This is a genomic window from Enterobacter sp. PL1, assembly GCF_945957325.1.
In the GTDB taxonomy this organism is placed as follows: domain Bacteria; phylum Pseudomonadota; class Gammaproteobacteria; order Enterobacterales; family Enterobacteriaceae; genus Enterobacter; species Enterobacter roggenkampii.
The window spans coordinates 1-55,124 of record NZ_CAMFKT010000025.1; the positions used below are offsets into that span (position 1 = coordinate 1).

The 55,124-nt window shown below is 53.9% G+C and carries 63 protein-coding genes, 4 tRNA genes and 2 pseudogenes (1 of these 69 running past the window's edge); 7 read left to right on the forward strand and 62 right to left on the reverse strand.

Annotation, left to right across the window (positions count from 1 at the left end):
• The 34 genes and pseudogenes from N6P30_RS19450 to N6P30_RS19615 form a co-directional block, all read right to left on the reverse strand.
• Positions 1-307: pseudogene (locus tag N6P30_RS19450) on the reverse strand (integrase); the annotation flags it as partial.
• Positions 307-897 (reverse strand): putative phage tail protein, encoded by a 591-nt coding sequence (locus tag N6P30_RS19455; protein WP_109862660.1) that lies wholly within the window; start codon positions 895-897, stop codon positions 307-309. The pseudogene N6P30_RS19450 and the gene N6P30_RS19455, both read right to left, overlap by 1 nt.
• Positions 882-1,958 (reverse strand): baseplate J/gp47 family protein, encoded by a 1,077-nt coding sequence (locus N6P30_RS19460; protein ID WP_086538982.1) that lies wholly within the window; start codon positions 1,956-1,958, stop codon positions 882-884. The genes N6P30_RS19455 and N6P30_RS19460 overlap by 16 nt, the downstream gene beginning before the upstream one ends.
• Positions 1,948-2,400, reverse strand: a complete 453-nt coding sequence (locus N6P30_RS19465; RefSeq protein WP_109862661.1) for a phage GP46 family protein — start codon at positions 2,398-2,400, stop codon at positions 1,948-1,950. The genes N6P30_RS19460 and N6P30_RS19465 overlap by 11 nt, the downstream gene beginning before the upstream one ends.
• Positions 2,397-2,939, reverse strand: a complete 543-nt coding sequence (locus N6P30_RS19470) for a phage baseplate assembly protein V (protein ID WP_086538984.1) — start codon at positions 2,937-2,939, stop codon at positions 2,397-2,399. The genes N6P30_RS19465 and N6P30_RS19470 overlap by 4 nt, the downstream gene beginning before the upstream one ends.
• Positions 2,930-4,021, reverse strand: a complete 1,092-nt coding sequence (locus N6P30_RS19475) for a phage baseplate assembly protein (protein WP_109862662.1) — start codon at positions 4,019-4,021, stop codon at positions 2,930-2,932. Before N6P30_RS19475 ends, N6P30_RS19470 begins: the two co-directional genes overlap by 10 nt.
• Entirely contained in the window at positions 4,021-5,352 is a 1,332-nt protein-coding gene (locus N6P30_RS19480; RefSeq protein WP_109862663.1) for a DNA circularization protein, read from the reverse strand. Before N6P30_RS19480 ends, N6P30_RS19475 begins: the two co-directional genes overlap by 1 nt.
• On the reverse strand, positions 5,352-7,274 hold the full coding sequence (locus tag N6P30_RS19485) for a phage tail tape measure protein (RefSeq protein ID WP_109862664.1): 1,923 nt from the start codon (positions 7,272-7,274) through the stop codon (positions 5,352-5,354). Before N6P30_RS19485 ends, N6P30_RS19480 begins: the two co-directional genes overlap by 1 nt.
• 86 nt (positions 7,275-7,360) lie before the next feature.
• A complete protein-coding gene (locus N6P30_RS19490) occupies positions 7,361-7,756 on the reverse strand; it encodes a phage tail assembly protein (RefSeq protein ID WP_109862665.1) in 396 nt (131 codons plus the stop codon).
• Positions 7,757-7,759: 3 nt separating this feature from the next.
• Complete coding sequence (locus N6P30_RS19495) at positions 7,760-8,116, reverse strand: phage tail tube protein (protein WP_016239597.1); 357 nt, start codon at positions 8,114-8,116, stop codon at positions 7,760-7,762.
• 9 nt (positions 8,117-8,125) lie between these two features.
• Positions 8,126-9,604, reverse strand: coding sequence for a phage tail sheath subtilisin-like domain-containing protein (locus N6P30_RS19500; protein ID WP_109862666.1), 1,479 nt, complete (start codon positions 9,602-9,604; stop codon positions 8,126-8,128).
• Positions 9,604-9,792 (reverse strand): DUF2635 domain-containing protein, encoded by a 189-nt coding sequence (locus tag N6P30_RS19505; protein ID WP_044712104.1) that lies wholly within the window; start codon positions 9,790-9,792, stop codon positions 9,604-9,606. Before N6P30_RS19505 ends, N6P30_RS19500 begins: the two co-directional genes overlap by 1 nt.
• Positions 9,773-10,396 (reverse strand): hypothetical protein, encoded by a 624-nt coding sequence (locus N6P30_RS19510; RefSeq protein WP_109862667.1) that lies wholly within the window; start codon positions 10,394-10,396, stop codon positions 9,773-9,775. The genes N6P30_RS19505 and N6P30_RS19510 overlap by 20 nt, the downstream gene beginning before the upstream one ends.
• Positions 10,393-10,935: a phage virion morphogenesis protein gene (locus N6P30_RS19515; RefSeq protein ID WP_044712108.1), complete on the reverse strand. Its 543-nt coding sequence runs from the start codon at positions 10,933-10,935 to the stop codon at positions 10,393-10,395. The genes N6P30_RS19510 and N6P30_RS19515 overlap by 4 nt, the downstream gene beginning before the upstream one ends.
• A complete protein-coding gene (locus N6P30_RS19520; RefSeq protein WP_058587163.1) occupies positions 10,935-11,375 on the reverse strand; it encodes a gp436 family protein in 441 nt (146 codons plus the stop codon). The genes N6P30_RS19515 and N6P30_RS19520 overlap by 1 nt, the downstream gene beginning before the upstream one ends.
• On the reverse strand, positions 11,375-11,968 hold the full coding sequence (locus tag N6P30_RS19525; protein WP_109862668.1) for a hypothetical protein: 594 nt from the start codon (positions 11,966-11,968) through the stop codon (positions 11,375-11,377). Before N6P30_RS19525 ends, N6P30_RS19520 begins: the two co-directional genes overlap by 1 nt.
• Before the next feature lie 83 nt (positions 11,969-12,051).
• Positions 12,052-12,945 carry a Mu-like prophage major head subunit gpT family protein gene (locus N6P30_RS19530; RefSeq protein ID WP_109862669.1) on the reverse strand — a complete coding sequence of 298 codons (894 nt, stop codon included), beginning with the start codon at positions 12,943-12,945 and terminating at the stop codon, positions 12,052-12,054.
• A 3-nt stretch (positions 12,946-12,948) separates the two neighbouring features.
• Positions 12,949-13,905 (reverse strand): phage protease, encoded by a 957-nt coding sequence (locus tag N6P30_RS19535; RefSeq protein ID WP_109862670.1) that lies wholly within the window; start codon positions 13,903-13,905, stop codon positions 12,949-12,951.
• Positions 13,906-14,108: 203 nt separating this feature from the next.
• Positions 14,109-14,903: a phage minor head protein gene (locus N6P30_RS19540; protein ID WP_109862671.1), complete on the reverse strand. Its 795-nt coding sequence runs from the start codon at positions 14,901-14,903 to the stop codon at positions 14,109-14,111.
• Positions 14,896-16,476 (reverse strand): DUF935 domain-containing protein, encoded by a 1,581-nt coding sequence (locus tag N6P30_RS19545; protein ID WP_109862672.1) that lies wholly within the window; start codon positions 16,474-16,476, stop codon positions 14,896-14,898. Before N6P30_RS19545 ends, N6P30_RS19540 begins: the two co-directional genes overlap by 8 nt.
• Positions 16,476-18,059: a terminase large subunit domain-containing protein gene (locus tag N6P30_RS19550; protein ID WP_109862673.1), complete on the reverse strand. Its 1,584-nt coding sequence runs from the start codon at positions 18,057-18,059 to the stop codon at positions 16,476-16,478. Before N6P30_RS19550 ends, N6P30_RS19545 begins: the two co-directional genes overlap by 1 nt.
• Positions 18,056-18,634 carry a DUF3486 family protein gene (locus tag N6P30_RS19555; RefSeq protein ID WP_016239609.1) on the reverse strand — a complete coding sequence of 193 codons (579 nt, stop codon included), beginning with the start codon at positions 18,632-18,634 and terminating at the stop codon, positions 18,056-18,058. Before N6P30_RS19555 ends, N6P30_RS19550 begins: the two co-directional genes overlap by 4 nt.
• Complete coding sequence (locus tag N6P30_RS19560) at positions 18,624-18,902, reverse strand: hypothetical protein (protein ID WP_109862674.1); 279 nt, start codon at positions 18,900-18,902, stop codon at positions 18,624-18,626. The genes N6P30_RS19555 and N6P30_RS19560 overlap by 11 nt, the downstream gene beginning before the upstream one ends.
• Positions 18,895-19,245, reverse strand: coding sequence for a hypothetical protein (locus N6P30_RS19565; RefSeq protein WP_227009982.1), 351 nt, complete (start codon positions 19,243-19,245; stop codon positions 18,895-18,897). The genes N6P30_RS19560 and N6P30_RS19565 overlap by 8 nt, the downstream gene beginning before the upstream one ends.
• Positions 19,246-19,271: 26 nt before the next feature.
• Positions 19,272-19,559, reverse strand: a complete 288-nt coding sequence (locus N6P30_RS19570; RefSeq protein ID WP_016239612.1) for a hypothetical protein — start codon at positions 19,557-19,559, stop codon at positions 19,272-19,274.
• A 12-nt stretch (positions 19,560-19,571) separates the two neighbouring features.
• Positions 19,572-19,877: a DUF2730 family protein gene (locus N6P30_RS19575; RefSeq protein WP_016239613.1), complete on the reverse strand. Its 306-nt coding sequence runs from the start codon at positions 19,875-19,877 to the stop codon at positions 19,572-19,574.
• Positions 19,878-20,084, reverse strand: a complete 207-nt coding sequence (locus N6P30_RS19580) for a TraR/DksA family transcriptional regulator (protein ID WP_044712129.1) — start codon at positions 20,082-20,084, stop codon at positions 19,878-19,880.
• On the reverse strand, positions 20,081-20,689 hold the full coding sequence (locus tag N6P30_RS19585; RefSeq protein WP_109862676.1) for a hypothetical protein: 609 nt from the start codon (positions 20,687-20,689) through the stop codon (positions 20,081-20,083). The genes N6P30_RS19580 and N6P30_RS19585 overlap by 4 nt, the downstream gene beginning before the upstream one ends.
• A complete protein-coding gene (locus tag N6P30_RS19590) occupies positions 20,677-21,084 on the reverse strand; it encodes a hypothetical protein (RefSeq protein ID WP_023277380.1) in 408 nt (135 codons plus the stop codon). Before N6P30_RS19590 ends, N6P30_RS19585 begins: the two co-directional genes overlap by 13 nt.
• Positions 21,077-21,295: a hypothetical protein gene (locus N6P30_RS19595; RefSeq protein WP_058587178.1), complete on the reverse strand. Its 219-nt coding sequence runs from the start codon at positions 21,293-21,295 to the stop codon at positions 21,077-21,079. The genes N6P30_RS19590 and N6P30_RS19595 overlap by 8 nt, the downstream gene beginning before the upstream one ends.
• A gap of 1 nt (position 21,296) precedes the next feature.
• Positions 21,297-21,887: a glycoside hydrolase family 108 protein gene (locus tag N6P30_RS19600; RefSeq protein ID WP_109862677.1), complete on the reverse strand. Its 591-nt coding sequence runs from the start codon at positions 21,885-21,887 to the stop codon at positions 21,297-21,299.
• A gap of 110 nt (positions 21,888-21,997) precedes the next feature.
• On the reverse strand, positions 21,998-22,507 hold the full coding sequence (locus tag N6P30_RS19605) for a hypothetical protein (RefSeq protein WP_109862678.1): 510 nt from the start codon (positions 22,505-22,507) through the stop codon (positions 21,998-22,000).
• Positions 22,508-22,510: 3 nt separating this feature from the next.
• Positions 22,511-22,921, reverse strand: a complete 411-nt coding sequence (locus N6P30_RS19610) for a Mor transcription activator family protein (protein WP_109862679.1) — start codon at positions 22,919-22,921, stop codon at positions 22,511-22,513.
• Positions 22,918-23,445 carry a gp16 family protein gene (locus N6P30_RS19615; protein WP_109862680.1) on the reverse strand — a complete coding sequence of 176 codons (528 nt, stop codon included), beginning with the start codon at positions 23,443-23,445 and terminating at the stop codon, positions 22,918-22,920. The genes N6P30_RS19610 and N6P30_RS19615 overlap by 4 nt, the downstream gene beginning before the upstream one ends.
• Before the next feature lie 67 nt (positions 23,446-23,512).
• On the opposite strand from N6P30_RS19615, the gene N6P30_RS19620 reads away from it, so the two are divergent.
• Positions 23,513-23,782: a hypothetical protein gene (locus N6P30_RS19620; protein WP_044712151.1), complete on the forward strand. Its 270-nt coding sequence runs from the start codon at positions 23,513-23,515 to the stop codon at positions 23,780-23,782.
• Here the strand turns inward: N6P30_RS19620 and N6P30_RS19625 are convergent.
• The 8 genes from N6P30_RS19625 to N6P30_RS19660 form a co-directional block, all read right to left on the reverse strand.
• Positions 23,738-24,040, reverse strand: a complete 303-nt coding sequence (locus tag N6P30_RS19625) for a hypothetical protein (RefSeq protein WP_109862681.1) — start codon at positions 24,038-24,040, stop codon at positions 23,738-23,740. The two genes, N6P30_RS19620 and N6P30_RS19625, sit on opposite strands and share 45 nt — an antisense overlap.
• A gap of 83 nt (positions 24,041-24,123) precedes the next feature.
• Positions 24,124-24,651, reverse strand: coding sequence for a host-nuclease inhibitor Gam family protein (locus N6P30_RS19630; RefSeq protein ID WP_057063585.1), 528 nt, complete (start codon positions 24,649-24,651; stop codon positions 24,124-24,126).
• Between the two features lie 7 nt (positions 24,652-24,658).
• The gene (locus tag N6P30_RS19635) at positions 24,659-24,910 is read right to left on the reverse strand and encodes a hypothetical protein (RefSeq protein ID WP_023277388.1); all 252 of its coding nucleotides are present in this window, start codon (positions 24,908-24,910) and stop codon (positions 24,659-24,661) included.
• A 12-nt stretch (positions 24,911-24,922) separates the two neighbouring features.
• Positions 24,923-25,213 (reverse strand): hypothetical protein, encoded by a 291-nt coding sequence (locus tag N6P30_RS19640; RefSeq protein ID WP_023277389.1) that lies wholly within the window; start codon positions 25,211-25,213, stop codon positions 24,923-24,925.
• Between the two features lie 2 nt (positions 25,214-25,215).
• Complete coding sequence (locus N6P30_RS19645; protein WP_109862682.1) at positions 25,216-25,455, reverse strand: hypothetical protein; 240 nt, start codon at positions 25,453-25,455, stop codon at positions 25,216-25,218.
• 4 nt (positions 25,456-25,459) lie between these two features.
• The gene (locus N6P30_RS19650; RefSeq protein WP_071445087.1) at positions 25,460-26,398 is read right to left on the reverse strand and encodes an AAA family ATPase; all 939 of its coding nucleotides are present in this window, start codon (positions 26,396-26,398) and stop codon (positions 25,460-25,462) included.
• A 95-nt stretch (positions 26,399-26,493) separates the two neighbouring features.
• Complete coding sequence (locus tag N6P30_RS19655; RefSeq protein ID WP_392396899.1) at positions 26,494-28,479, reverse strand: transposase domain-containing protein; 1,986 nt, start codon at positions 28,477-28,479, stop codon at positions 26,494-26,496.
• Positions 28,476-28,712 carry a transcriptional regulator gene (locus N6P30_RS19660; protein WP_023277393.1) on the reverse strand — a complete coding sequence of 79 codons (237 nt, stop codon included), beginning with the start codon at positions 28,710-28,712 and terminating at the stop codon, positions 28,476-28,478. The genes N6P30_RS19655 and N6P30_RS19660 overlap by 4 nt, the downstream gene beginning before the upstream one ends.
• A 184-nt stretch (positions 28,713-28,896) precedes the next feature.
• On the opposite strand from N6P30_RS19660, the gene N6P30_RS19665 reads away from it, so the two are divergent.
• Positions 28,897-29,418 carry a helix-turn-helix domain-containing protein gene (locus tag N6P30_RS19665; RefSeq protein ID WP_109862684.1) on the forward strand — a complete coding sequence of 174 codons (522 nt, stop codon included), beginning with the start codon at positions 28,897-28,899 and terminating at the stop codon, positions 29,416-29,418.
• Between the two features lie 289 nt (positions 29,419-29,707).
• Positions 29,708-30,232, forward strand: a pseudogene (locus tag N6P30_RS19670) (MFS transporter); the annotation flags it as partial.
• A 506-nt stretch (positions 30,233-30,738) separates the two neighbouring features.
• Here the strand turns inward: N6P30_RS19670 and N6P30_RS19675 are convergent.
• The 17 genes from N6P30_RS19675 to trxA form a co-directional block, all read right to left on the reverse strand.
• Positions 30,739-30,815, reverse strand: a tRNA-Pro gene (locus N6P30_RS19675).
• A 45-nt stretch (positions 30,816-30,860) separates the two neighbouring features.
• Positions 30,861-30,946 (reverse strand) — tRNA-Leu (locus tag N6P30_RS19680).
• A gap of 21 nt (positions 30,947-30,967) precedes the next feature.
• Positions 30,968-31,043 (reverse strand) — tRNA-His (locus tag N6P30_RS19685).
• Between the two features lie 67 nt (positions 31,044-31,110).
• Positions 31,111-31,187: transfer RNA gene (locus tag N6P30_RS19690), tRNA-Arg, on the reverse strand.
• A 102-nt stretch (positions 31,188-31,289) separates the two neighbouring features.
• The gene (gene thrP / locus N6P30_RS19695) at positions 31,290-32,675 is read right to left on the reverse strand and encodes a bifunctional threonine/serine APC transporter ThrP (protein ID WP_021242842.1); all 1,386 of its coding nucleotides are present in this window, start codon (positions 32,673-32,675) and stop codon (positions 31,290-31,292) included.
• 197 nt (positions 32,676-32,872) lie between these two features.
• Complete coding sequence (wecG, locus tag N6P30_RS19700) at positions 32,873-33,613, reverse strand: lipopolysaccharide N-acetylmannosaminouronosyltransferase (RefSeq protein ID WP_008501554.1); 741 nt, start codon at positions 33,611-33,613, stop codon at positions 32,873-32,875.
• Positions 33,614-33,625: 12 nt separating this feature from the next.
• Positions 33,626-34,978 carry an ECA oligosaccharide polymerase gene (gene wzyE / locus N6P30_RS19705; RefSeq protein ID WP_023293570.1) on the reverse strand — a complete coding sequence of 451 codons (1,353 nt, stop codon included), beginning with the start codon at positions 34,976-34,978 and terminating at the stop codon, positions 33,626-33,628.
• Positions 34,975-36,054, reverse strand: a complete 1,080-nt coding sequence (locus N6P30_RS19710) for a TDP-N-acetylfucosamine:lipid II N-acetylfucosaminyltransferase (protein WP_023293571.1) — start codon at positions 36,052-36,054, stop codon at positions 34,975-34,977. The genes wzyE and N6P30_RS19710 overlap by 4 nt, the downstream gene beginning before the upstream one ends.
• Entirely contained in the window at positions 36,051-37,301 is a 1,251-nt protein-coding gene (wzxE, locus tag N6P30_RS19715; protein WP_023293572.1) for a lipid III flippase WzxE, read from the reverse strand. The genes N6P30_RS19710 and wzxE overlap by 4 nt, the downstream gene beginning before the upstream one ends.
• A gap of 1 nt (position 37,302) precedes the next feature.
• Positions 37,303-38,433 carry a dTDP-4-amino-4,6-dideoxygalactose transaminase gene (rffA, locus tag N6P30_RS19720; protein ID WP_008501559.1) on the reverse strand — a complete coding sequence of 377 codons (1,131 nt, stop codon included), beginning with the start codon at positions 38,431-38,433 and terminating at the stop codon, positions 37,303-37,305.
• Positions 38,434-38,437: 4 nt separating this feature from the next.
• Entirely contained in the window at positions 38,438-39,115 is a 678-nt protein-coding gene (gene rffC, locus N6P30_RS19725) for a dTDP-4-amino-4,6-dideoxy-D-galactose acyltransferase (RefSeq protein WP_023293573.1), read from the reverse strand.
• A complete protein-coding gene (wecC, locus tag N6P30_RS19730; RefSeq protein WP_023293574.1) occupies positions 39,112-40,374 on the reverse strand; it encodes a UDP-N-acetyl-D-mannosamine dehydrogenase in 1,263 nt (420 codons plus the stop codon). Before wecC ends, rffC begins: the two co-directional genes overlap by 4 nt.
• Complete coding sequence (gene wecB, locus N6P30_RS19735) at positions 40,371-41,501, reverse strand: non-hydrolyzing UDP-N-acetylglucosamine 2-epimerase (RefSeq protein WP_032664781.1); 1,131 nt, start codon at positions 41,499-41,501, stop codon at positions 40,371-40,373. Before wecB ends, wecC begins: the two co-directional genes overlap by 4 nt.
• Before the next feature lie 56 nt (positions 41,502-41,557).
• Positions 41,558-42,604: an ECA polysaccharide chain length modulation protein gene (gene wzzE, locus N6P30_RS19740; RefSeq protein WP_008501563.1), complete on the reverse strand. Its 1,047-nt coding sequence runs from the start codon at positions 42,602-42,604 to the stop codon at positions 41,558-41,560.
• A 13-nt stretch (positions 42,605-42,617) separates the two neighbouring features.
• Positions 42,618-43,721 carry a UDP-N-acetylglucosamine--undecaprenyl-phosphate N-acetylglucosaminephosphotransferase gene (wecA, locus tag N6P30_RS19745; protein ID WP_008501564.1) on the reverse strand — a complete coding sequence of 368 codons (1,104 nt, stop codon included), beginning with the start codon at positions 43,719-43,721 and terminating at the stop codon, positions 42,618-42,620.
• A gap of 238 nt (positions 43,722-43,959) precedes the next feature.
• On the reverse strand, positions 43,960-45,219 hold the full coding sequence (rho, locus tag N6P30_RS19750) for a transcription termination factor Rho (protein WP_008501566.1): 1,260 nt from the start codon (positions 45,217-45,219) through the stop codon (positions 43,960-43,962).
• A gap of 345 nt (positions 45,220-45,564) precedes the next feature.
• A complete protein-coding gene (gene trxA / locus N6P30_RS19755; RefSeq protein ID WP_006179218.1) occupies positions 45,565-45,894 on the reverse strand; it encodes a thioredoxin TrxA in 330 nt (109 codons plus the stop codon).
• A gap of 144 nt (positions 45,895-46,038) precedes the next feature.
• Here trxA and rhlB point away from each other — a divergent pair, with 144 nt between their 5' ends.
• Both rhlB and gppA read left to right on the forward strand, forming a co-directional pair.
• Complete coding sequence (gene rhlB, locus N6P30_RS19760) at positions 46,039-47,307, forward strand: ATP-dependent RNA helicase RhlB (protein ID WP_021242834.1); 1,269 nt, start codon at positions 46,039-46,041, stop codon at positions 47,305-47,307.
• Positions 47,308-47,313: 6 nt separating this feature from the next.
• Positions 47,314-48,798, forward strand: a complete 1,485-nt coding sequence (gene gppA, locus N6P30_RS19765; RefSeq protein ID WP_021242833.1) for a guanosine-5'-triphosphate,3'-diphosphate diphosphatase — start codon at positions 47,314-47,316, stop codon at positions 48,796-48,798.
• A gap of 51 nt (positions 48,799-48,849) precedes the next feature.
• Here the strand turns inward: gppA and rep are convergent, their stop codons facing one another.
• Entirely contained in the window at positions 48,850-50,874 is a 2,025-nt protein-coding gene (gene rep, locus N6P30_RS19770; protein WP_023293576.1) for a DNA helicase Rep, read from the reverse strand.
• A gap of 85 nt (positions 50,875-50,959) precedes the next feature.
• Between rep and ppiC the strand changes: the two genes are divergently transcribed.
• Positions 50,960-51,241 (forward strand): peptidylprolyl isomerase PpiC, encoded by a 282-nt coding sequence (ppiC, locus tag N6P30_RS19775; protein ID WP_008501570.1) that lies wholly within the window; start codon positions 50,960-50,962, stop codon positions 51,239-51,241.
• A gap of 86 nt (positions 51,242-51,327) precedes the next feature.
• Here ppiC and ilvC read toward each other — a convergent pair whose 3' ends face one another.
• Entirely contained in the window at positions 51,328-52,803 is a 1,476-nt protein-coding gene (gene ilvC, locus N6P30_RS19780) for a ketol-acid reductoisomerase (protein ID WP_021242831.1), read from the reverse strand.
• 152 nt (positions 52,804-52,955) lie between these two features.
• Between ilvC and ilvY the strand changes: the two genes are divergently transcribed.
• The gene (gene ilvY / locus N6P30_RS19785; RefSeq protein ID WP_023293577.1) at positions 52,956-53,846 is read left to right on the forward strand and encodes an HTH-type transcriptional activator IlvY; all 891 of its coding nucleotides are present in this window, start codon (positions 52,956-52,958) and stop codon (positions 53,844-53,846) included.
• 45 nt (positions 53,847-53,891) lie between these two features.
• Here the strand turns inward: ilvY and ilvA are convergent, their stop codons facing one another.
• Positions 53,892-55,124 carry the 3' portion of a threonine ammonia-lyase, biosynthetic gene (gene ilvA / locus N6P30_RS19790; RefSeq protein WP_024907958.1) on the reverse strand. 312 nt of this gene lie beyond the right edge of the window, so 1,233 of the gene's 1,545 nt are visible here — the last part of the coding sequence; its start codon lies beyond the right edge, outside the window; its stop codon occupies positions 53,892-53,894.

The window sequence follows — 55,124 nt, forward strand, 5'->3', positions numbered from 1 at the left end:
GGTTTGAGAGAGCCGTCGCGATTGCCGCCGCACCATCTGCTTTAATGTCGCCAAATGGATTGGAGCGACTCAGAAACAGCTTTTTGAGAGCGGCCAGAATCTGCGTATTGTCCATCTTGTCAGGATCAAGCCCCGCAGCTCTGAGAATATTAATTAGCTCACTTTGAATGATATTAAACCAGTCAGGACCGGGGAACGTCGGGGGAACACCGTTTCCACCTTCGGTAAAAAAAAGCTCTGTCTCACTGGTGACAGGAGACGGTTGTGGCATAACCGGAACACCGGTCGAATTATCTACGTGATACATCAGTTATCTCCTGAAGAATAAAAATATTCGTATGCTGTGCCACCGAGACGGTATTTTGTCAGCACACACTCCAGTTCTCTTGCCCGTTCACTCAGAAGCGGTGTCATGACGTTATCGATACAGGTAAAACGTCCGCCGCTTATACCGATCACATCAATCTGTAACGTCCAGCGATAACGGGCTGGATAAAGGGGATACATGCAGCTACGCATGCAGTGGTGAGGCAGAATGACAGTTACCCGGATAGTAAATCCAAGCGCGGCAGCCACCGCTTCAATCTGCCACGGGGAAAGGCCACCTTTGCGGTGATACTTCTCCACGACAGCACGACGTCGGTCTTCTACAGTACCGCTTAACTGCCCACACTCCGGCAGTTCAAGGTATTCCTCCCATTCTTCCAGCAGCATAAATGTTGTTTCTGGCCGCATCTCCGGTAGCAGGTTTTCTGCATCAAATTCCGTCTGACTTAAACGTCTGGCTAACGCCCGTAAAAAAAGGTTTAAATCACCATCCTCATCGCGTGACCACGCTTTGCCACGTGGCATGACCTGCCATAAAGCGCCCAGCCATTCATCTACACTGTGGGCCATGTCAGCACTCCGATAGTGATAAGTTCATTCTGAGCACAGGGAATGTCAGCGGTCAGATTCAGCTTGTAATCCGTCACGCCAGATGCGGTGCCGATAGCAGTACGAATCGCTGAAATGGGTAACGTTTGTCCTGGTTGTAGCGTCTTCTGAAGCGTCAACAGGCGGGACTGGACAGCTTTACGCGTGGCAGACGTATCCGGTGTTATGTCGATAACCATATTGACGGGACGGAGCACCAGTTCCACGGGCCAGACTTCTATTCCTCCAGGTTTACCAACCCATACGCCAGTCGCCGGGTCGGTATGACGGAAAAGGTAATCTTCCATATTTTTCCGGTCCTGATATCCGGGGGTAATCACTGAACGATCGTCATAAACCCATGCCAGTCCGATTGTGCAGGGGCCATGCCAGGCATCAAATGCCCACGCCCGACTGACACCAGCCATTTCTCGTGCCCAGATGACATAGTCATGCACAGCCCCACCAACAGGGGGATTGCGTTTACGGAATAAAAGCCGGTCAAGCAATTCTGGAACTGGCTCAATATCTGCACCACCGATGATGCCGCCCGTTCCCGTTAAACCAATGCTCTCCACGCCGGGAACGGGGGACATCAGGGTCAGGCTTTCACCTTCCGGAAGGTTTCCTGACGCGCCGGCATCGCTGGCCTGAATGGTTACAGTCATGACCCCATCTACAGGAACGCCGGAAGTCGTCACGGCATAAACAATACCGGTAGCGGTTTGCATCTCCGTATCATCCGGCAGAGGTGTATTCCCTTTAAATACAGCCGGTCCCGTAGCAAACGTGGCCTGTTTTCTGATGACGCCTTCGCTGGCCGCAGTCTCAATGATGGTTTCATCATCAGATTTAACGGACGGAATAATCTGGTCTTTAATCCAGCTCTGATGGTCGTATAAATCACGAACCTGATTGCTGAATGAGGTATTTAGAGCTTTCTCAACGCCTACAGGCGGAAGTTTTTGCAGCCCCAGTTCAAAGGCAATATCTTTTTCGCCGTCAGTAATAAGCTTGCGCAGCGCGGGAACGTTATAAGGCATTAGCAGTGGACTCCCAGCGTTTACTTATTTCAATCCGGAGCGTCGTTTTATCCGGGCGGGTTAGAATGACAATAAAATTAATTCGGTCATTGCCGCTTATCGTGGCTGTGACTGCTGCATTACGCGCGTAACCAGACCGTAAAAGCGGTTGCATAGAAAGCAGTGCATAATCTTCCACCCGCATTCTGACGGATTCCGTCAGTTTCTCGCGATCCAGCAACCAGAGTTTCGATCCCCACGGGTAATCACTGAAGGTGTCGCCGGGCCAGCCTCGCGGGTCCGATGAGCTATCAGGAATAATGTCATCAGTATCAGCACGGACGTCGGTGAAAAGACAAATCAGAACCAGAGTGACCAGTCCTTCATCACGCGATAAACCATCATGGTTAATGGTCAGTTCACCTCTGGATAGCTGATTATTCCAGCTGATACCAATTGTCATTTCATCTCCGATGTTTTTTTGCCATCCCCGTCAATATGGAAATGCTCAAGAACAGATTTTCCGGCGACCTGAATATCCTTTGAAAATTCAGATGGGCCGTTAACTTTTAATAATTTTGTATTTATCGCAAACAATTCGCTGGCATCATAATTAACCGATTTCCCTTTAACTTCGATAAGACCACCTTTTTTCAGGGTGATATAAGACTGACCATCGCCGTGATATAACCTGACCTCTCCATTTTCCAGGCCTTTTGGACGACAGCGCTTGTCTTCAACAGCGATTGCCACCAGACCTTCCCGGCGTCCCCCCACAGCCAGAACGAGTGCTTCTGAACCGACTGGCGGCACAGACGTCAGGCCGTAGTTCTGGAAACGCTCAACGTCATCATTGGTTGAATCAGCCAGAGACTGGATCTGGAGATTCTGACGCCCGAGACTGTCTGTAACGATACGAACAACGGCCCTGTCAACGAGCAGTCGCAGCCGGCGTCCAATACCTTCAAGTGTGCGACCGATATTTGCCGGATTCAGTCCCATGTTGCCACCGTTTTTGCCTTAGATTTATTGCCTTTCTTGCCTGCTTTTTTCGTACTGGTTTCAGGCATGTCCATCGACTCAGGGGGAACCAGCGTCAGAACACAGAGACGTCCGTTATCACCTTCAGTAAATGTGACGGTTTTAATCAGCCATGAGTCCTTCAGGTTCTGTATCGGATCATCAATATCAACGAGCCTGTTTTTCTGCCATAACGGGCCTTCATCGCCATTCTCGCGCCAGCCTGCCAGTGTAATTTCGGTGCTGTTGGCTTCGCCCATCATCCGTGCTTTGTACCATTCACCGCGTGTACTTGCGCCGCCAACGGTCAGGCTGTCTTCATTGACCAGGATTTTCGGGCGGTAACGGTTGATATCGCCATCATCAACGATGGTCTGACGTCCTCCAATCACTTTGACAGGCTGATCGTCCCACGTACTCCCACCCGCACTGGAGGTGCCTTTCACGATGTACTGGCTGTTTCGTTCACGCCAGCTGAACCGGCCACGGGCTGCAAGAATATTGGTTCCGAATATCAGAGGAACGCCGGCACGTTTTGTTGATGCCCGTGTGATGACCAGATTACCCAGACCATCAGCAGTCAGCAGAACGCCGCGTTGTTTAGCCAGACGGTCCAGCAGATCGAAGGCTGTCTCTCCCTGTTCTAGGACCACGCTGGAAAAGATTTCGCCAGTATCAGTTTCACTGATGACACTAATTCCATAGGGTTTGCAGATTTCAGTTGCCAGTTGCTCCAGCCGAACACCTTTCCACTGGCCGGATTTATGCACCACGGAGCTGTCAACGAGATCGCCGGTTTTATCCCGTCCCATAACGCGAATACTCATGTTTTCTGCGTCATAGCTGGGAATGAAATCATCAATATACCCCGTCAGAACCGTATCTTTTCCCAGCCTGACGATGCAGGGCATGCCCTGCTTAATCACGCGTGGGGAAGCTTCTGACCACTGGGTGGTGACAGTCAGATCAAATTCCCCGGCAACAGCCTCCAGTGAGGAAGTGACAGACATCTCGGTCCATCCGTCCCACTGCTGGCCGTCAACCTCAAGTACAACCATTTCCATCAATCTGTTACCTCGACAGGTTTACCCGGAAGAATGAACGCCGGGTCTTTCAATCGGTTCCTTGAGGCGATGGCGTCACGGTTCTCGGTATTACCGGTTTCACGCCATGCAATAAGGGATACTGGGGACGTTGTGGTCAGGATGACCGTTCGTGTCTGTGGTAGCTGAGCGCTCCTGACCCGCACGTCATTGACGACGGCAAAGCGCAGCTCACGCAGGGCATGCCACAAATCCCGCTGACCGTTTTCTACGGCGTACACAGCCTGTTCATTCAGTTGCTCAGCCAGCGTGTCACCTGCACTTATGGCTTCCTCACTGCTTCTGAACTCGGTGCTGGCAACGGTCTCTGCCTGTCCAGTTAGGCTGGCAACGACAATCAACTGACGGAAATGAGTGATGTTGTCCTGCATGGCATCTGTCAGCTCAGGGACAACGTCCGGAAGACTGCTGGCAAAACCATACTTTCCGTCAGTCACTGAACCTGGTGTGACTGACATATATTTGGGCAACTGGTGAAGTGCTGCGGCTGTCGCGCGGTCACTTGTATTTGTTGGCGAAACTGGTGACGGCCACGGCGAAGATGATGAACCGGAAAACTGATCTCCCTGCCATCGGTTACGGAGCTGATCATAAACCCGCATCGACCACAGAGGTTCAGTCACGGTCTCACGGACACCGCTGACAAGGTCCACAACATCATTGATAAACCCGGCTGGTTTCGCGACAGCCAGCTCAATCAACCCACGAAAACGTCCGAGACGGTCAGTCCATTCAGTAATCGCGGAGGGCAGCGTCAGCACACCCACCACCAGATTCTCCATGTCGTCCATCCACGTATCGGCCATTTCGCCAAGACCATCAAGCAGGGCAAAGACATCGCCATTCGCCAGCGCATCTTTGACCTTATCCGCAGCGCTGAGTACCGTCAGACTGGTATTTTCTGCCGGTGCTGGAAACAGGCGTTCGCCCGCCTCAGATACCTCAAAAGAGATGTAGGCAATGCCGCCTTCCTCAGTGCTCAGACGGTGCGTCACCTTGCCAACCTGAACCTTCTGAATGCCGAACCACGGATGGATAAGTTCTCCGGGTCCCGGTGTGTTCAGTGCCCGGAGAAGTGCCTCCAGTTGGCTCTGGTAGTTCTTTCCAATCAGCTTGCCGTTGATTTGCTGTTGGGTCAGAACGGCACCGTTATCTTCGGTCCAGCCCACTTCTTTTTTGGGGTAGGCGCGGGGAATTGCCCGACGGCCACTGGTGCCTTCGTTATCGACCAGATAGAAGGAGACCCCCCGGAACGAAGCATCGCGCAGGTCTTCCCATCGGGTAGCAGCCATCAGCCTTGCTCCACGCTGGACACGCCAGCAGATGCACTAAGTTTGATACCCGGCTGGTTCATGGTGACGCTTTTAACACGGCCACCGCCACCCTCAAGGATCACGCGGATTTCGCCCTGCATTTTCTGTAGGGTTGTGGGTAATGCAGGTGGCTGAACAGGCTTATCAAACGCGTTTTTGTTTTCAATTGCGGCGTTGGTGCCACGCAGAAAATCAACGATGACACTAAACAAAGAATTGTCATTCGTTTCAGGGCGCGACCTGTCTGCCGGGGGATTTTCAGACGCAGGGATAAACGGCGTTGCCGGTGTCATTGATGCCCACGGGCGTGGGTCAATAAACGGTTTCTCATTTGCTTTGCGTTTGGCACGATCCTTGGCCCACTGAACCATGCCAGCTTTGTCGTCACTGCTCAGTGATGGTTCTTCATAAAGGTATGGAATAGTTGACGCCAGCATGGTCAGACCGACCATTCCCTGTGGGCTGCCAAGACGTCTGGGGCTATTAGGTTTCCGGGGATTTTTTCCATCAGGTCCATCGGGGATTAAATCACCAGGACCACCCATCCCACCTTTGCCCATGTTCACAACATAAACGGGCATAACTCCGGAACCAAAAACATCGGAGACGCCTTTAGGGATACCTTTTCCGCCTTTCTCTGGCTGGAGAAAATCCCATGCACCTTTACCGATTTTAAATGCTTTACGTGCTGCAATGACTCCGGCAGTCGCAATGGCAATTTTCTTGCCGACTTCAAGCCAGTTCTGAACCGTCTTTTGATCTACTGAATTGATGGCATCAGCCAGTTCCTGTACCGGTCCGGCAAGATTGCTGTTAGAAAATTTCTTCCAGGTAACATTCAGGCTGGTCAGCGCCGAAGTAAAATCTTTCGCCGCATATTCAGCATCTTGCATGATGCCTGTACCGTCTCCGACAACTGACTGGTATCGCTTGAGGTTTTCCGCACCCTTACCGGAGGTGACGCTGCTGATAAGTAAAATACTGTCCTGGTTAAAACCGGCTTCCAGAAGTCTTTTGTTCTGCTCCTGCGCCCCTTTGCTACCGGATGATTTCGCTACTTCAGATAGGAGCACTGAAAGCGAGCGCATTTTCCCGTCGTTGCCATAAACGTTAATCCCAGCTTTTTTCTTGAGAGTGTCAACAACCTTTGGTAATTGCAGATCGCGAATCAGGTTTTCAGTCGCAGTGGCGGCTGTATCACGATCTCCCGTTGCATCCCTCGCGGAATTTAGGACCACCAACCCCTGTTTTATTCCTTCTACGCCTTTTCCTCCAGCCGCTGCGTACATTGATAGCGCTCTGGTTGCTTTCTCGGCAGCATCTTTAAGTTCGAATGCACCTTCTTTCCCTAAATTGTTGGCAATATCCATTGCCTGAAGGTTCTCTTTGGCATTCTTTGTCTGAAACTTCTGGAAAGTTGCAAACAATCCACCAATTGCCTCGCCATCGGAACCTGATGCAGCGATAGAGGCGGCAATCATGTCCTTATTCTGAATACCAAAATCCAGGTCACCGGTCGTTTTGTTGACATTCTCCAGCGCCGCCAACACCTCTGAGTCATCGACCCGGAATTTAATGGCTGTTTCCTGAATGCCATCAAAGATATTGCGCATCTCATCACGAGTTTTACCGGCAGCAATACCCAGCCCGGTTAATTGTCGATCTGTTTTAGCAAAATCCCTCAGCGCTGCGCCGCTGGCAAGGCCGGCAATCATCGTTGTATAGCGATTACTGAGCATATCCAGACCACGTCCGGCAGATTCGGACGCAGCCTTCACAACTGACATTGCTTTCTGGTTACGGCTGGCAAACTCGCTCATGTTAGCGCCGTACTGGCGGGCTTTGGCCGTCAGGTTCCCGGCAAGGTTAATCAGAATTTCAGTGCTTAGGCGGTTTGTCATATTGCTTCCTCAGTTGCCTGACCTGAATAAGCAACTGCCGCAGGGGCAGTTGCTCAAGCCGGTTAACATCGAAACGCTGAGAGAGGTTAATCAGCAGTAGATTGAGCGCCGCTGCCATCGGCATCATGTCGCCCCCGTTCGGCAGTCTCCCCCAGCATGTCATCCATCGCCTGACCCTTTTCTGTCAGCAACTTCAAATCTTCCGGATGCAGGGCATAAATTTGATTCATGTCCAGTGGGCCGGGGATTTCACCAATCTTCTTAATCTGCCGGCGCATCATCTCCAGCCCCATCATGACCTCAGAGCAGTAGGCAACCGCCTTGCCGTTATCCCCAAGCACGACGCGCTCTGAGGCAAGTTGTGATTCGATAACATCCCGTGATGTCAGCTCGCGAAGCGTCACATCCTTGTGAAGCATTTCGTCGGTAGTGCCTTTGCCGGTACGCAGACCGTGTACCAGAGTGAATGTCATTTCAGCCATGTCTTACACCTTCACGCACTTGACGCCGATGAAGTTAGCCGAGACCGTCCCCGCGTCTTCGTCCAGTTCTGCCGGGTTATCGGTGGCCGCGCCGGTCATCATGTAATTGAGGCCGTTGTCACCGTAGAACATGACGGTCACGTCCTCCCAGTTACTGATTTCAATCACATCGACATCGCGATCCGCAGCAATGGTCAGCTTGATGGAGGGGGCCGCCATCTTGCGGGAATTACCCCAGACTTTACCGCCGCCCATGTGTTGCTGGCGGGCATAGCCTCCCGGATTCAGGGTGGATTTGCCTTCAGTTTTGATTTCACGGCCATTAATACGAATCGCCGCCATACCCAGAATATTTGCCATGCTGGCTCCTTAAAGTTTGTACTGGATGAGACCGGCCAGAACGCGCAACTGATTCACCAGGTTCGGGTGGCAGATAAAGTTCAGACGGTTTGGATCTTTGCTGTCGATAGTGACATCGAGCGTGTCTTTATAATCCTCGAAATCCTCCACCAGACCTGCCGGGATAAGCTCCGTCAGCGCAATATCCAGTAACTCAGCCCGACAGATTTTGGGCGTCATGACCGGCTGACCGGCATCGAGCAAATCAAGCACGTCATCACCCGCCAGCTTGTGGCGTGGGTAGCGACTGGTGAAACGGTTTTTGATGACATAGCGGATACGGCCAAGCGTTGCCGGCGACTGCACATCGAGGTATGAAATGTCAGTATCGCCATAGCGGTTAACGCGGTACATGGTGATTTCGCGCTCAATACAGACGTTATCTCCGGCATCGACAAAGTGCGTGGCGATACCGTCATGCAGCAGCAGGTTACGCTCCGGCATATCCCAGCGGATACCGCGAGCGGGCGGCTTAATGCCGCTCAGGATCAGAGTCTGGAGAGGACGGGCCGGATCGATGGCAAGCTGGTATGCCGCCGTTGCGCCGTAGCTGGCTGCCCATAACCATGACGGTTCAGGTGCGATGTTGGTGCCAATACAGGAAATCAGCCAGTCATTGCGGGTATGTCCGAATGTACCGCTCTGGGCATGTGTTCCGCGATAAGCAGACCACAGCAAAGCCTCCATCATTTTGAGCGGTCCCCAGCGCTCCAGCAGTTCGTCACGGATAGTGTTCAGGCTCTGGGTATCGAGGTATGGGAAGATGATATCCGTGTACCAGTCATCTCCCAGCGCAGCGACAACCGCCTGAATATCCGGCGTCCCCGTGCCACCCGAAAATGCGGTCAGTGTTGCACTGATGCCGGCAGGTGTTTTTTCTCCGGCGTAATAGTTCAGGCGCACATCGCTGTCATTTCCCGTGACACCTTTCCACTTCACGGTCAGCACTACCGTTGCAGCAGCCTCAGCTTTTGCTGTGGCGGTGACCTGAGTGGCAGGCTTTGCGGTAATGGCAGTGATGATATTGCCGGCAATGGTTTCCGCTTCATCACCGATGCTGACCCCGACCTGGACAGACACGCCATTGATCATCAGTGCCAGCGTACCGGCCTGAGTGGCGGTGCCGAGCATCGTGACTGTGGCACTCGCTGCGGCGCCCTGGGCAATATCCTCCAGTCCCATCGCATACATCTCGGTGTAGCTGTTGGCCTTACGGACCATCTTTGCCATTTCACCCAGCATGGAGCCACGGCCATAGAGTTCATCGGCCATGCTGTCGCCAGTAATACGATTCAGCGTCAACGGTAAAGCAGTCGCGCTGGCGAGCTGCTGACCCACAACCAGAATTTTTCGGGACTGTGCCGGCGCGGCACTCATCGCCATAGAGTTATCGATATCGATCCAGACCAGCGGGACACGAATATCATCAGGAATATTACCGATGGACATCATGCCTCCTTATCGGTTTTAGATGTGCGGGACTTCGGTGGCTCAGTGATATTCACATCGCCTTCTTTTTCACGGCGCAGCCAGTACGCATTGACCGGCAGTGTCTCGCCATCAGCGGCAAGGTGACTGCCATCAGCCTTACGAACGAGCAGGCCCGCCCGTGATGGCTTAATCATTTTCTTTGTCATCAGTCTGTCCTTCTCTTACGTTTATGATTTGCGGCTCATCGCTTACCGGCTGTCCGTTCACCACAATGGTTGCCCCCAGTCGCAGGAATTCCGGCAGCGTGGACAGGTCTATCTCATCATCAAGACGGAATTCCTGTTCCCATGTAACGGCCCACATGGTGATCCCGAGATTGTCCAGACCACCCGACCAGAGGTTTTCAGCGGCGATGTTCTCAGCCATACGCTCAGCCTTCATGCCCGCAGCCGCTTCACGACAACTGATACGACGGGCAAGGCGTCCGGCGATAACCTCACAGCGGGCATCGCGCGGGTATCCCCAGAAATCAGCCATCATGATGTAGGCCGCCCAGGTCACAAGGCCGGTCATGCCGCGACGGTTCTGGATGTTTCTGACCCGCAAGGCTGCTATACGGATACTGCCGCCACGCCCGGACATATAGCTTTTGACCTGTTCCGGGGTGTTAAACTGACCGATGTGACGTTCCACCTTTTCAACCCGGTCTGGTTGTTTTTCACCCTCAAGTTCAGCTTTCAGCCAGTTAACAATATTCTCGGCGGCACTGACCGTGCTGCCCAGGGTGACAAATGCCGGACGCTCACTCATTGCAGAACCTCATTCCAGAAATCCCCGATGACGTGCAGCAGTTCCTGACTGTTCCCGGAGGACAGGCCGAGGAATTCACGCTGCGGGATGTTTAACATACGTTTATGCGCCCCCACGGTTTGCCATACCCCGTGTTTAAGCGCCCGACCAAATGCCTGTGAGATGAGGCGCTTATGGGCTGACACAGACACCGAGCCGGAAAAACCCTCGTTATGCGTCCGGCCATAATCAAGCGGCGTACCCACACGAACGACAGAGCCGCTGACCACATACTGGATACTGTCGAGCAGGTCGCCGTTGCCCTGTAACAGACTCTGGTTGCTGTGTCGGGTTTTCGCGTAGCTGTCAGACCAGTCCTGCCACTTCTCACCGGCAGGACTGGATTTCTCGCTGGAGATACGTCGGCGGGTCTGTGACTCCACCACAGCGCCAATGCTCTCCAGTAGCTCCTGTTGCAGCGACTGGTCAGCCAGTCGCTCAATCGCACGGCGAATGTCCTGAAGCTTTTGATCTCCTCTGACCTCGACAGTAATTCCCATCACAGCACCCCTTTCAGGTTGTTACGGGTGAACAGACGACGGTTTTCACTGACGATGATCAGCTTTCCTGTGTCGGTCTCAGGGACCGGGGTGTCAGACGGCACACCGAGGTCACGGGTGCCGTTGGCGATTTCACGCAGGGTGCGGAGGGCTTCGTCGTAACGCTTCTGGATTTCATCGGTGATCTGATGGTCCCGTTCAGACAGCCAGTAGAACGCGATGGAAACCGCCGCCCGGCGCAACGGACTCGGCAGGGTCGGAAGGTTCAGCGGCAACTGATAACGCTTTGCCAGAAAGGAATTAATTTCTGCATCAGTGTCATCAATCGCACGCTGGATCTTTTCTTCGTCAAGCTGCTGCGTCTCTTTGTTGATTGCCATGTTCCAGACGCGGTCACCATCGGTTGCCAGCAGGTCCTCGCGCGTTACGTAGATGCCCATTACTTGCTCTCCACGTCGGCTTCAGTCCCGGCAATGGTCGCCAGTTCGGTTACAATCAGCATCTTTTCAGCCTTCAGACGCAGGGCTGTGTCGGTGCTGATCACGCAACCCTGTAGCGGCTTACCTCCGGCATCTTCCAGAATCTGTTCATCAGGGTTATCGCTGACAAACACATGCACCGTATCGTGCGGCCAGAATCGGCCTGCCCGGTGAAAACCATTTTCCGGAATGGCGCGGACCTCCAGCACAACGACATTTTCAGCAATGCGAACAGCCTCTGAATGGTCATGGGCCAGCGTCTCCCGCCAGAGATGTTTTCTCAGGTCATCACCCGTGTTCTCACCCGGCATGGTGACAATACTGACTGTGGCCGGGATAACCGTTATTCCACTGTCACCGGGTACAGGTTCCGGGTCAGATGCGACATCTGAAGCTGCAACCGCCGGTTGTGATGCCTGACTGTCATCAGTAATAACTGGTTCCACCGGTGCCGGTTGCGCCGGGACAGGCGTATCCTTCGTTGCTTTGTCGTCTTTCTTTTCCGAAGTGGTTCCGGTCTTACCAGCGGCTGACTTATTAACTTTTCCACTCACTTTTTAAACCTCATTCAGGTTGGGTTTAAAGGAGGGTTAACCCCTCCTTAATCCGGCATTACGTGATTTTTTACGTAATGACGTCATGCTTTGACGTAAGGTGAGACCAGCAGATCAACATCCTTGTAATAGATGTTTGAACCGCCACCATCAGCCGTAACTGCTTCAATCAGCGCCTTGGCCGCACCACGGTTATTCTTACCGACGACCAGCAATGTCGGATTCATGCCCAGAGGTTCGCCGTTAGAGTCCGTGATACCCATCATTGCGGAGACGGCGGCTTCATAGTTGGCTTTGTTCAGTGCGGCTTTTGATCCCACACAGGTCTGCCAGAAACCAAAACCAACGTTACTGCGGCCATCGGTCCCGTAGGCGAATTCGTTCTGAAGGAACACGCGCTCGCTGGTGAGATCATCAAGAGCGATGAAGTTAAACGGACGGCGCTCCTGATAAATGATGGGCAGCAGCGCATGCGTCGCATCAATCAGGAACCACGGCTCACCTGTATCGGTCGCCGGGTCGCCCACAACGTTCGATTTGGTGGATGCACCAACAGGGTGATCGGTATCGAAGAAATACTGACCGTCCCAGCACAGCGTATCGAAGCCTTTGCACAGCAACTCAAACGACAGCTTGTCCGGGAAAATCGTGGTATCGCGGCCAAGCTGCTCAGCAATCACGGAATACTGACCAATCTGATCGTCCTCGATTTTTTCGCGCTTAACCTTGACCGAGTTTTCCCAGGTCTTGTTGGTAATGACATACCCGGCCTGAGCCAGTTCTTTCAGTTGACGCGCCCCGATCCATTCTTTGATGGTCGGGAAGTCTTCAACCCAGCCATAAGTGTTAGACGCGCCAGAACTGGGGATGACCGTGGCGATGGATCGATACTGCGGATTGACCCGACCAACACCTTTGGTAAAGGCGGCGCTCAGTGCGGTGGTCAGGGCATGCAATACTTCTGCGGATACCTGCATGAATTATTTCTCCTGCTTACGAACGGAAAGGAATTCTTCTTCGCTGATGCCCATATGGCGGCACATCGCGAGGTCTTCGTCAGAAAGCGAGGTGTGACCTTCGGTGCTTTCTTTTTTGGTCGTCGTGGTCTTGCTGACAATGACCGGTGCCGCTTTCACGAATTCAGCGAATCGCTGGCGGCCTTCTTCAGAGCGGCAGGTGGCGAGATACATTTCGCGGTTAGCCGGTGCGACTTTCCCCGACTCGATGGCACTGTCCACCAGAGCTTCTGATTCTTTGATGGCAATCTCATTGAGTTTGCTTTCAGCACTTTCCGCACGGTTAAGTGCTAACTGGTGGGTCTCTACCGGAATGAATTTCGTCAGGTCAGGATTCTCAGCGCGGTTAAGCGCCACCTGCTCGGCGGTCTTAATCTGCTGAATGGCTTTTACTGCGTCGTCTGCTGTGGCAGTGGCCGCGAGGCCAAGTACTGTCACAATCTGGACAGGTACGGTCATCGTGTTTTCCTCAGAGTTGAGTGCGGGTAAATCAAGGTTGGGTTTGTTGGTCAGCGCGGCGCTGGACAGGCGGGTGACCTGACCGTCCGCAGTGAACCGAAAGGCCGGACTGTAATAGAGGTACTTCTTGCCGCGCAGCTGCGCCACGCCGTCATCAGTCCATTCAACGTGCGCCTCCACCACGCCATCACTGACGCGATAGCCGTCAATCCAGCCATAAGCCGGGGCTTCATCGCCTTTCGGGCCTTTCAGTTCGGTGGAGTGCTCGATATCAAACGGGAGCTTTGGATAAGCCATCGAGGCACGAATGATGGCTTCAGGATTGTTGTTCACCCATGAACGGCCATCACGCCCTGTAAAGGTTCCCGCCGGTATCATCGGCAGCCATTCCGGCAATGCATCATCGGTAAGGTCAGGAAGCTGAAAGCAGAGCGCCAGCAGTTCCGTATTGTTCGGGGTCATGGTGTTGTCCGGTCACGTTGTTTACTTCCGGACAGTGTGGGGGGAAACGGGGATGCAGGTGGATTAACCGGCTTCACTGTAAACGCGGCATGAAACCGCGTTTAAAACACGTTTAAAAACGCTGTGGCGCGTTTAACGATTTTTTCACGTGCCGTCATGACGTAATAATCGTTAATGCCGCCACGCGCGTTGTGGGATGGTTTTTATCTTTGTGGCGAATGACTGTCAAACGCGTCCTGTTTTCTGCGTAGCTGTTCATCCAGCTCGTGACTGCGGGAGATTCCGGGGTTGTACGCCCAGCCGGGATCAATCCCCTCCGGAATGGTCTCTTCTTCGCCGGTGCGTTTGTTAACCCACCTGACCGTACGGACTTCAGGGGCTTCCGTGTTGATAGTGCCGTTGACCTTCATCTGCTCATACTCATACCGGCTGATTTGCCGTGTACCGCATTTGCAGCCCCAGCCGTTCGGCCCCATGTGTGTTCGCCAGAACGGATGATCCACCGGCAGGCAGACATCCTTCCAGCGCAGATGCTCCGCACGGTGCTCACGTGATGGGCCGACGGTGTAGACAAGATAAGGCATTGCCCGTTGGGTCCGTTCAATACGCTGCCATTGTCCCGCCGCGCGGGCGGTTCGCATATTAGTGTCATAGATAACGCGCATCCTGCGGTCACTGCCGAGCTGGACAGTACGGGTTTCACCGGTCAGGGGGTCATCCATCAGTTGCTGTCCCCACCATCCACGTTTGACCAGCATAGGTTTAAGAACCTCGCGAAATTGCTCAAAGGTCTGGCCGCTCTCCAGTGCGTCCTCCACGAGCTGGCGAACGTCCGCCAGCAAATCAAGCTGCGTCATCTTTGCCACAGTAAAGCCGATGCTGTGTTCTTCCATCCAGACATCGCGGTAATCAAATCCCGGCTTCAGCTTTTTCGCCTTCAGCCAGGCCAGTGCTTCCTGGGGAATAATGCTGTATTTATCGCTGACCGGCTTAGCCATCGTTTACATCTCCCAGCGACCGGGCTTTAAAACAGAGCATCGCCAGCTGCGTCGCAAACTCATCAGCATCAAGTTCTTTCTGAAGCGCCGGCAGGCCAGCAAGAAAAGATTCAAAGCTGTCAGATTTCTTTGCCAGCTCAAGCACCGGACTGGTGAACGCATCGCCGGTACGCTGCCAGTCATTCATCGCCTCATCCACCATCATATCAAGAACGTCAGGTTGGCTGCGGTTAAGTGCGGTCTGCTCACGGTTCATGGCCGGTAGTGGGTTAGCCATTTGCGCCGTTGGTGTCAGAATTTTTGCGCCTTTCTCCGGTTCAGAAAGCCCGAATTTGTCACGGATCTCTGACATCTGAACTTCCATCCCCCGGTCAATCAGTGGCGACAGTGCATCCACCAGAACCTTAAGATCTTCCGGTTTGCTGATGCGCAGAACGACGCGGGGGTAATGCTCCTGTGGTCCGTAATTCATATCCACATAGGGACGGACAAGGAATTCAGACAGCGTGTTGGATAACTGCCAGGCATCCCATTTGGCGATGTCCATACGCACACCATTGTGGACTTCCGCCTGAGCACGTGAACTGCCGTCATCCGTGGTCATGGTCTGCCCCAGTACGGCCTTACTAATCTGCGCGTCACACCATTCGGCCATCTCTTTAAAGAGAGTGCCACCGCTGTTACGGCTCGCCGCTTCCTGCATCTCCAGTTTCATCGAATCGGGGATTGCGCAGCCGGCATCTGATGCCAGTGATGCAATCGCATCCAGCAATGTCTGGATTTGCTCCGGGCTGGCGTTATTGCCGTACTTGCCCACCACAATCGGGATGCCAAATTTTTCAGCAAACGCCCACCAGTCCCGGACTGTGTAGGACTTGAGCATATACATGACGGCCACCAGACGCGCCAGACCGTTACGCAAGGGCAGGCCGGATTTCAGGCGGGGCTTATGGACGATAAATTTCCCCGGTGACAATGGCTCACCATCGATGGGGTTCCTGTCCGTCAGTAGTCTGAAATCACGCAGCGTTTCCCGGTCAGGTTTCAGAAAGCGTGGATCTACCCATTCATAATCGCGGGGTTTCCAGAGTGTGGCGCTGGTATTCCAGAGGATTTCGCAGACACCAACGCCTTTACCAAGCCCGTCCAGCAAATCGAACAGCAGTTCGGGAACCTGCGGTTGTGCCATGAGGTTACGGATATCATCTGCGATTTCCACATCCCGCGGAGAATCGCTCCCGGCCTCCACTGAAGGTTCAATCCCGGAAACCGTCAGCTTGCGTGTACGTAAAACGCTGGCGTAGTGGAGGTCACGTTCCTCCAGTTCCTCCGCCATAATGAAGAAATCACGGGCATGACCATCGGCTGCATTACGTAAGATCCCCGCAAGCCTGCCGGGACTCAGCGTACTGGCAACGCTGATACCTGCCGAGGGGGAACGTACACTCATTACCGCCGCTGCGGATTGCGTCTGCTTCAGCTCATCCTTGTTCACGGTGACAACTTCTCCCGTGGCAGGACTGAGCAGCCGGCGAACGGCTCCGGTTAGTTGTCCGGTTAGTTGTTTAAACATCAGAGTAATCCCCGCTGATTTTTAAGACCCCGTGTGATGCGGACCTGACGGTGTTCATTACGCTCATCGGGGCGGGAAGGTTTCTTTAACTTGTGGACTTCATAACGCCGGCAGTCCTCGCGACTGGCGAGGAAACCGAGAAAAATAGCGATAGCAGAGTCACCGTGACGCTTGCGGCCATCGGTGCCGGTAGTTCGTGCATCATCAATGCCCGGTACGCCGCGATAAAGCTGAATTGCGCCGAGGTCTGTGATCACATCTTCATGCTTTGGCAGTACCAGCTCATTGTCTTCGAATGCCGCACGGAACCGTGGCATGTTCTCCCGGTAGTATTTGACGGAAAGTTGCACCTGCTCAACTTCATCACCGTATTTTTCCGCCGCCTGTTCTGCCAGATACTGACCGTTACCCCGCGCATCGAGCTTGATGCCGTCACGGCGGGGAAGCCTGTCACAGATATAAAACAGCGCCTGCTCCTGCTGTTTAAATGGCACATTGCTGAGTTCCACCAGGAACGGGACGTTGCGCGTCGTGTCATCGTTGACTGTCACCGGTGCAAACACGGTCAGGTCACCATTACGCGCAAAGTCCTCCCCCAGACAGTGGCGCAGGTTCTGCGGCAGCTTCTCCAGTTCGGGTAGTACGACCGTCTCCAGCCATTCCTGCATGTCCACACGGCGCAGTCCGTCCGGCATCGCGTTAAAATCAGCCGTACCGGTGAAGCGCAGGACAACGGTCGGACCTCTGGCCGCACGTTCGCGCAGGGAACGTGCGATATAGACGCCACCGCCGTTCTTCGGCTCGCAGTAGTATTCCTCGCGGGCATCTTCCTCTGTGGCCGTGTCGCTCAGCAGGTTAGCCAGCCATTCCGCTTCGGCCTCCACAGACCAGACTTTTTTTGTAACCTGACAGATGCGCTGATACAGCCCCTCTGCAATGGCCGTTTCAATATCGACGTGATGGACAGAGTAGCGTTTTTTCCCGGCCCGGCTGTCGGTGATGATGGTGTTAAACAGGTTATCAATACCGTTGTGAGTGGAAATAAGGCGAACATTATTCCCCCACATTGTCAGCGCCAGCGCCGCCTTGAGTACCGCTGCAAGGTCAGCCTGGAATGCGGCCTCGTCAATGATGACGTTACCCTGCATACCACGCAGGTTCGACGGGTTAGACGACAGCGCCTTAATTTTGTAGCCACTGGCGAACTGGATGACATAGACCAGGATGTCTTTGTCTTCATCCTTCAGCACTTCTTCACCAATGCCAGACGCGGCGCGGTCATAGGCTTTCGCCCACATGGCACAGGCATCAATAAACTCACGGGCCATGTCTTTCGTTGTGCCGACGTAGAACGTGTCACACCCGCCAGCCTCCACCGACATTGAGCCGTTGAGGGCCGCGTCAGCCGCTTCCGCCCAGGTCAGACCGGTACGACGCGACTTCTCGGCAATCTTCAGTTGAGAGGCGTCAGCAATCCACCGCTTCTGGTAGGGAAGCAGTAGCTGGCTTTTGTCGAACTCGCCCGACAGGATAGCCGCAGCGGACTGACTGGTGAGTGTTCTGTCCGGCGTCATCGTCGTCATTCTGCAATCCCCAGAATCTGGCGTTTGATATCGGCAGCAGTCTCAGCCGACAAACCAGCTGAACGGGTTATGGTCTCTGCGGCCGCAGCGGCTTTTTTCGCAAACTCCTGCTGGATCTCTTTCTCGCGTTTGTGGCTTGCCATCGCAGCAGCTTCCAGTCGCTGGGCGACAAGCGCAAGCTGGCCCAGCGCTTTTGGTTCGACAGTTTTATCGCTGTCAGCCATTTCCATTGAGGTTTCAAAGGCCAGTGTTTTGACAAACTCCAGCAGTAATTTTCCGACGTCAGACGTCGGCGCTGAGCCAAGTTTTGATGCCCATATTTCAGCCATCTCGCGTGAAGCGCGAATCTTTGACCCCATCGTTTCCATGCGGCTTGCGTAGCGGTTCAGACCGGTACGGCTGATTTGCATGTCCTCCGGAAGGTTATATTCGTTGATCAACTCGTTAATCGCTTCGCGGATTTCTTCCTGGGTATGTCGTTTGTCGCGCAGCATCTGATGAAGTTGCTCCCGGACCGCATCCGGGAGCAAATCAATCTTTGAAGGTCGTCCGCGCGTCTGGCGTTCACTTGCCATTCTCCCTCCTCATACGGTCAAGGAAGTCACGTTCAACGCTGGATTTGTCTTTCAGCAGCAACTTCCAGACGCGTTTGTATTCCGGATTGCTGTTGAGGAATGTGTTCAGATACGAATCAGCGGATTCGGAGTTGTATTTTTTACCCGTCGATTTTTCAAACTGCGGTGCAATGGCTCTGACTTCAATTTCCGCACAGACGAGAATGGCGGCCATTTTCCGGATGATGTCGCGCTGGCTACTGCTCAGTGGCTTAAGGGCTTTAGTCATGGCTGATGTTCTCCAGTTCAAAAATACGCTCTGTTACATCGTTAATTGCATCTGTAAAACCAAATGCGCTACTCCACTCCGGGGGGGCACCGGTTACAGCCTCATACATGCTGTCCAGTACGGCGATAACCTGATCGCGCTCTCCGATAAGCTGGGTTTCAGAGCGGTCCAGCCGGGCAATGCCTTCCAGTGCTTTTTCATTTGCACTGATAAGGGAATCAATGATCACAGCGGCCTGAAAAAGCGCATTCGCTGACATGCCGATTTCACCGGACTCCCGACGCTCCGCCAGACCTGACAGGCGGCGCAACTGTTCCGCCTGCTGGCGGCAGGTCATTAACATTTGAAGTATTCTGGCCCGTTCCATCGTCACTCCCGCGCACGTGGTTTTTTGACGCCGGGGACCGTCGCCAGCCCAAAGGCCACATCTTCACCGCGTCCTGTGATGCCGGCGACGTAACACCCGGAGACATCTGACAGGGTGACGAGTCCCTGTTCACGTAGCCACGCAAGGAGGGTGCGGACGGTGTCACGGGAAACCCGGTGGCCGTAGGTCTGGAGGCAGGTCTGTAGAATGGATTCGTTTGCACTGTCTCCGCACTCCACCAGTGAGCGCAGAATGACCAGACGCTGGTCGCTGTTGAGGATTTCTTGCATGCTCATAGCCTCTTAATTTTTTTCCTTCAGTTCGTTTTCCAGCAACAGATCGCTGATACGTGTGGCCTGCCGGAGCATTCCGGAGAACTCCCGTATTTCGCCGCGCAGGTTGCTCATATCCAGTTGCAACTGGTGGAGTTCCTGCCGTGACGGCATCCCGTCGATGGCCTTTTCAAGTGCACTCATCCGGCTGTTAACTTTCTCCATCTCTTCCCGGCGGGCATAGGTTTTCACCAGCAGCAGGTGGATAATATTGATACCGGACATCAGTCCGGCCCAGATGACAGCCCAGTTACTTCTTACGGTTTCCCATTCCATTTATGCCGTCTCCCTGAGTGTCTGGCAGTCAATACAGGTCACGGCATCCGGCATGGCCGCCAGTCGTTTCGGGTCAATTTCGTCACCACAGTCGTTGCAGTGGCCTGGCGTGTCAGGGGATTCTTTAACCCTGTTTAACTGAGCATTTAATGCCCGTTCACGGTCTGCCATCTCAAGGCCGCTGGCCTTGTCCAGTTCATCCGTCATCTACCCGCCGCCATCGTTTTGTGTTTGCTTGATTTGCTGTACCGGGCGAACCCGTCAAGGGTGCGAAAACCGAGATACCCAAGCGCCGGTGTCGCCAGCATGAGTGCGATATCCCAGTCCGGTGATGGCATGGAGAAGGCATGACCAAAAGCACCGGATACCGCGCCAGCCTGCTGACCCACAGACATCAGCATCACATACGCAATGCAGCTGTAGAGCGATAGCCGGGCCATCAGCGGTCTGGTCTGACGGACATATTCATCCGTAGCGTTGTCCCCGTTACGGATGGTTTCCTGCTGTTCATGGTGGGCAGCCTGACGGTCAGCCAGTACGGCTTTGTCCCGCTCAAGCTGGAATTGCTCAATCTGGACTTTCAGGGACTGGAGCTGGACGAACTGTTCTGGCGGCAGCGCCGCCAGTTTCTGCTCAAGCACCCGCTGCTGGTCCTGCGGGTTGATGACGCTGTTGACGTTCTCAACGATCCCCGCCACAGAATCTGCCGTTCTGGCGGTGTCGCCACCGAACCAGCCTCCCACGGTACGCAGTAATGACGGTCCGGCCTTCATCAGAACGGAGGCAATGGTGGTGAGGGTTACTGGATCCATACAAGCAGCCCCTTACGTGCAACCCACTGACAGAACAGAAATCCTGTGGCTGCGCCGAGTGGTTCAAGGACAAGCAGGTACAGCGGGCTGGCATAAAGTGGACTCAGGCAGATAAGAACGAACCCAACTCCCCAGACAACCCACGACCAGAAACATGCATGCCGGCTGATATGCATTTCAGGTTTAAGAAGCCTGTAAGGCAGATTGCCAAGAAAGATGCTGAACCCGACCAGGACCACACCGGACAACGCCAGCCACCAGACCATAAATGCCTGGCGGCCTGAGAAACTACAGATGAACAGCGACAGGCCGACGAGAATGACAATGCTCCATCCGGAGCGCAAAACCTGTACCAGCGCCAGCTTTAACCAGTCACAGCTAAACGATTTAAACATTGTGTTTTTCCTTGTATCGCTGGCATTGCCAGACGATGTCTCTGATATCGACGGATGACCAGCCGCGCATGTAGTAGCTGCCGTGCGTCCCGTCATGACCTTCATAACTTGTCGGAACAGGGACGGGACCACCGGCCATACGATGAAGAACTTCCTGCCGCAGTCGGTCACGTCGTCCCAGTTTCAGCGAAGCGTCCCATCCCTTGCCCATATCAGCTCCGGGCTACCGAATAACGCACACCGGAAATCTCACGACAGGCGTCAGCGAGGTTGTCCAGGCGGTTAAACCAGCCGTTGAGGAACTTGCCCTGTGAAGGGTTTGATTTGATGATGTCGGCGTAATAGCGGGAACGTCGCAGAAACAAACGGTTCAGCAGCCAGTCAGGGTCAGCACACTCAACGGCTGCGCGGGTGTTTTTACCGGCAAGGCCGTCAACGCTCTTGCCGGTGAAACCGGCAGCTTCCTGAAGCAACTGGACAGCCTTTTTGACGCCATGCTGGACGGCAGAGTCAAAGACAAACAGGGCGATATCATCCGGCCAAAACTGGCAATATGCCGGATACCAGTAGTCACGGAAGTAAATCTGGCCGGCCTGTTCAACCGTTAAATCACGAATACGGGTATCAGGCTTGCCATCGCCATTGACGTCGGTCATGCCATCGGCAACACCGTCGCGTTTATCTGATATACCGAAGTTGGTTTCACCGCCACGGTCAGTGGGGTCGTTGACATATCCGCGTTCTGCGCTGAGCACGAAAGCAAGAGCATTGCGAAATGCGGGAGAATCGGGGGTGTTGTTCATAAAACGGCACCTTTGGAAGTGGGTTAGATTTCCCTTCCATCATGTGCCGGACGAAAAAAAAGCCGGATTAACCGGCTTCATTCAATGGATATAACTAGCGAATTCACTCACTATGCTTTTCGTAAATCGCAGGAGTAAGTAACTGACTCCATAACTTTTCGAATAGTGGCTCGTAATTCCATTCCAGATGTAAAACCTGATGCTGAATAAGAATCGTCTTCTCTTCTGTTTGCCGTCGCTTTTGTAAAAATCTCAGCAACTTGATTGATTGAGTTTTCTGAGTCTTTCTTTCCCGTCACCCCCTCTACGAGTTTTACACATTGATTAACAGCAGCCAGTGATTCACCGTCAATATCTTTACCACTTGAAAACACCATTGCTGTAACTGCATCTGTACCTAATGCCCAAACGGTACTTACAGTGGCATCTTCAGTTGTTGCTGTATAAACCTGAACACCATCAACTATGGCTCCTTTTTTCCATTCTGTTTTTTTCAGAACACCCATTTTATCAAATTGAGAAATAAGCTTTTCATTACCTGTTAGTTCATCTTTATCGAAAAAATAGTGATACCCCCCAACTAAAATAACGGCCAGTATTAATGCATCAGTAAATTTCATATGTTACTCCCTGCCAAATAAATCCAGTTGATGCTTGCGGTGCTCTAGTTTACGCATGCGTCTGATGGCTTTATACACCGTTTTATAGGTAACACGGTAACGCTCAACCAACTCTGTGATGTTTCTGCCATTGAAATCACGCCAGATTTTCATATCACGAATCAATGACTCAAGAGTCTGGCCGCGTGGAAAATAAATCTGCATTCCACCTATCTGACAGCTAATCGCATAGACCAGCTCCAGAGAGATTCGAGGGTCAACGCCATGCTTTGTCAGTTCGCCACGCAACAGCGTATTCAGTTCTGTCAGCAGTGCAGGAAAACGCACAGTTTCCGCCGAACTGTCATCGTCCAGGTGATCCAGAATGCTGTCATCCTGGATATCACCAAACAGGTCATTCTGCTTTTCGCTCATGTGCGCACCTTTCTTACTTTACTGGAATACAGTCTGTTGATGGCGTCATAACCCCGATGCTCCTGAAATGCCAGGTCTCGCGGACTCAGCGCCTCTGTCATTTCTCTCAGATGCCATTGCTTGAGGCTTTCCAGCACCATCAGAAGATTATCGCCACGGCACCATGCCAGGCTGGCGATACCTTTACCTTTGTTGGTTCTGACAGTCATCTTCGCGACGAACGTATCCAGTGCGGTATCGCTGCCATCACGAATAAACCCATCAAGATGCATCTGCCGCCAGATACTGCGGACCTTTGCGGTGATATCTGTTTCACGATGACGGCGAGCCGGAGAACGGGGGCGGGTACGTCTGAACCCCTTATCCTCCAGTACCTTCAGTACATCCTCCAGTTGACCGACCTTCAGATCACGACAACTTTGCTTTCCCGTTACGCGATGAAGCACTGAACGGTAGGTGTCATCGTCCAGTTGTAGCTTGCGACGGGCAACATGGATTAACTTAATCAGGGATGTGCGATTCATGATCGTACCTCCGGTTAAAGGCGGCTTAAGTGAGCCGCCATATTTATTACAACCTAAGGAGCAACTTATGTCCGGTGCACCGACCGACAAGAACTTTGATATCGCAGCCTTTATTCTCACAGGTAATCTGTTGATTAAGCTCGTCGAAAAAGGCGTTATCGACATGCGGGATGCTAATGACATTATTGCCCGTACACGTACTGCTTATTCTCTGCGTGAATGCTACAAAGATGAACGAACCGGCAGTGATGCGGGGGAGTTCATCGAGACACTATTCAATAAGTTATGGGATTCAAGACCCTTTCCTCCGACCACCCAACGCCACGATTCTGAATAACGTCCGCAGATAATCCTCCGGGTGTATAACCGCAGATGAATCCAGGCCAAGCTCACGCCTCACCATGTCGTCGTGAGCTTTGTTTTTCTTCGCATCAAATTCGTCTGTTATCAGCGCAATTTCACGCTGAATAGTTTTCAGCGCGTCACTGACTGACCAGCCGTTTTCTATTGCTGTTGAGACAATGGTTCTAATCCTTTCCAGCATTCCTGCTGCTCTCAGAGCCTCGTCCACATCTTTATATTGATAATTGTTCATCTTTTCCTCTCCAGGCTACCTGCGGGTGCACGAAGCCCCGGCAGGCATGCCGTATTAAAATATTGGAAACTGAAGGCAGTTAATTAGTCAGTGACTGTTTGTTCAAATGGGATTATTTCAAAATCCTCAACATCTGATTTAATGGATATCCCTGCAATTCCCTTAACTTCATTCGGTGATGCAAGAATTGCTTCTTTATTAATTTCCTCTTTATTGCGAAGAAATTTACCCAGACTGAACTTCTTGAGTAACGCAATAACATCTTCAACTTTGCGAATAGTGACGCTGGGTGGCCGTTTACGCCAGCGGACCTCACCCGTTGTCAGGTTAGCAGTCTTGGTCTTGCCGTCTTTGGTCAGCTCTGCACGGTTGGCTTCACACCATGTCTGAACGCCAGCCTGCAAACGCGCAAGCTCTTTTTTAAGCGCTTCAATGCCGGGCGCAACATCATTTGTCAGGGCCGCTATTTTGTCATTCAGTTCCGTTTCACGGCGCAGAATGACACGGGTAATATCGCCAATCTTGCGGATGTCGCTGATTACGTCATCGCGGCATTGAGGAACGGCGACAGCAGCGGCTGATTTTGCGCGGGGCTTTTTGGGTGCTTTCATATAAACCTCAGTGTTTAATAATTTTACGGTTATCCAGATCAACTTTCTGTTTTGCAAATTCAGTGACCTGCTGGATAGCCATTGGAAAAATAGCTGACAGTCCTTCCGCAACCAGATACGAAAATGAACCATCATCATTGGCGTTGTTAAGGTGAAAACTGATAGCGAGCTTTCCTGAGTTCTCACCGGTTTTAACCATTTCCCCGTTTTTAATTACCGCATCATCCTCGAGAATAATGGTGATTACCTGTTTAGCCATCTCACACCTCCATTAATTACCTTTATAAATAATGTTAAATACCTGACTGCGAGACATTTCCATTTTTTCGGCGATAACCGATATGGTCAGTCCCTCCCTGTAAAGTTCACGACACAAATATGCGTCGTCTTCATTTCCCGCTCTGATGCGTAGCGAAAGGCCCTGCCGAATGGCGCAATTCTGCACTGACTGTTTAGAGCGCCCCAGTTGCAGTGCCAGACCGCTTACACTTACCTTTCCCGCGTTCTGTTCAAGAATGCGGAGTTCTTCACGTGACCATGCTCTCCCCGTACTCCAGCCCATACTTACCTCCAGATAATCCGGCAACCTTCCAGACTGGCTACCCAGACGGAGCGGGTGCCGCCGTTGTGTGTTTCCGATATACGGGATGCACTACGCACCAGCTCTGTTGGTGGGCAGACAATCTCCAGTAACGGGCGACGCATGAAAACCCGAAAGTCAGTGACACGGCTACCACGGGAGCGAAGCCAGTTTTGCGCCGCCTCAGCCATGCTGATGTGTTCTGCAATACGTTCAGTAATCATGGCGTTATTCCTCGTTCAGATTGCTGTGACCCAGTTCCAGCATCGCAGACTGGATGTGTGATGTACCGATGGTCTCACCCTTACCCTGTGCGTAAATCCCCGCCAGCGGGAGGATGTGAGACAGAGAACGGAGAGCACCGGGACGACGGGCGATCATCTTCAACAGTTTCCGTTCCTCCTGTCCGCTGACCTGCCAGGCATCGCAAAAACTGTCCACATCACCGGCTGATACGGTATTGATGACGTACTTTTTAGAGACGCGGGAAAACAGACGGGCAAAGTCCACACTGCGTTGCCCCCCTGTCAGACGGTCGTAGACTTTATGGTTTCCGACCAGCGCCAGACCAACGCCGCATTCCTCCTGGAGAATTCGCAATTCTTCAACGGCATCCAGACTCAGCCAGTCAGCTTCATCCACGACAATCAGACCACGCGTATCCGGCAGACGCTGGCGTAACAGACGGGACAATGCGCCCCGACGGTATGGTGCATCAGCAATCCCCATTTTCAGCGCCAGTTCGTACAGCGTTTCCAGTTCGTTGCTGCGGGACTTGCTGGCGGTGATATGCCAGACGTTGTTGCCTGTCGCGGCATACTGTCTGATGGCTTTTGTTTTACCGACGCCAGGATTGCCGTATACCAGCACAATCGTTCCGGCCAGTTGTGCCCACGTCAGGGTGGCGAGAATTTTTTGTGAGGTCGGTGTTTCAACGAAATCCGGAGCCACGGGCAGCGAGGTTTTCGCAGCGGTGTGGCTTTCCAGCCAGGTATTCAGACTGGCGGCAACAGTATCGTTATCACCCTTATATTTCCCGTTCAGAAACTGAGACACCGTAGCCGTTGAGGTGCCCGTCTCACGTGCCAGAGCTGCGCCTGAAATCGCCTTGCTGTCAATTAATTCACGAATGGCACTACGCACAACATCATGGTTAATTTGCGTCATGATTATTAATCCTGTATTTTTCGAATGGCCTGTACTTAATCAGGTGTTAAAACTGATTCACTTAATTCAAAGCGGCGCTCGCAACGTCGCTTTTTTTATTTCTGCGACTGCTTTGCTTTATTAACGAATGTCTGAAAAATCACGTCATTCTCGGTTTGCGTGTCTTGCATTTCCTGCACACGTCTGACGGTATTACCCATATTGAATACGCGCTCAACAACATGACGTTCCGGTAACTCCGCATGTTCTGTCTTCGGTAGCAGGTCATTAACTTCGATCGCTGTCATGCGGTTTAGTGCCTTCGCTGCTTTTTTGGTGCTGCGCATCATTTCGCGACGGGCGCGGTTGTGTTCACGACCAGCCTCGGTATCACCAAACGCCACTGCGGCGCGACATTCCGCCATACAGAGGAATCGGCCATCAAGGTCGTAACAGGCTACTTCACTGTGAAGGTTACGCGGGTCAAAACGGACTGTAATTTTGCGGGAGCGATGGCTGACAAGTTGCTCACTCCAGTAGGTGTTCTTGCGGCCAAACAGGGAGCCGCCGCTTTCCATCGTGAATTCTCCGGTGGGTTTCACGCGAACCGACTCTGCCGGCAGCATGAACTGGCGGATTTGTTCTTCAGTTAAACGGGTGATCACAGCCTGGCTGTAGCTTTGTTCAAAAGCCTGATCGAAGGACAGTTCACCCCGACACATTTCCGTTTTACGCTGGGTCTTCCTGTTAAACATGGCGACACCTTCACTGATAATTTCCATAAAGGTCTCAACATCAACGGCGCGGCTGCCATAGTTCTCTGGTTTGGAACTGACATTTTCACCGGCAAATGCGCCAGCCAGTGCCGGGTGTTTATCAATGTATTCACCCAGGCCACCCACACCAAAGGCACGTTCTACGGGTTTAGCCTGGCCCCAGCCTTTACCACCGATAACGCCAGTCCAGTGCAGCTTGATACCCAGCAGAGGGATGATCCCCATAGGGTCATCTTCACGGACTTTGAACCGATAGCGGTTAGGAACGCCACCAGACAACCATTTGTTCGCCGCTGCACGGGTGTTGTCTATCGTGATGTGTTGTGGTTTCCCGTAGGTTTTCAGCGTATCCATGAGTGACAGGCGAATACTGTCGCTGTTTTCTGATACATCAGCCCGCCAGCCGACAATTTTGCGGCTGTGGACATCCTGCCAGAACCATGTTTTAGGACGGATGATTTCACCGTTAAACCAGCGGACAAACACGTTGTGCTGATAACCGTCACCGTTAATCCATTCCATTGCATGCAACTGCGCGACGGTGCGCTGTTGTGACGGGTGCATCTGCGCAAGGGCGTTTTCACCTTCACGGGTGGCAACGACAATGCGCGGATCAACTTCACGTTCCAGCTTACGACGCAGGGTACGTTCAGCCGGTATGGTCCAGCCATGTGTTTCTGCGGCGATTTCCAGCCGTTCGTAGCATTTGGAGAAAAACGGGGCTTCGTTGCGCAGATAATCGCCCAGGAAGAATTGCCAGGCATCATCAGAGATTTCAGCCGAACGTCCTGTCACGCGTTTTTCGCGGACGCGGCGATCGAGCAGTACAGGTCCCCAGAGGTCAGGGCTGAAGTCCTTCACTTTGTAGTACAAATTGCGAAGCGTTCCTTCACTAATCTGTAATTGCTTCGCGGCCAGAGTAATCGCCTTGCGATTGCCAACACCTGACGCCATCAACTCTGCCACCAGCGCAGCAGCTTTCGTGCGACGCTCTGCATGCAGGCGCTGTTCGCCGGTCGCTTTCTCCCATGCTGACCAGAGACGCTGGCGATCAAGATCATCAGCCGCCACACGTTCCGGCTCTCTCGGCAGAGTAATGAGGCCAGATGAGGTTTCAATCAGCCCACGGGTAGCCAGCAATTCAGCACGAACTTCTGGTGGCAATACTGATATGTGGTATTCAAATGCTTTGGTTCCGGCACGTTTGCGGCGTAGCTCACTGCGACCGCAAACCAGATCCTCAAGTTTTTTCCGCGCATTAGATTCAGCCTGTGGGAAACCACAGACGCCAACACATTCTTTCACTGATACCCAAAACTCCATCATGCAACCTCTTTAACAGTCAGATTCTGATAACGCGAAGGCCATATCTCTGATGGCTCCATGTTGAGAAAGTCAGCGATAATTTTCTCCCCTTTGGGCCAGTGGTGACGGAATACGTTACGTAATGTTGATTCCGCTAACCCATGACAACGGGATAACTGACTGGTCGTCATTCCGCGTTTTCTAATCGCTGCTTTGATGTCTTCCGGGTGCCAGTCTTGGCTTTTGGTCATCATTCTGCGATCCTTAAATATTTACTCGTTGCGGTGAACTAAACTGTTCACCTTTACGTGTAAAAAGATAGCGAATAAAAATTCGCATGTAAAGTCTTTTGCAATCTTTTATTCGCAACATGGCAGGGTTGTGCGATTAAATAATTGCACCACTTATTCAATTAGTTAGCGTTATCTAGGTGATTTTATGGACGATAATTCGAAACAGTTTTTTGATTGGCTAAGAAAAATTCGCTTCAAAGATAAATTAGCTGAGGCTATCGGTAACGAGTCAATTAGAGGGTTTGCTAGTAGGTGCGGCCTTTCCGATACGGTTCTGCGGAACTATATGAATGAGAAAACGTACCCGTCACTGGACCGCTTAGCTATGATTGCGGAGGCAGCACAAAAGCCTATAGGATGGTTCCTGAGTGCGGAAGGTGATGCGAATCCCACCACGCATAATGAGAATAAATATTCGCACACAACAGAAGTATATCATCCTAATCTGGAACAGATAGAAACTCAGCTAAGAGCAATTTTTGATCTAATGTCTTACGAGGAAAAAGAAAAGGCGATAATGATTTTTAAAAACAATGGGTTGAAAGGATTAATGCCAATGGTGTTAGTTGATGATGAAGTCAAGAGCAAAGAGATTTTCGAGCAACGTAATTCCGTTGAAAAAGATAGCTCAGCGTCGAACGTAAGGACGCAAAACAAAGCTGGCTGATTACAGAAATGTCCGATTGGCTGGCTTTGTTTTAAACCTCCATGTGATAACGTTTTAAGCCGAATTTAAATCCCATTAAACAGTCGGCGGTACGATCTAACTATATATGACACTTTTTTAGCTTTGATGTCGAACGATCTAAAATTGTCATATTGGGTGGTTTTCTACCAGTTGACTAGCTTTACCTACTCTTAAGCCTCGCCACTCTTGGCTTCCTCCCGTTTGTTCCCACGAACTCCCGGTTGTTTCCGGTTACTCCGTTTGATCCATATATCCCTGTCACCCATCACTGCCAGCGCTGGCGGCCGCCGGCTCGCCGGCCATGGCACTGCTTCCGGCACTGGCACAGCAACTCCATCCTCAGGATGCGGCGGGCCTTGCTTTGCCGCTGCTTTTCGCAAGGAGCCTGGGACAGCTTTGCGGCCCCATGTTGCTAAAAAAAGAGAGCCTGACGCGCTTTGCCGCTCGCACGCCACGCATCATCGTTTGTCTCGGCATCTTTCTGGCCGCTTATGGAATGCTGCCGTTGTTGTCCGGGTGGATGGCATGTGCGCTGGGGATGATCTTTATCGCGCATCTGGCTTCGAATGTTCTGTTCGCGGCCGGGACGTTTGGCGTTCTCAGTAGTTTTCATATTACGCAAACCGCTTCGGCCAGTGGTAAAGCCTGGCGCTGGCAAACGCTCAGCGCCTCTCTCTTCACCGGCATCGCAGCGGCAGTGGCTGCCGGGTTTGGCTCAGTAGCCGCACTCTATGCTGTCTCGTCAGCGGCCCTGGTGATGGTTGCCCTGATCGTGCGCCGGTATCGGGAATAAGGCATAAAAAAACGCCTGCTATAAAAGCAGGCGTTAAAACAGGTCTGTAAGACAACATATTTGGTGCTTCACTCAACGTTATGTCCATGGTGTCTGATGAGGCCGAAGCGACATCTGTCAGTGGACGATAAGCACCGTAAATGGCTCTGCGTCATTCCGGAGTTTATGAGGCACGAAGGCGAACATAAGAGATGGAATGAGCATCTACACGCATATTATTGCACGTAACGTGCCAACATGACACGCAGAACTTTTACATGACGCAACATTTTAAGATAAAAGGAAATTATGCTGTTAAGCGTCGTCTTAATCGCTACAACATATCGGTCAACGCAGAAATATGTCGCCAGGAGGAGACAGCAAAACCTATGGATAGTAAATATGTTTATTTTCAATGCATTATATGTCGCTGAATCGCGACAATGAAACAGGGCGCTGTCGGGGAATCACTACAGGGGTGAAAAGTGGCACAAAACAAAAAACCCCGCCTAAGCGGGGTTCAAAATTGGTCGGCGAGAGAGGATTCGAACCTCCGACCCACTGGTCCCAAACCAGTTGCGCTACCAAGCTGCGCTACTCGCCGATGTACTGCTTTTTGAATTTTTAGTTCAATTCATTTAAAAAGTCGTGGTGCGAGGGGGGGGACTCGAACCCCCACATCCTAAGGACACTAACACCTGAAGCTAGCGCGTCTACCAATTCCGCCACCTTCGCAATTCACAACTCTTTCAATAATGGGGTGGCTAATGGGATTCGAACCCACGACAACTGGAATCACAATCCAGGGCTCTACCAACTGAGCTATAGCCACCACTGTATTCTTTCACGCGGTACTGACTACTTCTCAGACCACCGCAGCTCTAGCGCCGGGACTAAAATGGCGCGCCCGACAGGATTCGAACCTGAGACCTCTGCCTCCGGAGGGCAGCGCTCTATCCAGCTGAGCTACGGGCGCTTAGCGCCGTTGCGGGGCTGGATATTACGTACCTCCGTCCCCGCTGTCTAGTGCTTTTTTGAAAAAAATGCGCGTTTGGTTATCGTTTGCACATTTTGCCGCTTATTCCTCCACTTTCTGCGTGGTGGCACGGCGACCGAGACCAAAAAGCTTATAGGCAGCCGTTACAGCGGCCAGGAAGATCATCCCGACAAACAGCGACATGCGGGTATCTTCATTAAAGTACATTCCGATTAATACGCAAATCAGGAACGCCATCGTTAAATAGTTCGCATACGGGAACAGAATTGAACGGAACGGATGGCTTTCAATCGCCTTTTTATGCGCATGACGGAAACGCAGCTGGCTGATGAGGATAACAAACCACGGCACCATGCCCGGCAGGACGCTGGCGCTGTAGACGTAAACGAACACCCGCTGCGGATTGGGAATGATGTAATTCAGGCAAGAGCCAATCAGCAGGATCGCAATCGAAACCGCCACGCCCGCCACCGGCACGCCAGCACGTGACACTTTGCTCATCGCCGCAGGCAGCTGGTTATTCTTCGAGAGCGCATAGAGCATACGCCCACAGCTGTACATCCCGCTGTTACACCCTGACAGCGCTGCCGTCAGGACCACAAAGTTAATGATGCCCGCCGCCGCCGTGATACCAATTTTGGCAAAGGTTAAAACAAACGGGCTACCCGTCGTGCCAATTTCGTTCCACGGGAAGATGGTTACGATAACGAAGATCGCGCCCACATAGAAAATCAGGATGCGCCACAGCACTTTGCCCACCGCGCTACGCAGCGTGACCTGCGGATTTTTCGCTTCACCGGCAGTAATACCGATCAGCTCCACGCCCTGATACGAAGCCACAACGATACACAGCGCCGTCAGGAAACCCTTCCAGCCGCCGGCGAAGAAGCCGCCGTTTTCGGTCAGGTTACCGAAACCGATAGCGTGTCCACCGTTGCCAAAGCCGAAGAAAATCACGCCCAGGCCAACAACAATCATCACGATGATGGTGGTGACTTTAATCATCGCGAACCAGAACTCGATCTCACCATAAAGACGCACGGCGGCCAGGTTTGCCAGCGCCACCAGCCCCACGGCAATAAGCGCGGGTATCCACTGGGCCATGTCCGGGAACCAGAACTGGACATAGACCCCTATCGCGGTGATCTCGGAGATGCCCACCGCCATCCACATGAACCAGTATGACCAGGCTGTCAGGTAGCCGAAAAAGGGGCTCATATACCGGTGCGCGTAAACGGCGAAGGAGCCGGTTACCGGCTCCAGGAAGAGCATTTCGCCCATGGAACGCATGATGAAGAAAACAAACAGCCCGGCAATAATGTACGCCAGTAATACGGAAGGGCCTGCCCACTTGAGCGTGCTTGCGGAGCCCATAAACAGGCCCACGCCGATAGTGCCGCCCAGCGCTATCAGTTCAATATGACGAGCTTCCAGCCCACGCTGTAGCTCCTGTTTTTTCTCTGCCATAGATCCTCGATTGTGTTTGCTGTTTCCCGACTTAAGACCGGGTATTGTTTTTTAGGGGGACTAAAATACGGAGCGAATGGTTTCTTAAAATGTGCCAAATGGCAAACGATGCATAAAAAAAATGAATGCATTGCACAGATTATCAGCAGTTTTGCAGGCGAGTTGCAGCGCGAATAGCATATCGCGCTACATTTTGATTACATTTTCCCGGTGTAATGCCAGGCGAGGTAGCGAAGCAGACGGATCTGTCGTTTAATGCGTGTCGGCTGCGATAGCAGGCGATACAACCACTCCAGCCCCAGATGTTGCCAGACCGCTGGCGCACGCTTGACGTGGCCGGTAAAGACGTCATATGTGCCGCCAACGCCCATGTAGAGGGCATCCGGGCAGACCAGACGACAGTCACGCATCAGGATCTCCTGGCGCGGGGACCCCATCGCCACGGTGACAATCTTCGCCCCGCTGTCACGAACGCGCTCAAACAGCGCCTGCCGATCTTCCGGTTTGAAGTAACCATCCTGGCTGCCGACAATATTAACATTCCATTGACGACGCAGTTTCTCTTCCGTCTGGGCCAGTATCTCCGGCTTCCCGCCAATCAGGAACACGGGCGTTCCCTGCGCGCCTGCGCGGGCCATAAGCTGCTCCCAGAGATCGGCACCCGCCACGCGGGAAACATTAGCGTCAGGATACTTTTTACGGATAGAGCGAACCACGCTGATCCCGTCCGCGTATTTAAATTCGGCCGCGTCTATCAGGCTTTTGACTTCCGCGTTATCCTCAACCGCCAGCATCTTTTCCGCGTTGATGGCCACCAGCGTACCGGATTTCATCTGGCCGTCGGCGAACAGAAAATCCAGCGCGTGCTGCATGTCGCGCCAGCCAATCAGCTGCAGACCACGTAGCGCATAGCGCGGTGCAGAAATTCTATCAGTCATTACTATCCTTACTCAGACTTGAGACAGCGTTGTGCTGCCCTGCCGCTCGCGCTTGTGCACAAGCCCGGCGCTGTCAAACAGCCAGTACAACAGTTTGGCCAGTAACAGGCAGATGCCGAAAACGACCATGAAGAACACCACGCGCGAAACGAACGAGTCCAGACCTTCGCGCGCCAGAACGATCATATTGAAAATGGCACCAAAGCAGAAACTGTGCAAAATGGCCGCTTTATAGCGGTTGGTCTCTTCATTGCCACGCAGGTAAAGCCAGTCGAACCACTTGATAATCAGCCCCACGGCAACCGCTCCGGGGAGAATGAACCACGCCCCGCCCATCACCACCAGGGAACCGAGCAGCGTAGGAGAAATTGCCAGACCGGAATGGTTGTTCAGCACTTCCCAGGTGAAGTAATTCGCCGTATTCAGCACCACGCCAGGACGGTCCGGCCATAGCCAGGAAGGGATAAAGACGTAGAAGTCGCGAACAATCGGCGCCAGCCCCTGGAAATCAATCTTGTCGTAATTTTGCAGCAGCAGTGCCAGGTTTTCCCATGGCGAGAACGTATCGCGCGTGAGGTAAAGGAACGTGTAAAACGCCTCATCACCCGCCACGTTCATCCCGTAGCGCTTTAGCGCCAGCCAGAACATTCCCACAATGCCAAACACGCCTGCTGCAACCAGCATCCAGAGCGAGATCCAGCCGCGGATAATGCCGATAAACAGGAAGATCGCGAAGGCGATGATGATGTTCGCGCGCGTACCGCCCACAATCATGTAGGTCAGGATGCCAAATGCGACGGTACTGACCAGGAAGAACAGCCACGCTTTGCTGTCCTGGCGCAGGAAGAAGATCACCAGCATCGCCGGAATGAAGAAGTAGAAGAAACGCTTAAGCGCCACGCCCGAGACTTCTGCCGAAAAAATCTGGCTGTAGGAGTGGAGTTTAAAAAGCAGGAAGCCGTTATGCATGAAGAAGATGCCAACGCTGACCAAGGCGATAGTCATCAGCATCACCCATGTCAGGTGGGTTTCCACCCGATTCATGGTAAAGAGCGCCCGGCGTGGGGCTGCAGCCTGCGCTGAACGCAGACGCGTTTTATACGTGACGTAGTAGACCGCATAGAAGCAGGTCGCCGCCAGAAGCGCCTGGAGCAGAATGTCCGGCGGCGCGACGCTCACGTCAAAACGGAAGACCAGTATGCTGGTCAACGGGAAGCCGAAAAAGAACGTCAGCAGAAACAGTAACGAGAAGAATACGTTAAAGTTGAAGCGCACGCGCCGGAATTCAAACCAGGTGAGCGTGGCGATAAACAGGCTGCTCAGAAGCCAGACAACCAGTAAGCCGCTGAATTGCAACTGACTCATGCTTTATCTCCTGCAGCGATACGCAGCGCGCGGTGCCACGGCGTGAGATAATTCGGGCTGAAAAAATCGATGCTGTTTTTATCCACCAGCGTGAGCTGACGTTGAGCTTCACGTACCACCTCGACATTCAGCGTGTCTGAGGTAAACAGTACCGGAATATGCTGCTCGGCCATGTCCTGCCAGAACGGGTTGTCGCGGTTGAGCACGCACGGTACACCTGCCTGAATCAGCAGGCACAGCGTGCCAATCCCCTGCTGCCGGGCAAAGATGAAATAACCGAGATCGCATTTTCTCAGCAGCGCAAGATAGTCATCAAATTCCAGCTTATCGCTGAGGATGTGCAGATTTTCAGCGCTAAACAGCGCCAGCCCCTGCTGACGAACCTCGTCGATATAGGCGCTGTTGTTGGCGGGATAGCCCATCGGCACCACCACGTTCACCGTGTCGCCAAACTGCTGATGCACCGCCCTGAGCGCCGCGACATGTGCGTTACTGCGATCGCCGGAATTCCCCACCAGAATCGTCAGCTTGCCTTCTCGCACCGCGTCATTCGCCATGGCATTCAGCGCCGGATCCATGCGGGTGGGGAAATAGAGCAACTCGCCGCGCACGTTCGGGTGCTGTTTAGCAAAATAGTTGAGATCGCCGCGGGTAGCAAAAACGCAGCCTACGCGCCCCTGAGCCATGCGGCGCAGGGGATAAAAAAGACGGAATTTCCAGCCGCGGGAGACTTCATAAAGATCGGCTCCCCAGATATGCCAGCTGCACTGGGAGGGTTTAATCCCTCCGCTGAGAAGCGCCAGCCACAGGCCGGTATTGAACTGCCCGTGGAAAAAGAAACGTTGCTTACGATCAGCTTTGGCTTTGGCAACCACCGCCTTCGCCAGTGAGGCCTTATCCGGCCAGAAGCGAATCGTCAGTGCCGGAAACGCCTCGCTCAGGCCCTTATCCTGACCTGCAACCATAAACTCACGCGCATCAGGATCTCCCGATGCCAGCTCGTCGTTGAAGAACCGCAAAACGGTCTGGTTATGGTGTGGGATATCCGATCCCAGGATGTGAATCAGTGCAGTCATGCGCGTTTACGCCACAATAAAAATACACCGCAACAGGCGGCGAAATAAACGATATAGGTTGCCATGTAGGCCTGGGCCGCCCCCAGCGCACCGTGCGTGGGTATCAGCCAGTGTGAAAATGCCGTCAGTAAAACAAACTGGCTAATTTCCGCCAGGATATAGAGCCGAAGGGACGCTTTCGCGATCACCAGATAGCCGAAAACGTAAGCCCCCACTTTCAGTACATCACCCACCAGCTGCCAGGCAAAGAGATCGCGCATGGCGGTGAACTTCGCCGAGAACAGCAGCCAGATGGCGACATCGCGCAATAACCAGACGGTAAAGCTGGCAGCCGCGACGGCCGGCAATACAAAGCGCAGCGATCGGAAAATCTCGCGCGTTATGTCCTGTCTGGACGTCAGGCGCGACAGGGTTGGCAGCAGGTAAACGCTAAAGGAAGCCGTAATAAACTGAAGATAGGCATCGGAAATACTGCTTACGCCCTGCCAGATCCCGACCTCATCCCAGCTATAGTGCGCCGCCAGCAGGTTTCGCATCATCACGTAGGCCACCGGCAGCGTGACGGAGGTGATGAGCGCCATCAGGGTAAATTTACCCAGTTGGCTGGCAAGCATCGAGTCCCATTGCGGTTTCAGGTAGCTCAGCGGAATGACGCCCCGACGCATCAGCATAAATGCCGCAGGCACAACCACCAGCGCCGGAACCAGCGCCAGCCCCAGCAGCGCGCCTTCGTAGCCCCCCAGGCGATAGCAGAAATAATAGGCAATCACGCCGATAACGCTGCCCAGGATTAACGCAATCGCGTTTCCGGCAGCATCACGAAACCCTTTCATCAGCGCCAGCAGCAGGTTAGCCCAGGCAATCCCCATCTGAACCAATGCGACCAGACGCACCAGCCCCTGATAGTGGGTGTGACCGAATAATCCCTGGCTGATGGGCGCCGCCGCCAGCAGAAAGATGATCGCCATCAGGGTCGAAAAACCCGTGACCATCGCCGACGAGGTGCCCACGACCCTCCGAAGCTGGGCCGCATCATCATGATACTGCGCAACGTATTTGGTGACGCCGTTGAAGATACCGGCACCGGCCAGCACGCCAAGGACGGTGACAAGCTGACGGAAATTACCCGCCAGCCCCACTCCTGACGGGCCAAATGAGACGGCCAGGAGCTTGACGACCAACAGCCCGGCCCCAATTTTTACAAGCGTGGACGCGGCGGTCCACACCGATGCTTTTGCCAGAGACATATCAGCCGAAATAACTCAGGAGGGTATTAATCACCGTACGCTGGTTAACTGGCGCGAGGTTGTAGAACAGTGGCAGACGAAGCAACCGCTCACTTTCTTTGGTGGTGTAACGGTCTTCACCCGCGAATGTTCCAAACGCTTCGCCCGCCGGACTGGAGTGCAGCGGGATATAGTGGAACACCGCCATAATTTCGGCTTCTTTCAGCCAGGCGATGAGCTCGCTGCGGTCGTCGTTATCGCGCAGCTTGATGTAGAACATGTGCGCGTTGTGGACGCAATCCGCCGGAATCGTTGGCAGTGCAATACGCCCGGCTTTGGCCAGAGGTTCCAGCGCATCGTAATAGGTTTGCCACAGGGAGAGACGCTGCAGGTTGATGCGATCCGCGGCTTCCAGCTGCGCCCACAGGTACGCGGCCTGCAGATCCGCCATCAGATAGCTGGAGCCAATATCGCGCCAGGTATATTTGTCTACCTGGCCACGGAAGAACTGGCTGCGGTTGGTGCCTTTTTCGCGGATCACTTCCGCACGCTCCACGAGCGCCCGGTCGTTAATCAGCGTCGCGCCACCCTCTCCACCTGCCGTGTAGTTTTTGGTTTCGTGGAAGCTAAAGCAGCCGATGTGGCCGATGGTGCCCAGCGCGCGTCCCTTGTAGGTCGACATCACGCCCTGCGCGGCATCTTCCACCACAAACAGGTTATGTTTTTTGGCGATGGCCATGATGGTGTCCATTTCACAGGCCACACCTGCGTAGTGAACCGGCACGATCGCGCGCGTTTTGTCGGTGATCGCCGCTTCAATCAGCGTCTCATCAATGTTCATGGTATCCGGGCGGATATCCACAAAGACGATTTTCGCCCCGCGCAGGACAAACGCATTCGCCGTGGAAACGAAGGTGTAGCTCGGCATGATCACTTCATCGCCGGGCTGGATATCCAGCAGCAGTGCGGCCATTTCCAGCGATGCCGTACAGGACGGGGTCAGCAGTACTTTGGCGCTGCGAAAACGCTGTTCCATCCACTGCTGACAGCGACGGGTGAAACCGCCGTCACCGCAGAGTTTGCCGCTGCCCATGGCAGACTGCATATAGTCGAGTTCCGTTCCCACGACGGGTGGTGCGTTAAATGGAATCATCTTGTCACCTGTATAACCAGTAGGCGGTGGCGTCGATGTTGGCACCACTCGCAATATAACGTTTAAGCGCGGCGGTGTTGCCCACCTGGGTCGCCACCCGCAGCGTCTCAACCTGCTGCTGCTGCGCCCAGTGCAGCGCCGCCTGCATAAGTTTCTCACCCATGCCGCGCCCGGCTAATAAGCCAATACGCGCCTCGCGCACGTTGAGCTTGCGAAGCGAGACGAACCCCTGGAGTTGACCGTCCCCTGCGCGGAAAACCAGGCAGACGTGGTCAAAGGTGCCTTTAACCGCATTCTCTATCCACTGGGCATAGAAACGTCCACTATCGTCAGGTGCGTACCAGGGCGCACGAAAGCGGCTCTGCGCAAACGCCCGGGCCGCCATCTGACGCAGCACGGGAATATCCTGTTCGGTTGCCATTTCCGCACCGGGCGCATCATGCCGGGTGAGGGTTATGGAAAGGTCTGCCTCACCTTCCACCAGCTGAAAGCCGCGTTGCTGGAGCGCATCAAGCAGGTCGGTACGGTCCGCCGGGATCTTCGCCTGAATCCGTTGCCAGGCGATGAAATCCGATTCAGCCAGTACCGGCGCATTATCGCGCAGACGCACAATGGCCGACGGCAGGCCGAAAAAGGCACTCTCCCACTGCAGGGGCTCAAGTACCCCGTTCAGGCTGTTCAACGCCAGACACCTTTGGTATCAACCACATACTTCTGACGCACCGCATCACCGGACGTCGCTTTAAACGCTTTATGATCCACCAGCAGCACCAGCACGTCCGCCGTCGCCAGCGCCTCATCCAGCGCAGCCAGCGTGCAGTGCCCCGCCAGTTTTGCCGGCAACTCATGGATATTCGGCTCAACCACCAGCGTTTCACCCTTGTGCCATTCGGCAATCATCTGAGCAATTTCCATTGCCGGGCTTTCGCGCAGGTCGTCAATGTTGGGTTTGAAGGCCAGACCAAAGCAGGCAATTTTCAGCTCGCTGGCGCGCTTTCCGCTCTCTGCCAGACAATCCGCTACCGTGGTTTTGACCTGATTGAGCACCCAGTGAGGTTTGCTGTCGTTCACTTCACGCGCGGTGCGAATCAGGCGCGCCTGCGCCGGATTCTGAGCCACAATAAACCACGGATCGACGGCGATGCAGTGTCCACCCACGCCCGGGCCTGGCTGGAGAATGTTTACACGCGGATGGCGATTCGCCAGGCTAATCAACTCCCAGACGTTAATCCCCTGATCGGCGCAAATCAGCGACAGTTCGTTCGCAAAGGCGATATTAACGTCACGGAAGCTGTTTTCCGTCAGCTTGCACATCTCGGCGGTGCGGGAGTTTGTCACCACACACTCGCCTTCCAGGAAAATCTTGTACAGCGCGCTGGCGCGCTCGGAACAGACGGGCGTCATACCGCCAATGACGCGGTCGTTTTTTATCAGTTCGACCATGACCTGGCCCGGTAGCACGCGCTCCGGACAGTAGGCGATGTTGATATCCGCCTGCTCCCCCGCCTGTTGCGGGAAGCTTAAATCAGGGCGCGCGTCGGCCAGCCACTGCGCCATCTGCTCGGTAGCACCGACCGGAGAAGTTGATTCCAGAATCACCAGCGCCCCTTTCTTCAGCACAGGGGCAATGGACTTTGCCGCCGCCTCGACGTAGACCATGTCGGGCTCGTGGTCACCTTTAAAGGGCGTTGGAACGGCAATCAGGTAAGCATCCGCTTCAACGGGCGTGGTACTGGCGCGCAGGAAGCCGCCCTCCACCGCCTCTTTCACCACGCGGTCAAGATCGGGCTCGACAATATGAATCTCGCCACGGTTAATGGTTTCCACCGCACGGGCGTTGATATCCACACCGACAACCTGTTTCTGACGAGAGGCAAACGCCGCCGCGGTGGGCAAGCCAATGTAGCCAAGACCAATGACAGAGAGGGTAGTAAAACTCATAGCGATACCTGATTGTGTTTAAGTGCATGCAAAATACGGCCACAAGCCTGCCCGTCCCCATACGGATTATGGGCCCGGCTCATCGCCTGATACGTTTCGTCGTCATGCAGAAGGCGCGTGACCTCTTCGACGATGAGTTCCGCGTTGGTGCCGACCAGACGCACCGTACCGGCTTTGACCGCTTCCGGACGTTCGGTGGTTTCACGCATCACCAGCACCGGTTTGCCAAGAGAAGGCGCTTCTTCCTGAATGCCGCCGGAATCGGTAAGGATCAGCCAGGCATGGTTCATCAGCCAGACAAACGGCAGATAGTCCTGAGGTTCAATCAGAATGACATTTTTGATATGGCCCAGGATGCGGTTAACCGGCTCGCTGACGTTAGGATTGAGATGGACCGGATAGACAATCTGCACGTCGTCGTTCTGCGCCGCGATTTCAGCCAGCGCGTGACAGATTTGCTCAAAACCCCGGCCAAAGCTTTCGCGACGGTGGCCGGTGACCAGAATGGTTTTTTTGCCGTTGTGCAGGAATGGATAGCGAGCAGCGAGTTCGTTCTTAAGCTCGTGGTTTGCCAGGACCCGGTCACGTACCCAAATTAACGCATCGATGACCGTATTGCCGGTCACAAAGATTTTGTTATCGGCGATATTTTCACGCAGCAGGTTCTGACGCGAGTTTTCCGTAGGCGCAAAGTGATACATCGCCAGGTGGCCCGTTAGCGTGCGGTTGGCCTCCTCCGGCCACGGCGAATAAAGATTGCCGGTACGCAGACCCGCCTCAACATGCCCCACGGGAATTCGCTGGTAAAACGCGGCCAGGCTAGTCGCCACGGTCGTGGTGGTGTCGCCGTGTACCAGCACCACGTCAGGCTTGAATGACTCCAGGATAGGCTTCAGCTCTTGCAGAATGCGACAGGTTATCTCCGTCAATCCTTGCCCCGGTTTCATAATATTGAGGTCGTAATCCGGGACGATGGAAAAGAGCGTTAACACCTGATCGAGCATCTCACGGTGCTGGGCCGTGACGCACACTTTCGCTTCAATATCAGGATCGCTGGCCAGCGCATGAACCAGAGGTGCCATCTTAATGGCCTCCGGCCTGGTGCCAAATACGGTTAGTACTTTCACATCGATTCTCTTCGATTAGGCGATGAAGGCCGCAGCCTTCATCGTAGACGGCATTCTTAGTTTGTGCGACGACGCGTTAACGCCACGCCAGCGCCCGTCAGTGCGCCTACAATCCCCCACATGATCATCAGGAATGCACGACGCGGACTATCGCGTTTTACAGGTTCTTCAGGCGTTCGCAAATAACGATAGGTCTGAAAACGCGGGTCCAGAGATGGACCGACATTAAGCGTATTGAGCATCGCGCGATTTTGATCGTAATCGAGGTCAAAATCAGGACCGACGGCCTGAAGGTTTTCCAGACGTGCCTGCAACATGGGGCGGCCAAGGAGGAACATCTCTGAATCAGGCAGTTCATCAGCCGGCACGTCCGTTTCAGTACGGGAAATATTGTGCTGTTCCGCAATTTTCAGCGCCTGCTCAATATTGTGTACACGGCGAGCGAAAATCGCTTTAGCCACCTCTTCCTGACGTTTCACCTGTGCTTTCATCTGGATGGTGCGAGCCGACCAGGCGCCTTTAAGCTCTTCGTTAAGATGGCTTGCGGCACGCTGGCTGGCAAACGCGACATACTGACGCAGCAGGTTGTTGGCGTCCGGCGCGGTTTCTGCAATCAGCTTGACGCTGTCATTCACGTTACGCAGGGCGTCGCCCGGCATAAATTGTATATTGTTAATCAGATCGTCCAGCAGAGCGGCATCGGCTTTGGTGTTATCAACCCGACGCTGCTTGTAGTAATCCGTCTGGGACCAGAAGTCGCGGCGCGTATCCCACGAAGCCAGTTGCATCACAAACTCTTTATAGGCCTCATCCATAACGGAGACCTGATCTGGCGTGGCGAGGTTAGCTTTGATATCCAGGTTTCGCAGGAATTGCTGTTGGGAATAGAACCCCCCAAGCATGTTAACCGTTGGTTTGTCAGTGATTGCCGTGGCGCTCCACTCTTGTTTTGCAAAGAACGTATAGGCCAGCGCTAACAGTGCAAACCCCAGCGCGATCCCCGCAATCCAAAGTTTGCCTGCCCATAACACGCGAAACAAACCCCGAATATCCAGTTCATTCTCAGTTACCACTGATTTCGCTCCCGCCAACGGTTGAGTCATCATAGTCCCGGTTTTACTTAGTTAATGTTGTGTTTTTGCCACTGTTACGACGCATCCTGCGTTTAATACGTTTAATGAACCGCGCTACTTTCCATGCGCGCTTAATGCAGTAGCCGTAAAGGAAAAACGCTAGCAAAAATAATGCCAACATAACCCATTCTGGCACAAAATGAGCATACTCCGCGGCAACACCCACTCCCGCAAGGATGGCGGCCGCCACGGTTATCAAAACAAATGCCTGCCGGGAGGTGAATCCAGCGCGCATGATCAAATGATGAATATGCTGTCGGTCGGCTGAGAAGGGACTCATTCCTTTGCGCAAGCGGCGATACATAATCGCAACCATATCCATTAACGGGATTGCGATAATCCACAACGCGGTGACAGGGCTGATAGGATGGACTTGCCCCTGAGTCGTTTCCAGCAAAATCCAGATGACGGTAAACCCAATGAGTGTGCTGCCCGCATCACCCATAAAGACTTTATAGCGACGCCCCAGCGCACCGAGGTTTAACAGGATATAAGGCAGGATGGCGGCAATCATGGCGAAGCACCACATAGCAAGACTATATTGACCGTCAAACCACAAAATAAAACCGATCGCGGCAAACGAGACGCAGGAGAGTCCCCCCAGCAAGCCATCAATACCATCGACCATGTTGAAGGCATTTATAGCAACCCATACGGCGAAAAGCGTCAGAAAATAGCCGAACGGGCCGAGCACCATCTCCCACGAGCCAAAAATATAGCCCAGGCTACTCAAGTAGAGTTTTGCTGAGACCATCATGGCAATGCCAACTGCCGCCTGCACAAAGGCGCGGATTTTAACGCTGATGTCATAACGATCGTCAAGCGCGCCGACGATGACCAGTACCGTTGAACACATCAGATATAATTTGACATGTGGGACATAGTAGTTAGCAATTGCGAAGGCATAGCAAATGCCGGCAAAAACGGAAATACCACCCACCAGGGGGATCATGCCCTGATGACGCTTCCGGAAGTTGGGTTTATCCACTAACCCCACGTATTTCGCCACCTTACGCGCAATAAACAGAAAACAGGTGGTGAATAAAAAAATACTGGTTAGATCAGTAAACGTATCGAATAGGTTCACAATGGATTCTCAACAAATGTTAGTCTCGGAAGTATAACCACGAAGGCTCATAGCCCGAAGGTAAAAGTAAACCTCTTGTGACCTCATTTGTATATTATTCAAGCTATTAATGTTTTTACTCTACGAATCGTCTTATTGTCGCACCTACACGTCAAAATTGGGAGTAGGTGGTACTAGCGTATAGTCCATAAAAGAAAAACGCCACGTAAAAACGTGGCGTTCGCTGGCTTTATTTGCGTTACGAGCGTTTCATCATGTCGAAGAAATCGTCGTTGGTTTTGGTCATTGCCAGTTTGTTAATGAGGAACTCCATCGCGTCGATTTCACCCATTGGATGAATGATTTTGCGCAGGATCCACATTTTCTGCAGCTCTTCCTGGGTGGTGAGCAGCTCTTCTTTACGGGTACCGGAACGGTTGTAGTCGATAGCCGGGAAGACGCGTTTTTCAGCGATCTTACGAGAGAGGTGCAGTTCCATGTTGCCTGTCCCTTTAAACTCTTCGTAGATAACTTCGTCCATCTTAGAGCCGGTATCGATCAGCGCGGTCGCGATGATGGTCAGGCTGCCGCCCTCTTCGACGTTACGTGCAGCACCGAAGAAACGTTTTGGACGATGCAGGGCGTTAGCATCCACACCACCGGTCAGGACTTTACCAGACGCCGGGACCACGGTGTTGTAGGCACGCGCCAGACGGGTGATGGAGTCGAGCAGGATGATCACGTCTTTCTTGTGCTCAACCAGGCGTTTTGCCTTCTCGATAACCATTTCCGCAACCTGAACGTGGCGAGATGCTGGCTCGTCGAAGGTAGAAGCAACCACTTCACCTTTAACCAGACGCTGCATCTCGGTCACTTCTTCCGGACGTTCGTCAATCAGCAGCACCATCAGCACACAGTCAGGGTGGTTGTAAGCAATGCTCTGCGCGATGTTCTGCAGCAGCATGGTTTTACCCGCTTTTGGCGGCGCCACAATCAGACCACGCTGACCACGACCGATTGGTGAGGCCAGATCCAGAACGCGCGCGGTTAAGTCTTCGGTAGAACCGTTACCACGCTCCATACGCAGGCGAGAGTTCGCGTGCAGCGGCGTTAAGTTCTCAAAGAGGATCTTATTGCGCGAGTTTTCTGGCTTATCGAAGTTAACTTCATTGACTTTCAACAGCGCAAAGTAGCGTTCACCCTCTTTAGGAGGACGAATCTTACCTGAAATGGTGTCACCAGTGCGGAGGTTGAAACGGCGGATTTGGCTGGGGGATACGTAGATGTCGTCAGGGCCGGCGAGGTAGGAGCTGTCTGCAGAGCGGAGGAAACCAAATCCGTCTTGCAATATCTCCAGCACACCGTCGCCAAAGATATCTTCGCCACTCTTAGCGTGCTGCTTCAGGATGGCGAAAATGATGTCCTGCTTGCGCATACGAGCCTGGTTTTCCAGCCCCATATTTTCGCCGAGAGTGATCAGCTCAGAAACCGGCGTATTCTTTAATTCGGTAAGATTCATAATGGTGTGGGTTCTTAAACTCGGGGTGATTCTCGAACTTAATGTTGTGAATGGTATGGCAGGGTCATCCATGCCTGTTTAGCGGCCATCAACTCATGTCTGTTCGCTGTCTGGTCACAGGGAAAGAACGCAGAACTGAAACGACAAGACGGATTGAGTGACAAGCCCGGAATTTAGCCACTTCACGCACTGTTCATGTTAACAACGGGAAGTATCGGGTAAAACAAGATTCAAACAACAAGATATGTTTAAAACGAAGTCATAGCTAACTTAGCACGACTTCAGCCGGGCGTCCAGAGTTCCGAATCATTTAGCCGGGGGCTCTGAACGCACAGCGGAGAAACCTTACGCCAGGTTAGCGTCGAGGAACTCTTTCAGTTGACCTTTGGACAGCGCGCCCACTTTGGTCGCCGCCACTTCGCCGTTTTTGAACAGCAGCAGGGTCGGAATACCACGGATACCGTATTTTGGTGCGGTGCCCGGGTTCTGGTCGATGTTCAGCTTGGCAACGGTCAGTTTGCCCTGATATTCGTCGGCGATCTCATCCAGAATCGGGGCGATCATTTTGCAAGGACCACACCATTCAGCCCAGAAATCGACGAGGATCAGCCCGTCAGCCTTAAGTACGTCCGTGTCAAAACTGTCGTCAGTCAGGTGAATAATTTTATCGCTCATATATAACTCCACAGGAATAAGCCTGGTACGTTGGTTTTGTCTCCACCAACGACGCGTTGATGTCGCATTAACCAACTAAAGGTTGACTTTATTTCACCGGATACGCTTTCGTAAAGCAATAGTAAGCTGATATTCTACCACACTATGAGCAAAACACATTTAACAGAACAGAAGTTTTCCGACTTCGCGCTGCACCCGAAGGTGATTGAAGCCCTTGAAAATAAAGGGTTTCATAACTGCACGCCCATTCAGGCCCTCGCGCTGCCGCTGACGCTGGCCGGTCGCGATGTTGCCGGGCAGGCGCAAACCGGTACCGGCAAAACGATGGCGTTTTTAACGTCAACGTTTCATTATTTACTTTCTCACCCAGCGATTGCAGACCGCAAAGTTAACCAGCCGCGCGCGCTAATTATGGCCCCGACGCGAGAACTGGCGGTACAGATCCACGCAGACGCTGAACCCCTGGCGCAGGCTACCGGCCTGAAGCTGGGCCTGGCCTATGGCGGCGACGGCTACGATAAGCAGCTGAAAGTGCTGGAAAGCGGTGTGGATATCCTGATCGGTACCACCGGCCGTCTTATCGATTACGCCAAACAGAACCACATTAACCTCGGTGCCATCCAGGTTGTGGTGCTCGATGAAGCTGACCGCATGTACGATCTGGGCTTCATTAAAGACATCCGCTGGCTGTTCCGCCGTATGCCTCCGGCTAATCAGCGCCTGAATATGCTGTTCTCTGCAACCCTCTCCTACCGCGTTCGCGAGCTGGCGTTCGAACAGATGAACAACGCCGAATACGTAGAAGTGGAACCGGAGCAGAAAACGGGTCACCGCATTAAAGAAGAGCTCTTCTATCCTTCTAATGAAGAGAAAATGCGCCTGCTGCAAACGCTGATTGAAGAAGAGTGGCCAGATCGCGCCATCATCTTTGCCAACACCAAACACCGTTGTGAAGACATCTGGGGCCACCTGGCTGCCGATGGTCACCGTGTTGGCCTGTTGACCGGCGACGTGGCGCAGAAAAAACGCCTGCGAATTCTTGAAGAATTCACCCGTGGCGATCTCGATATTCTGGTCGCCACCGACGTGGCTGCACGTGGTTTACACATTCCAGCCGTAACGCACGTCTTTAACTACGATCTGCCAGACGACTGTGAAGACTACGTACACCGTATCGGTCGTACCGGTCGCGCGGGCGCAAGCGGTCACTCTATTAGCCTTGCGTGTGAAGAGTATGCGCTGAACCTTCCGGCCATTGAGACCTACATCGGTCACTCTATTCCGCAGAGCAAATACAATCCGGAAGCGCTGTTAAGCGAACTGCCGCCGCCTAAGCGTCTTACCCGCCCACGCTCCGGCAATGGTCCGCGTCGTTCAGGCGGCGCACCGCGTAATCGTCGTCGTTCAGGTTAAGAAAATATGCTCAGCTCCACCTCGCTTTATGCGGCAATTGATCTCGGTTCGAATAGTTTTCATATGCTGGTTGTGCGCGAGGTGGCGGGAAGCATACAAACGCTGACGCGCATTAAGCGCAAGGTCCGCCTCGCGGCGGGCCTGAGCAGCGACAATCACCTCTCGCCTGAAGCCATGGAACGTGGCTGGCAGTGCCTGCGACTCTTTGCCGAGCGTCTGCAGGATATCCCGCACGCCCAAATCACCGTTGTCGCCACTGCGACACTTCGCCTGGCGGTTAACGCCGTGGATTTTATTGCCAGAGCGCAGGAGATTCTCGGTTGCCCGGTTCAGGTTATCAGCGGTGAAGAAGAAGCTCGTCTGATTTATCAGGGTGTTGCACACACTACGGGGGGTGACGATCGCCGCCTGGTGGTGGATATCGGCGGAGCCAGTACCGAGCTGGTGACCGGCACCGGCGCGCAGGCTACGTCGCTGTTCAGCCTGTCGATGGGTTGCGTGACCTGGCTTGAGCGCTATTTTACCGATCGTAATCTGGGTAAAGAGAACTTCGACGAGGCAGAAAATGCCGCGCGCGAGGTATTACGTCCCGTGATGGACGAACTGCGCTATCACGGCTGGAAAGTGTGCGTGGGTGCGTCGGGGACCGTGCAGGCCCTGCAGGAAATCATGATGGCGCAGGGAATGGACGAGCGGATTACGCTTGCCAAACTTCAGCAGCTAAAACAGCGCGCCATCCAGTGCGGACGCCTGGAAGAACTGGAAATTGAAGGCCTGACGCTGGAACGCGCGCTGGTCTTCCCGAGCGGGCTGGCCATTCTGATCGCCATTTTCACCGAGCTCAACATCCAGTGTATGACCCTTGCCGGCGGCGCGCTGCGCGAAGGCCTGGTCTACGGGATGCTGCATCTGTCGGTCGATCAGGATATCCGCAGCCGAACCCTGCGCAACGTACAGCGTCGTTTTCTGGTTGATATCGATCAGGCAGGACGCGTATCGCAGCTGGCATCTCGCTTCGCCGATCAGGTCGCTAACGTCTGGGATCTTGATCATCTGAGCCGCGATTTATTGCTGAGCGCCTGTGCGCTGCATGAAGTGGGGCTGAGCATTGATTTTAAGCAGGCCCCCGCTCACGCAGCGTATCTGGTTCGCAACCTGGATTTACCGGGCTACACGCCCGCACAGAAAAAGCTGCTGGCAACGCTGCTGCTGAACCAGACCAACGCCGTTGATCTCTCATCTTTGCATCAGCAAAACGCCGTACCGCCGCGCGTGGCCGAACATCTGTGCCGCCTGCTGCGTCTGGCGATTCTGTTTGCCAGCCGCCGTCGCGATGATTTGCTGCCTGCAATCAATCTGGTGGCCGATGACGAAAAACTGTCGCTGACGCTGCCGGAAAACTGGATTGAACGTCACCCGCTTGGGGCAGAGATGATCGAGCAGGAGTGCCAGTGGCAGAGCTATGTGCACTGGGTGCTGGAAGTGAAGTAATACGCTGAACATTGCCGGGTGGCGGCTTCGCCTTACCCGGCCTACTCATCATTATCCTTTCTCTTTGGCTTTTGCCAGCATGGCGCGAATGTTCGCCACGTTAGCCTGCCCCTTATGCATCCGCTCTTCTGCGGTAATCACTTTGCGTTCCTGTTCCCAGATCAGGTCATCCTGCGGCAGCTCCAGCAGGAAACGGCTCGGCTCCGGGCGGACGAGTTCGCCATACTGACGGCGCTCTTTACACAGTGTGAACGTCAGCTCTTTCTGCGCGCGAGTAATCCCCACGTAGGCCAGGCGGCGCTCCTCGTCGACGTTATCTTCGTCAATGCTGCTCTGGTGCGGCAATAACCCCTCTTCCATACCAACCAGATAGACATACGGGAACTCCAGACCTTTTGACGCGTGCAGCGTCATCAGCTGTACCTGATCGGCTTCTTCTTCGCTCTCGCCGCGCTCCATCATGTCGCGCAGGGTAAAGCGGGTGACGACCTGCGTCAGGGTCATCGGCTCGTCGATTTCAGAGCCCTCCAGCATTTCGGTCATCCAGCTGAACAGCTGGTTAACGTTTTTCATCCGCATCTCAGCGGCTTTCGGGCTGGTCGAGGTTTCGTACAGCCAGGACTCATAGTCGATGCCGTGAATAAGATCGCGCACCGCCGCCACCGGCTCGCGCTCCGCGAGACGCTGCACTTCGCCGAGCCAGTGGGTGAATCGCGTTAGCGAATCATAGCCGCGACCGGTTAACGTCTGGCTCAGCCCCATGTCGAAGCTGGCGGTAAACAGGCTTTTATTACGCGTCATCGCCCACTCGCCCAGCTTTTGCAGCGTCGCCGGGCCAATCTCGCGCTTCGGCGTATTCACGATGCGCAGAAACGCGCTGTCGTCATCCGGGTTCGTGAGGACGCGCAGATAGGCCAGCAGATCTTTAATCTCTGGCCGTGAGAAGAACGACGTACCGCCCGAAATTTTGTACGGGATGCGGTTCTGCATCAGCATCTTTTCAAAGACGCGCGACTGGTGATTGCCGCGATAGAGGATCGCGTAATCCTTATATTCGGTTTTATTGACGAAGTGGTGGGCGATCAGTTCGCCCGTCACGCGCTCCGCCTCATGCTCTTCATTATTGGCGCTGAGCACCTTCAATTCAGTACCGTAACCCAGCTCGGAGAAGAGACGCTTCTCAAACACGTGCGGGTTATTGGCAATCAGGATATTTGCTGCCTTCAGGATACGCCCGGAGGAGCGGTAGTTTTGCTCCAGCTTAATCACCTGCAGCGCCGGAAAATCTTTGCTCAGCAGCACCAGGTTTTGCGGACGCGCGCCGCGCCAGGAGTAAATTGACTGGTCGTCGTCGCCGACCACGGTGAAACGCGCGCGCTGCCCCACCAGCAGCTTCACCAGCTCGTACTGGCTGGTGTTGGTGTCCTGATACTCATCCACCAGCAGATAGCGAATTTTGTTCTGCCAGCGCTCGCGAACCTCTTCGTTCCGCTGCAGCAGCAGCGTGGGCAGCAGAATCAGGTCGTCAAAGTCCAGCACGTTGCACGCTTTCATATGTGCATCGTACAGACCGTAGCAGTGGGCGAAGATCCGATCCCGTTCGCCTTTGGCGATCGCCGCGGCCTGGGCCGGGGTCATCAGATCGTTTTTCCAGTTTGAGATCGTTGAGATCAGCTGCTGCAACAGCACCTTGTCATCTTCGATCAACCCCTCGGTGAGCTCTTTGAGCAACGCCACCTGGTCGGTGTCATCGAAGAGCGAGAAGTTGGACTTCATTCCCAGCGCAGCATACTCGCGTTTAATGATATCCAGCCCCAGTGTGTGGAAGGTAGAGATCATCAGGCCGCGCGCCTCTTTTCGTCCCAGCGTCTGGCCGACACGCTCTTTCATCTCACGCGCCGCTTTATTAGTAAACGTCACCGCCGCAATGTGCCGGGCCTGATAGCCACAGCCGCGGATCAGGTGCGCAATCTTGTTGGTGATCACGCGGGTTTTACCGGATCCAGCCCCCGCCAGCACCAGACACGGTCCGGTGACAAATTCGACGGCTTGTTGTTGTCCGGGGTTTAAACGCATAAATGATCGCTCAATGAAAGTCAGGAGGGGAGAATAACAGCGTGGTAGTATAGCGAGCCTAATCCATACCACTCAAGGCACGATCATGGCAAAAACAGCAGCAGCACTGCATATTCTTGTTAAAGAAGAGAAACTGGCTCTGGATCTTCTGGAGCAGATCAAAAACGGCGCCGACTTCGGCAAACTGGCGAAGAAGCACTCCATCTGTCCTTCAGGCAAACGCGGCGGCGATCTGGGTGAATTCCGCCAGGGTCAGATGGTACCGGCGTTCGATAAAGTGGTCTTCTCCTGCCCGGTGCTGGAGCCAACCGGCCCGCTGCACACGCAGTTCGGCTACCACGTGATTAAAGTGCTGTATCGCAAATAAAAAAGCCGGGTGGCGGCTACGCCTTACCCGGCCTACATCTTACGGTTTTGTAGGTCGGGTAAGCAAAGCGCCACCCGACAAAGTTGTTAACCCGCTACCGCGATACGCTTCATATCGGTCATGTAGCCACGCAGTTTGTGGCCCACTTTCTCGATCTGGTGGCTGCGAATCGCTTCGTTCACATCGCGCAGCTGCGCGTTGTCCACGGCACCTTCTGCAATCGCTTTACCCAGATCGCCCGTCTGCAGAGTGGTCATAAACTCTTTCAGCAGCGGTACGCAGGCGTAAGAGAACAGGTAGTTACCGTATTCTGCGGTATCAGAGATCACCACGTTCATTTCGTACAGACGCTTACGAGCGATGGTGTTCGCAATCAGCGGCAGCTCGTGCAGTGATTCGTAGTACGCAGACTCTTCAATGATGCCGGAATCCACCATGGTTTCGAACGCCAGCTCAACGCCTGCTTTCACCATCGCAATCATCAGGACGCCTTTATCGAAGTACTCCTGCTCGCCGATTTTACCTTCGTACTGTGGCGCGGTTTCGAACGCGGTCTTACCGGTCTCTTCACGCCAGGTCAGCAGTTTCTTATCGTCGTTCGCCCAGTCCGCCATCATGCCGGAAGAGAACTCGCCGGAGATGATGTCGTCCATATGTTTCTGGAACAGCGGCGCCATGATGGTTTTCAGCTGTTCAGACAGCGCGTAAGCACGCAGTTTTGCCGGGTTGGACAGACGGTCCATCATCAGCGTAATACCGCCCTGCTTCAGCGCTTCGGTGATGGTCTCCCAGCCGAACTGAATCAGTTTTTCCGCGTATGCCGGGTCGGTGCCCTCTTCCACCAGCTTATCGAAGCACAGCAGAGAACCGGCCTGCAGCATGCCGCACAGAATGGTCTGCTCGCCCATCAGGTCAGATTTCACTTCGGCAACGAAGGACGATTCCAGCACGCCCGCACGGTGGCCGCCGGTCGCCGCAGCCCATGCTTTGGCAATCGCCATACCTTCACCTTTCGGATCGTTTTCCGGGTGAACCGCGATCAGCGTCGGCACGCCGAAACCACGCTTGTACTCTTCACGCACTTCGGTACCCGGGCACTTCGGTGCCACCATCACTACGGTGATGTCTTTACGGATCTGCTCGCCCACTTCAACGATGTTGAAGCCGTGGGAGTAACCCAGCGCCGCGCCGTCTTTCATCAGCGGCTGTACGGAACGCACAACGTCTGAGTGCTGCTTGTCCGGCGTCAGGTTAACCACCAGATCCGCCTGCGGGATCAGCTCTTCGTAGGTCCCCACTTTGAAGCCATTTTCGGTCGCTTTGCGCCAGGAGGCACGCTTCTCGGCAATCGCTTCTTTGCGCAGGGCGTAGGAGATATCCAGACCGGAGTCACGCATGTTCAGGCCCTGGTTCAGACCCTGTGCGCCACAGCCGACGATGACCACTTTTTTACCCTGAAGGTAGCTCGCGCCATCGGCAAATTCATCGCGCGCCATGAAGCGGCATTTGCCCAGCTGCGCCAGCTGCTGGCGCAAGTTCAGTGTATTAAAGTAGTTAGCCATGGGTGATACCTCGTGATGTTGTGTGTCTTATTGTTCGGTTCGCGTTTCAGCGAGAATGTACCCACATTACAACAGGAAATTTATTGCGGAAATTGATATATTCACAACGTCACATTGCAGTTTATGCAATGTAAAAAGAGGGAGTGGAATCGGTGGATTTACGCGATCTGAAAATGTTCCTGCATCTGGCGGAAAGCCGTCACTTTGGCCGCAGCGCCCGGGCGATGCACGTCAGCCCCTCCACGCTGTCGCGCCAGATCCAGCGCCTTGAGGAAGATCTCGGCCAGCCGCTGTTCGTGCGCGATAACCGCACCGTCACCCTCACGGAAGCGGGCGAAGAGCTGCGCATTTTTGCCCAGCAGACGCTGCTGCAGTACCAGCAGCTGCGGCACTCTATCGATCAGCAGGGGCCGTCACTCTCCGGTGAGCTGCATATTTTCTGCTCCGTGACCGCCGCCTACAGCCATCTGCCGCCCATCCTTGACCGCTTTCGCGCGGCGCATCCGTCGGTTGAAATTAAGCTCACTACCGGCGACGCTGCCGACGCGATGGAAAAAGTGGTGACGGGCGAAGCGGATCTCGCCATTGCCGGGAAGCCGGAAACCCTGCCGGGCGCGGTAGCGTTCTCGATGCTGGAAAATCTGGCGGTGGTGTTGATTGCCCCGGCGCTGCCCTGCCCGGTGCGTAACCAGGTGTCGGTGGAAAAACCGGACTGGTCCACGGTGCCGTTTATCATGGCCGATCAGGGACCGGTGCGTCGCCGCATAGAGCTGTGGTTCCGCCGTCAGAAAATCAGCAACCCGTCGATTTACGCCACCGTCAGCGGCCATGAGGCGATGGTGTCGATGGTGGCGCTGGGCTGCGGCGTGGCGCTGCTGCCGGAAGTGGTGCTGGACAACAGCCCGGAGCCGGTGCGCAATCGCGTGATGATTTTAGAGCGCAGCGACGAGAAAACGCCGTTTGAGCTTGGCGTGTGCGCACAAAAAAAGCGGCTGCATGAGCCGCTTATTGATGCATTCTGGACGATACTGCCGAACCACTAAAGCCGGGTGGCGCTGCGCTTACCCGGCCTACATGCCGCTCAGCCCTTAGCCTGCCAGGAAGAAGCGGAACGCCGGGTTGTGGGTTTCGTCATGGCACTCGTAGCCCAGCTCGTTCAGCCGCGTTTCGAAATCCGGCTCGTGCTCGCCCAGTTCGAATGCCGCCAGCACGCGGCCGTAGTCTGTGCCGTGGCTGCGGTAGTGGAACAGAGAGATGTTCCAGTGCGTGCCCAGCGTGTGCAGAAACTTGAGCAACGCGCCCGGCGATTCCGGGAACTCAAAGCTGAACAGGCGTTCCCTGAGCGGCTTGGAAGGACGGCCGCCGACCATGTAACGCACGTGCAGCTTCGCCATCTCGTCGTCGGAGAGATCGACCACGCTATAGCCGCCCTCATGCAGCAGGTTGAGGATCTCTTTGCGCTCCTCCACGCCGCGGCTCAGACGCACGCCGACAAAAATGCAGGCGTCTTTGGCATCGGCAAAACGGTAGTTAAACTCCGTCACCGAACGACCGCCCAGCAGCTGACAGAACTTCAGGAAGCTGCCCTTCTCTTCCGGAATAGTCACCGCCAGCAGCGCTTCACGCTGTTCGCCCAGCTCGCAGCGCTCGGACACATAGCGAAGACCGTGGAAGTTCACGTTGGCACCGGAAAGCACGTGCGCCAGACGCTCGCCGCGGATGTTGTGCTGCGCGATGTATTTTTTCATGCCCGCCAGCGCCAGCGCGCCGGACGGTTCCGCCACCGCACGCACGTCTTCGAAGAGATCTTTCATCGCCGCGCAGATAGCGTCGCTGTCGACGGTGACGATATCGTCGAGATACTCCTGGCACAGGCGGAAGGTTTCGTCGCCAATGCGCTTCACCGCCACGCCCTCGGCAAACAGACCGACGCGCGGCAGGTCGACCGGATGCCCAGCATCCAGCGCCGCTTTCAGGCAGGCGGAGTCTTCCGCTTCCACCGCAATGACTTTGATCTGCGGCATCAGCTGTTTGATCAGCACCGCCACGCCTGCGGCTAAACCGCCGCCGCCCACCGGGACAAAGACGCGGTCGAGATGGGCATCCTGCTGCAGCAGCTCCAGCGCCAGCGTGCCCTGCCCGGCAATCACCATCGGGTGGTCGAACGGCGGCACCCAGGTGAACCCCTGCTGCTGCGCCAGTTCAATCGCTTTGGCCTTTGCTTCGTCAAAGTTGGCCCCGTGGAGCAAGACTTCGCCGCCGAAACCGCGCACCGCGTCGACCTTGATATCGGCGGTAGCAACCGGCATCACGATCAGCGC

Excerpts from the sequence above, each read along its gene's own strand:
- N6P30_RS19495 (WP_016239597.1), bottom strand. The coding sequence starts at position 8,116 with ATGGCAAATATTCTGGGTATGGCGGCGATTCGTATTAATGGCCGTGAA.
- wecG (WP_008501554.1), bottom strand. The coding sequence starts at position 33,613 with ATGACTGATAGAATTTCTGCACCGCGCTATGCGCTACGTGGTCTGCAG.
- N6P30_RS19630 (WP_057063585.1), bottom strand. The coding sequence starts at position 24,651 with ATGAAAGCACCCAAAAAGCCCCGCGCAAAATCAGCCGCTGCTGTCGCC.
- N6P30_RS19550 (WP_109862673.1), bottom strand. The coding sequence starts at position 18,059 with ATGACGACGATGACGCCGGACAGAACACTCACCAGTCAGTCCGCTGCG.
- N6P30_RS19575 (WP_016239613.1), bottom strand. The coding sequence starts at position 19,877 with ATGGAATGGGAAACCGTAAGAAGTAACTGGGCTGTCATCTGGGCCGGA.
- N6P30_RS19565 (WP_227009982.1), bottom strand. The coding sequence starts at position 19,245 with ATGTTAATGACCTGCCGCCAGCAGGCGGAACAGTTGCGCCGCCTGTCA.
- N6P30_RS19485 (WP_109862664.1), bottom strand. The coding sequence starts at position 7,274 with ATGACAAACCGCCTAAGCACTGAAATTCTGATTAACCTTGCCGGGAAC.
- N6P30_RS19515 (WP_044712108.1), bottom strand. The coding sequence starts at position 10,935 with ATGGGAATTACTGTCGAGGTCAGAGGAGATCAAAAGCTTCAGGACATT.
- wzzE (WP_008501563.1), bottom strand. The coding sequence starts at position 42,604 with ATGACTCAACCGTTGGCGGGAGCGAAATCAGTGGTAACTGAGAATGAA.
- N6P30_RS19510 (WP_109862667.1), bottom strand. The coding sequence starts at position 10,396 with ATGAGTGAGCGTCCGGCATTTGTCACCCTGGGCAGCACGGTCAGTGCC.
- N6P30_RS19540 (WP_109862671.1), bottom strand. The coding sequence starts at position 14,903 with ATGGCTAAGCCGGTCAGCGATAAATACAGCATTATTCCCCAGGAAGCA.
- N6P30_RS19535 (WP_109862670.1), bottom strand. The coding sequence starts at position 13,905 with ATGACCCCGAACAATACGGAACTGCTGGCGCTCTGCTTTCAGCTTCCT.
- N6P30_RS19570 (WP_016239612.1), bottom strand. The coding sequence starts at position 19,559 with ATGCAAGAAATCCTCAACAGCGACCAGCGTCTGGTCATTCTGCGCTCA.
- N6P30_RS19710 (WP_023293571.1), bottom strand. The coding sequence starts at position 36,054 with ATGACTGCACTGATTCACATCCTGGGATCGGATATCCCACACCATAAC.
- N6P30_RS19600 (WP_109862677.1), bottom strand. The coding sequence starts at position 21,887 with ATGAACAACACCCCCGATTCTCCCGCATTTCGCAATGCTCTTGCTTTC.
- N6P30_RS19640 (WP_023277389.1), bottom strand. The coding sequence starts at position 25,213 with ATGGGCTGGAGTACGGGGAGAGCATGGTCACGTGAAGAACTCCGCATT.
- N6P30_RS19620 (WP_044712151.1), top strand. The coding sequence starts at position 23,513 with ATGTCCGGTGCACCGACCGACAAGAACTTTGATATCGCAGCCTTTATT.
- rhlB (WP_021242834.1), top strand. The coding sequence starts at position 46,039 with ATGAGCAAAACACATTTAACAGAACAGAAGTTTTCCGACTTCGCGCTG.
- N6P30_RS19665 (WP_109862684.1), top strand. The coding sequence starts at position 28,897 with ATGGACGATAATTCGAAACAGTTTTTTGATTGGCTAAGAAAAATTCGC.
- gppA (WP_021242833.1), top strand. The coding sequence starts at position 47,314 with ATGCTCAGCTCCACCTCGCTTTATGCGGCAATTGATCTCGGTTCGAAT.
- N6P30_RS19465 (WP_109862661.1), bottom strand. The coding sequence starts at position 2,400 with ATGACAATTGGTATCAGCTGGAATAATCAGCTATCCAGAGGTGAACTG.
- N6P30_RS19580 (WP_044712129.1), bottom strand. The coding sequence starts at position 20,084 with ATGACGGATGAACTGGACAAGGCCAGCGGCCTTGAGATGGCAGACCGT.
- N6P30_RS19455 (WP_109862660.1), bottom strand. The coding sequence starts at position 897 with ATGGCCCACAGTGTAGATGAATGGCTGGGCGCTTTATGGCAGGTCATG.
- wecC (WP_023293574.1), bottom strand. The coding sequence starts at position 40,374 with ATGAGTTTTACTACCCTCTCTGTCATTGGTCTTGGCTACATTGGCTTG.
- rep (WP_023293576.1), bottom strand. The coding sequence starts at position 50,874 with ATGCGTTTAAACCCCGGACAACAACAAGCCGTCGAATTTGTCACCGGA.
- rffA (WP_008501559.1), bottom strand. The coding sequence starts at position 38,433 with ATGATTCCATTTAACGCACCACCCGTCGTGGGAACGGAACTCGACTAT.
- N6P30_RS19660 (WP_023277393.1), bottom strand. The coding sequence starts at position 28,712 with ATGATGACCAAAAGCCAAGACTGGCACCCGGAAGACATCAAAGCAGCG.
- N6P30_RS19645 (WP_109862682.1), bottom strand. The coding sequence starts at position 25,455 with ATGATTACTGAACGTATTGCAGAACACATCAGCATGGCTGAGGCGGCG.
- N6P30_RS19555 (WP_016239609.1), bottom strand. The coding sequence starts at position 18,634 with ATGGCAAGTGAACGCCAGACGCGCGGACGACCTTCAAAGATTGATTTG.
- N6P30_RS19475 (WP_109862662.1), bottom strand. The coding sequence starts at position 4,021 with ATGGAAATGGTTGTACTTGAGGTTGACGGCCAGCAGTGGGACGGATGG.
- trxA (WP_006179218.1), bottom strand. The coding sequence starts at position 45,894 with ATGAGCGATAAAATTATTCACCTGACTGACGACAGTTTTGACACGGAC.
- N6P30_RS19595 (WP_058587178.1), bottom strand. The coding sequence starts at position 21,295 with ATGGGCAAGGGATGGGACGCTTCGCTGAAACTGGGACGACGTGACCGA.
- N6P30_RS19625 (WP_109862681.1), bottom strand. The coding sequence starts at position 24,040 with ATGAACAATTATCAATATAAAGATGTGGACGAGGCTCTGAGAGCAGCA.
- N6P30_RS19460 (WP_086538982.1), bottom strand. The coding sequence starts at position 1,958 with ATGCCTTATAACGTTCCCGCGCTGCGCAAGCTTATTACTGACGGCGAA.
- N6P30_RS19650 (WP_071445087.1), bottom strand. The coding sequence starts at position 26,398 with ATGACGCAAATTAACCATGATGTTGTGCGTAGTGCCATTCGTGAATTA.
- N6P30_RS19655 (WP_392396899.1), bottom strand. The coding sequence starts at position 28,479 with ATGATGGAGTTTTGGGTATCAGTGAAAGAATGTGTTGGCGTCTGTGGT.
- N6P30_RS19615 (WP_109862680.1), bottom strand. The coding sequence starts at position 23,445 with ATGAATCGCACATCCCTGATTAAGTTAATCCATGTTGCCCGTCGCAAG.
- ppiC (WP_008501570.1), top strand. The coding sequence starts at position 50,960 with ATGGCAAAAACAGCAGCAGCACTGCATATTCTTGTTAAAGAAGAGAAA.
- N6P30_RS19585 (WP_109862676.1), bottom strand. The coding sequence starts at position 20,689 with ATGGATCCAGTAACCCTCACCACCATTGCCTCCGTTCTGATGAAGGCC.
- rho (WP_008501566.1), bottom strand. The coding sequence starts at position 45,219 with ATGAATCTTACCGAATTAAAGAATACGCCGGTTTCTGAGCTGATCACT.
- N6P30_RS19545 (WP_109862672.1), bottom strand. The coding sequence starts at position 16,476 with ATGTTTAAACAACTAACCGGACAACTAACCGGAGCCGTTCGCCGGCTG.
- N6P30_RS19530 (WP_109862669.1), bottom strand. The coding sequence starts at position 12,945 with ATGCAGGTATCCGCAGAAGTATTGCATGCCCTGACCACCGCACTGAGC.
- N6P30_RS19500 (WP_109862666.1), bottom strand. The coding sequence starts at position 9,604 with ATGTCCATCGGTAATATTCCTGATGATATTCGTGTCCCGCTGGTCTGG.
- wzxE (WP_023293572.1), bottom strand. The coding sequence starts at position 37,301 with ATGTCTCTGGCAAAAGCATCGGTGTGGACCGCCGCGTCCACGCTTGTA.
- N6P30_RS19635 (WP_023277388.1), bottom strand. The coding sequence starts at position 24,910 with ATGGCTAAACAGGTAATCACCATTATTCTCGAGGATGATGCGGTAATT.
- ilvC (WP_021242831.1), bottom strand. The coding sequence starts at position 52,803 with ATGGCTAACTACTTTAATACACTGAACTTGCGCCAGCAGCTGGCGCAG.
- N6P30_RS19480 (WP_109862663.1), bottom strand. The coding sequence starts at position 5,352 with ATGGCTGCTACCCGATGGGAAGACCTGCGCGATGCTTCGTTCCGGGGG.
- N6P30_RS19490 (WP_109862665.1), bottom strand. The coding sequence starts at position 7,756 with ATGGCTGAAATGACATTCACTCTGGTACACGGTCTGCGTACCGGCAAA.
- N6P30_RS19610 (WP_109862679.1), bottom strand. The coding sequence starts at position 22,921 with ATGAGCGAAAAGCAGAATGACCTGTTTGGTGATATCCAGGATGACAGC.
- wzyE (WP_023293570.1), bottom strand. The coding sequence starts at position 34,978 with ATGAGTCAGTTGCAATTCAGCGGCTTACTGGTTGTCTGGCTTCTGAGC.
- N6P30_RS19505 (WP_044712104.1), bottom strand. The coding sequence starts at position 9,792 with ATGACAAAGAAAATGATTAAGCCATCACGGGCGGGCCTGCTCGTTCGT.
- thrP (WP_021242842.1), bottom strand. The coding sequence starts at position 32,675 with ATGGCAGAGAAAAAACAGGAGCTACAGCGTGGGCTGGAAGCTCGTCAT.
- N6P30_RS19590 (WP_023277380.1), bottom strand. The coding sequence starts at position 21,084 with ATGTTTAAATCGTTTAGCTGTGACTGGTTAAAGCTGGCGCTGGTACAG.
- N6P30_RS19605 (WP_109862678.1), bottom strand. The coding sequence starts at position 22,507 with ATGAAATTTACTGATGCATTAATACTGGCCGTTATTTTAGTTGGGGGG.
- N6P30_RS19560 (WP_109862674.1), bottom strand. The coding sequence starts at position 18,902 with ATGACTAAAGCCCTTAAGCCACTGAGCAGTAGCCAGCGCGACATCATC.
- N6P30_RS19470 (WP_086538984.1), bottom strand. The coding sequence starts at position 2,939 with ATGGGACTGAATCCGGCAAATATCGGTCGCACACTTGAAGGTATTGGA.
- N6P30_RS19520 (WP_058587163.1), bottom strand. The coding sequence starts at position 11,375 with ATGGGCATCTACGTAACGCGCGAGGACCTGCTGGCAACCGATGGTGAC.